Source organism: Vibrio sp. D417a (genome assembly GCF_030248595.1).
Lineage (GTDB): Bacteria > Pseudomonadota > Gammaproteobacteria > Enterobacterales > Vibrionaceae > Vibrio > Vibrio alginolyticus.
On the sequence record NZ_JAHGAM010000010.1, the window covers coordinates 1 to 57,671 of the forward strand.

Annotated in this window: 51 protein-coding genes and 1 tRNA gene (1 of these 52 running past the window's edge); 16 read left to right on the plus strand and 36 right to left on the minus strand. The window is 44.3% G+C overall.

Annotation, left to right across the window (positions count from 1 at the left end; genetic code table 11):
• Positions 1–46: 46 nt before the first annotated feature.
• Positions 47–1,351, minus strand: coding sequence for an inosine/guanosine kinase (locus KI742_RS10940; protein ID WP_005378187.1), 1,305 nt, complete (start codon positions 1,349–1,351; stop codon positions 47–49).
• Positions 1,352–1,468: 117 nt separating this feature from the next.
• The gene (locus tag KI742_RS10945) at positions 1,469–1,738 is read right to left on the minus strand and encodes a hypothetical protein (RefSeq protein WP_005378190.1); all 270 of its coding nucleotides are present in this window, start codon (positions 1,736–1,738) and stop codon (positions 1,469–1,471) included.
• Positions 1,739–1,926: 188 nt separating this feature from the next.
• Between KI742_RS10945 and mnmA the strand changes: the two genes are divergently transcribed.
• The 3 genes from mnmA to purB all read left to right on the plus strand — a co-directional run bounded on the left by mnmA (position 1,927) and on the right by purB (position 5,203).
• Positions 1,927–3,051, plus strand: a complete 1,125-nt coding sequence (gene mnmA, locus KI742_RS10950) for a tRNA 2-thiouridine(34) synthase MnmA (RefSeq protein WP_005378192.1) — start codon at positions 1,927–1,929, stop codon at positions 3,049–3,051.
• Positions 3,052–3,061: 10 nt separating this feature from the next.
• The gene (gene hflD, locus KI742_RS10955; RefSeq protein WP_005378194.1) at positions 3,062–3,679 is read left to right on the plus strand and encodes a high frequency lysogenization protein HflD; all 618 of its coding nucleotides are present in this window, start codon (positions 3,062–3,064) and stop codon (positions 3,677–3,679) included.
• Between the two features lie 153 nt (positions 3,680–3,832).
• Complete coding sequence (gene purB / locus KI742_RS10960) at positions 3,833–5,203, plus strand: adenylosuccinate lyase (RefSeq protein ID WP_005378198.1); 1,371 nt, start codon at positions 3,833–3,835, stop codon at positions 5,201–5,203.
• 133 nt (positions 5,204–5,336) lie between these two features.
• On the opposite strand, the gene KI742_RS10965 is transcribed toward purB, so the two are convergent.
• From KI742_RS10965 to htpX, 9 genes are all read right to left on the minus strand, one after another.
• Complete coding sequence (locus tag KI742_RS10965; RefSeq protein ID WP_285386190.1) at positions 5,337–5,870, minus strand: DUF3833 domain-containing protein; 534 nt, start codon at positions 5,868–5,870, stop codon at positions 5,337–5,339.
• Positions 5,870–6,463, minus strand: coding sequence for a chalcone isomerase family protein (locus KI742_RS10970; RefSeq protein ID WP_285386188.1), 594 nt, complete (start codon positions 6,461–6,463; stop codon positions 5,870–5,872). The genes KI742_RS10965 and KI742_RS10970 overlap by 1 nt, the downstream gene beginning before the upstream one ends.
• On the minus strand, positions 6,423–6,935 hold the full coding sequence (locus KI742_RS10975; protein WP_262590661.1) for a DUF2878 domain-containing protein: 513 nt from the start codon (positions 6,933–6,935) through the stop codon (positions 6,423–6,425). Before KI742_RS10975 ends, KI742_RS10970 begins: the two co-directional genes overlap by 41 nt.
• 6 nt (positions 6,936–6,941) lie before the next feature.
• On the minus strand, positions 6,942–8,198 hold the full coding sequence (locus KI742_RS10980) for a cyclopropane-fatty-acyl-phospholipid synthase family protein (protein ID WP_285386186.1): 1,257 nt from the start codon (positions 8,196–8,198) through the stop codon (positions 6,942–6,944).
• Positions 8,192–9,010: a DUF1365 domain-containing protein gene (locus KI742_RS10985; RefSeq protein ID WP_154204701.1), complete on the minus strand. Its 819-nt coding sequence runs from the start codon at positions 9,008–9,010 to the stop codon at positions 8,192–8,194. Before KI742_RS10985 ends, KI742_RS10980 begins: the two co-directional genes overlap by 7 nt.
• A gap of 1 nt (position 9,011) precedes the next feature.
• Complete coding sequence (locus KI742_RS10990) at positions 9,012–10,322, minus strand: NAD(P)/FAD-dependent oxidoreductase (protein ID WP_285386184.1); 1,311 nt, start codon at positions 10,320–10,322, stop codon at positions 9,012–9,014.
• Positions 10,323–10,334: 12 nt separating this feature from the next.
• Positions 10,335–11,060 carry an SDR family oxidoreductase gene (locus KI742_RS10995; RefSeq protein WP_130546650.1) on the minus strand — a complete coding sequence of 242 codons (726 nt, stop codon included), beginning with the start codon at positions 11,058–11,060 and terminating at the stop codon, positions 10,335–10,337.
• Positions 11,057–11,476, minus strand: coding sequence for a nuclear transport factor 2 family protein (locus KI742_RS11000; RefSeq protein ID WP_005378211.1), 420 nt, complete (start codon positions 11,474–11,476; stop codon positions 11,057–11,059). Before KI742_RS11000 ends, KI742_RS10995 begins: the two co-directional genes overlap by 4 nt.
• A 210-nt stretch (positions 11,477–11,686) precedes the next feature.
• A complete protein-coding gene (gene htpX / locus KI742_RS11005; protein ID WP_005388085.1) occupies positions 11,687–12,556 on the minus strand; it encodes a protease HtpX in 870 nt (289 codons plus the stop codon).
• A gap of 473 nt (positions 12,557–13,029) precedes the next feature.
• On the opposite strand from htpX, the gene KI742_RS11010 reads away from it, so the two are divergent.
• Positions 13,030–13,233 carry a hypothetical protein gene (locus KI742_RS11010; RefSeq protein WP_054575128.1) on the plus strand — a complete coding sequence of 68 codons (204 nt, stop codon included), beginning with the start codon at positions 13,030–13,032 and terminating at the stop codon, positions 13,231–13,233.
• An 82-nt stretch (positions 13,234–13,315) separates the two neighbouring features.
• On the opposite strand, the gene bioD is transcribed toward KI742_RS11010, so the two are convergent.
• From bioD to bioB, 4 genes are read right to left on the minus strand one after another with little or no spacing between them, the layout of a single operon-like run.
• The gene (gene bioD, locus KI742_RS11015) at positions 13,316–14,002 is read right to left on the minus strand and encodes a dethiobiotin synthase (protein WP_005378217.1); all 687 of its coding nucleotides are present in this window, start codon (positions 14,000–14,002) and stop codon (positions 13,316–13,318) included.
• Complete coding sequence (bioC, locus tag KI742_RS11020; protein ID WP_005388087.1) at positions 13,999–14,820, minus strand: malonyl-ACP O-methyltransferase BioC; 822 nt, start codon at positions 14,818–14,820, stop codon at positions 13,999–14,001. The genes bioD and bioC overlap by 4 nt, the downstream gene beginning before the upstream one ends.
• Positions 14,820–15,971 carry an 8-amino-7-oxononanoate synthase gene (gene bioF / locus KI742_RS11025; RefSeq protein WP_213876598.1) on the minus strand — a complete coding sequence of 384 codons (1,152 nt, stop codon included), beginning with the start codon at positions 15,969–15,971 and terminating at the stop codon, positions 14,820–14,822. The genes bioC and bioF overlap by 1 nt, the downstream gene beginning before the upstream one ends.
• The gene (gene bioB, locus KI742_RS11030) at positions 15,958–17,010 is read right to left on the minus strand and encodes a biotin synthase BioB (RefSeq protein ID WP_025766889.1); all 1,053 of its coding nucleotides are present in this window, start codon (positions 17,008–17,010) and stop codon (positions 15,958–15,960) included. The genes bioF and bioB overlap by 14 nt, the downstream gene beginning before the upstream one ends.
• Before the next feature lie 130 nt (positions 17,011–17,140).
• On the opposite strand from bioB, the gene bioA reads away from it, so the two are divergent.
• Positions 17,141–18,421 carry an adenosylmethionine--8-amino-7-oxononanoate transaminase gene (bioA, locus tag KI742_RS11035; RefSeq protein WP_239945363.1) on the plus strand — a complete coding sequence of 427 codons (1,281 nt, stop codon included), beginning with the start codon at positions 17,141–17,143 and terminating at the stop codon, positions 18,419–18,421.
• Positions 18,422–18,485: 64 nt separating this feature from the next.
• On the opposite strand, the gene KI742_RS11040 is transcribed toward bioA, so the two are convergent.
• From KI742_RS11040 to lrp, 8 genes are all read right to left on the minus strand, one after another.
• Entirely contained in the window at positions 18,486–18,752 is a 267-nt protein-coding gene (locus KI742_RS11040) for a DksA/TraR family C4-type zinc finger protein (RefSeq protein WP_005437185.1), read from the minus strand.
• A gap of 137 nt (positions 18,753–18,889) precedes the next feature.
• Positions 18,890–19,333, minus strand: a complete 444-nt coding sequence (locus KI742_RS11045) for a hypothetical protein (RefSeq protein WP_239945362.1) — start codon at positions 19,331–19,333, stop codon at positions 18,890–18,892.
• Positions 19,308–20,210, minus strand: a complete 903-nt coding sequence (locus tag KI742_RS11050; RefSeq protein WP_239945361.1) for an N-acetylmuramidase domain-containing protein — start codon at positions 20,208–20,210, stop codon at positions 19,308–19,310. Before KI742_RS11050 ends, KI742_RS11045 begins: the two co-directional genes overlap by 26 nt.
• Positions 20,211–20,413: 203 nt before the next feature.
• Positions 20,414–21,721 carry a serine--tRNA ligase gene (gene serS, locus KI742_RS11055; protein WP_005378225.1) on the minus strand — a complete coding sequence of 436 codons (1,308 nt, stop codon included), beginning with the start codon at positions 21,719–21,721 and terminating at the stop codon, positions 20,414–20,416.
• A 91-nt stretch (positions 21,722–21,812) separates the two neighbouring features.
• Positions 21,813–23,168, minus strand: coding sequence for a replication-associated recombination protein A (locus KI742_RS11060; RefSeq protein WP_038889531.1), 1,356 nt, complete (start codon positions 23,166–23,168; stop codon positions 21,813–21,815).
• Positions 23,169–23,795: an outer membrane lipoprotein chaperone LolA gene (gene lolA / locus KI742_RS11065; RefSeq protein WP_005388103.1), complete on the minus strand. Its 627-nt coding sequence runs from the start codon at positions 23,793–23,795 to the stop codon at positions 23,169–23,171.
• Positions 23,796–23,856: 61 nt separating this feature from the next.
• Positions 23,857–26,904 (minus strand): DNA translocase FtsK 4TM domain-containing protein, encoded by a 3,048-nt coding sequence (locus KI742_RS11070; protein WP_262665539.1) that lies wholly within the window; start codon positions 26,902–26,904, stop codon positions 23,857–23,859.
• A gap of 152 nt (positions 26,905–27,056) precedes the next feature.
• A complete protein-coding gene (lrp, locus tag KI742_RS11075; RefSeq protein WP_005378234.1) occupies positions 27,057–27,551 on the minus strand; it encodes a leucine-responsive transcriptional regulator Lrp in 495 nt (164 codons plus the stop codon).
• Between the two features lie 156 nt (positions 27,552–27,707).
• Between lrp and ald the strand changes: the two genes are divergently transcribed.
• Positions 27,708–28,832 (plus strand): alanine dehydrogenase, encoded by a 1,125-nt coding sequence (ald, locus tag KI742_RS11080; protein WP_005378241.1) that lies wholly within the window; start codon positions 27,708–27,710, stop codon positions 28,830–28,832.
• A 93-nt stretch (positions 28,833–28,925) separates the two neighbouring features.
• On the opposite strand, the gene KI742_RS11085 is transcribed toward ald, so the two are convergent.
• Positions 28,926–30,122, minus strand: a complete 1,197-nt coding sequence (locus KI742_RS11085; RefSeq protein WP_285386182.1) for a methyltransferase — start codon at positions 30,120–30,122, stop codon at positions 28,926–28,928.
• 53 nt (positions 30,123–30,175) lie between these two features.
• Positions 30,176–31,150, minus strand: coding sequence for an HTH-type transcriptional regulator CysB (gene cysB, locus KI742_RS11090; RefSeq protein ID WP_005388967.1), 975 nt, complete (start codon positions 31,148–31,150; stop codon positions 30,176–30,178).
• Positions 31,151–31,463: 313 nt separating this feature from the next.
• Between cysB and KI742_RS11095 the strand changes: the two genes are divergently transcribed.
• Entirely contained in the window at positions 31,464–32,228 is a 765-nt protein-coding gene (locus KI742_RS11095) for a hypothetical protein (protein WP_005378247.1), read from the plus strand.
• 97 nt (positions 32,229–32,325) lie between these two features.
• A complete protein-coding gene (locus KI742_RS11100; protein WP_005388968.1) occupies positions 32,326–33,096 on the plus strand; it encodes a tRNA isopentenyl-2-thiomethyl-A-37 hydroxylase MiaE in 771 nt (256 codons plus the stop codon).
• A 125-nt stretch (positions 33,097–33,221) separates the two neighbouring features.
• Here the strand turns inward: KI742_RS11100 and KI742_RS11105 are convergent, their stop codons facing one another.
• Both KI742_RS11105 and KI742_RS11110 read right to left on the minus strand, forming a co-directional pair.
• Positions 33,222–34,850, minus strand: coding sequence for a methyl-accepting chemotaxis protein (locus KI742_RS11105; RefSeq protein ID WP_285386180.1), 1,629 nt, complete (start codon positions 34,848–34,850; stop codon positions 33,222–33,224).
• A gap of 155 nt (positions 34,851–35,005) precedes the next feature.
• On the minus strand, positions 35,006–35,272 hold the full coding sequence (locus tag KI742_RS11110) for a hypothetical protein (RefSeq protein ID WP_005388970.1): 267 nt from the start codon (positions 35,270–35,272) through the stop codon (positions 35,006–35,008).
• Positions 35,273–35,563: 291 nt separating this feature from the next.
• Here KI742_RS11110 and KI742_RS11115 point away from each other — a divergent pair, with 291 nt between their 5' ends.
• Complete coding sequence (locus KI742_RS11115) at positions 35,564–36,892, plus strand: sphingomyelin phosphodiesterase (protein ID WP_064353784.1); 1,329 nt, start codon at positions 35,564–35,566, stop codon at positions 36,890–36,892.
• Between the two features lie 285 nt (positions 36,893–37,177).
• A complete protein-coding gene (locus KI742_RS11120; RefSeq protein ID WP_285386179.1) occupies positions 37,178–37,687 on the plus strand; it encodes a hypothetical protein in 510 nt (169 codons plus the stop codon).
• Between the two features lie 242 nt (positions 37,688–37,929).
• Here the strand turns inward: KI742_RS11120 and trpS are convergent, their stop codons facing one another.
• Complete coding sequence (gene trpS / locus KI742_RS11125; protein ID WP_285386178.1) at positions 37,930–38,952, minus strand: tryptophan--tRNA ligase; 1,023 nt, start codon at positions 38,950–38,952, stop codon at positions 37,930–37,932.
• Between the two features lie 601 nt (positions 38,953–39,553).
• Between trpS and KI742_RS11130 the strand changes: the two genes are divergently transcribed.
• Positions 39,554–40,510 (plus strand): AEC family transporter, encoded by a 957-nt coding sequence (locus KI742_RS11130; RefSeq protein ID WP_005388415.1) that lies wholly within the window; start codon positions 39,554–39,556, stop codon positions 40,508–40,510.
• A gap of 44 nt (positions 40,511–40,554) precedes the next feature.
• Here KI742_RS11130 and KI742_RS11135 read toward each other — a convergent pair whose 3' ends face one another.
• The 4 genes from KI742_RS11135 to KI742_RS11150 form a co-directional block, all read right to left on the minus strand.
• The gene (locus tag KI742_RS11135) at positions 40,555–41,010 is read right to left on the minus strand and encodes a MarR family winged helix-turn-helix transcriptional regulator (protein WP_017635039.1); all 456 of its coding nucleotides are present in this window, start codon (positions 41,008–41,010) and stop codon (positions 40,555–40,557) included.
• 187 nt (positions 41,011–41,197) lie between these two features.
• Positions 41,198–44,359 carry an efflux RND transporter permease subunit gene (locus KI742_RS11140; protein ID WP_054577971.1) on the minus strand — a complete coding sequence of 1,054 codons (3,162 nt, stop codon included), beginning with the start codon at positions 44,357–44,359 and terminating at the stop codon, positions 41,198–41,200.
• A 2-nt stretch (positions 44,360–44,361) separates the two neighbouring features.
• Positions 44,362–45,501, minus strand: a complete 1,140-nt coding sequence (locus tag KI742_RS11145; protein WP_086046620.1) for an efflux RND transporter periplasmic adaptor subunit — start codon at positions 45,499–45,501, stop codon at positions 44,362–44,364.
• Positions 45,502–45,967: 466 nt separating this feature from the next.
• Positions 45,968–47,605, minus strand: coding sequence for a methyl-accepting chemotaxis protein (locus KI742_RS11150; RefSeq protein WP_285386177.1), 1,638 nt, complete (start codon positions 47,603–47,605; stop codon positions 45,968–45,970).
• Between the two features lie 774 nt (positions 47,606–48,379).
• Here KI742_RS11150 and KI742_RS11155 point away from each other — a divergent pair.
• On the plus strand, positions 48,380–49,369 hold the full coding sequence (locus tag KI742_RS11155) for a Solitary outer membrane autotransporter beta-barrel domain (RefSeq protein WP_025766900.1): 990 nt from the start codon (positions 48,380–48,382) through the stop codon (positions 49,367–49,369).
• 5 nt (positions 49,370–49,374) lie between these two features.
• On the opposite strand, the gene KI742_RS11160 is transcribed toward KI742_RS11155, so the two are convergent.
• Positions 49,375–49,623, minus strand: coding sequence for a hypothetical protein (locus KI742_RS11160; RefSeq protein WP_005378271.1), 249 nt, complete (start codon positions 49,621–49,623; stop codon positions 49,375–49,377).
• Between the two features lie 816 nt (positions 49,624–50,439).
• Here KI742_RS11160 and KI742_RS11165 point away from each other — a divergent pair.
• The 3 genes from KI742_RS11165 to KI742_RS11175 all read left to right on the plus strand — a co-directional run bounded on the left by KI742_RS11165 (position 50,440) and on the right by KI742_RS11175 (position 53,245).
• Positions 50,440–51,771 (plus strand): cytochrome ubiquinol oxidase subunit I, encoded by a 1,332-nt coding sequence (locus KI742_RS11165; RefSeq protein WP_213893717.1) that lies wholly within the window; start codon positions 50,440–50,442, stop codon positions 51,769–51,771.
• Positions 51,772–51,773: 2 nt separating this feature from the next.
• The gene (locus tag KI742_RS11170) at positions 51,774–52,766 is read left to right on the plus strand and encodes a cytochrome d ubiquinol oxidase subunit II (protein ID WP_285386175.1); all 993 of its coding nucleotides are present in this window, start codon (positions 51,774–51,776) and stop codon (positions 52,764–52,766) included.
• A 350-nt stretch (positions 52,767–53,116) separates the two neighbouring features.
• Positions 53,117–53,245: a hypothetical protein gene (locus KI742_RS11175; RefSeq protein WP_017635045.1), complete on the plus strand. Its 129-nt coding sequence runs from the start codon at positions 53,117–53,119 to the stop codon at positions 53,243–53,245.
• A gap of 273 nt (positions 53,246–53,518) precedes the next feature.
• Here KI742_RS11175 and KI742_RS11180 read toward each other — a convergent pair.
• The 3 genes from KI742_RS11180 to KI742_RS11190 form a co-directional block, all read right to left on the minus strand.
• A tRNA-Ser gene (locus tag KI742_RS11180) sits at positions 53,519–53,606 on the minus strand.
• Between the two features lie 144 nt (positions 53,607–53,750).
• Positions 53,751–54,200 (minus strand): L-alanine exporter AlaE, encoded by a 450-nt coding sequence (locus KI742_RS11185; RefSeq protein WP_054575116.1) that lies wholly within the window; start codon positions 54,198–54,200, stop codon positions 53,751–53,753.
• 502 nt (positions 54,201–54,702) lie between these two features.
• Entirely contained in the window at positions 54,703–57,123 is a 2,421-nt protein-coding gene (locus tag KI742_RS11190) for a hybrid sensor histidine kinase/response regulator (protein WP_047100819.1), read from the minus strand.
• A 51-nt stretch (positions 57,124–57,174) separates the two neighbouring features.
• On the opposite strand from KI742_RS11190, the gene KI742_RS11195 reads away from it, so the two are divergent.
• Positions 57,175–57,671 carry the 5' portion of a YecA family protein gene (locus KI742_RS11195; RefSeq protein ID WP_005378278.1) on the plus strand. The gene runs 115 nt beyond the window's last position, so only the first 497 of its 612 coding nucleotides appear in the window; it begins with the start codon at positions 57,175–57,177; its stop codon lies beyond the right edge, outside the window.

Genomic DNA, 57,671 nt, shown 5'->3' on the forward strand with positions numbered 1-57,671 from the left:
CATATCAGGACGGGTCATACAGAATAGTTAATTAAACCGCTTCGTATTAACGTTCCCAGTATGCTTCTTCTAGGCTATCTTCTCGCTCAGGAAGTCCGCGCGACAATCGTGGTGAATGTTGCACGAGAACTTCGTAGCTAGCACGGTTTGCGTATTTGCAGACTTGAGAAAAAGAAGAGTAAGTTAAATACTCGTTACTGTGCTTGCTTGAATTAGGCACATTTTCTTTATGGTATTTATTTGCTGCCATATCATGAAGAACAGCAGATAACGCGGCATCACCTGCGCCATTTGTATTCTTAATTTTTTCTGGGCCACCCATATATGGCGAGATATGCGAGTACACTTTTATTGGCGTCTCGCATGAGTCTTTTTTCGCCGGACGACTAAATTCATAACGATTAAATTCAGCAATTGACCCTGGAAGCAATGGCAAAGAAGTTTCGCGCTTCGCGCTATCTTCTGTATACCCAGCCATAAATAGACCTACAGGACCCGCCGTGCACAATACTAGATCAGCCCACTCCAATGTTTTATCAGACGCAGCAAGTGGATCAGATTCCCCCGTCAGAGCTTCTGCTTCATCTTCATTCATCGCAACGACTGAAACGTTATCTCTAATGAATTCTTGCCAATATTTAGGGTCATCTTGAATAACAAACTTTGTGCCTAAAGTCAGAACAACAGGCACATCATTCTTTTTCGCGTACTCAATCGCTTTCATTGTTGCTTCCGGCATTGGGTCGCCGTCTTTGCAACGTACTAGATATGACGTCAGTACAAGTGCTGATGCATTTTTAAAGATTTTCTCTGGAATGCTATCAGGATGGAGTTGGTTCATTTGCCCTTCGCTGATAGCAAAAGTACGTTCACCGTCTTCTGTGATAAGAGCAAAACAACGGCCAATTGCACCATCTACACCTTGTAGGTAGTTCAAATCCATGCGGCTTGATGTATTACAAAGATAACGGTAACCGTAGCTGCCAATCTTAATATCCTGGCTCATCACTCCAAGTAGTGTGGAGCGGTCATCCGCTAGCACGGAGTAGTTATGTAGCGTGTTACCAATTGTACCGCCCGCATACTCATTGGTAATCAAGTTCTCTTCTTTCAGTTGCTGGTATAACTCTTCTGCTCTTTCGTCATCGATAACCAAAGAGTGACCTTTACTCAGACCGTACTTTTCAATCACATCCGTTGTAACTTTTGCTTCAATATCAACCAAGGTTTGGTCAATACCAATGATGTGAGTGCGCGTCATCTTCTTGCTTTCTTGTGCTTGGCTCACCAGCGGGTCACGAGCATGAACAGGAAAATAGTGCTTCGATTTGCGTTGTCCAGGAAATTTCATATTGTCAGTCTGAGTAAGGGGATGAAAAGGAGAGCGGATTCTATACCGCTAATAATAAAGCAGCAATAAAAGCGATTATAGCAAACGTTTGCTGACTACTTTTTTCTTTTAGGTGGCTTATTCACCTTCCATAAAGCTGAGATCTGGTAGTTGCTCAAGGTGCTCGCTATAACGCTTTAGGTTGAACTCACCCTCATTCTTCATTACATCAAAAATCTCAATTGACATCGCACATGCCATCATCGCAACCGCATCTTCACGTGGTGTGCCAGTCATCATTAAACGCATAAGGGTTTCTTTTACTTTAAGCGGGTTACCATCTTCGAGCTGATTTTCAACAATTTCAATCAACTCACTTTCTTGCATAAATTGGTTTTCTTCTGTCATTTGATGTTTCCTCTTGGATTTTGGCCAACTATGCCATATATACCTCTTCTATACTTGCGAAATTACTCGTTCGAATCTTTGTTGAAGAAAAATTCAGCGAAACGAATTGTGATTTCGATCTCGGATCTGTCACCGGTCTGTGGATTCTGATAGAATCTGCATCCCGTTTATTTAAGTGGTGTTTAGTAATGTCTGATAACAGCCAAAAGAAAGTCATCGTCGGTATGTCCGGCGGCGTTGATTCATCTGTTTCCGCGTATCTTCTAAAACAGCAAGGCTACCAAGTAGAAGGCCTTTTCATGAAGAACTGGGAAGAAGATGACAACGAAGAATATTGTACAGCGGCAGAAGATCTTGCTGACGCTCAGGCAGTATGTGACAAGCTAGGCATCCACCTACACACTATCAACTTTGCTGCCGAATACTGGGATAACGTATTTGAGTACTTCCTTGCTGAATACAAAGCGGGCCGTACTCCGAACCCTGACATTCTTTGTAACAAAGAAATCAAGTTCAAAGCATTCCTAGAATTCGCTGATGAAGTACTTGATGCTGATTACATTGCAATGGGCCACTATGTGCGTCGCTCTTTCCCAGAAAACGGTGAAAAACCACAGATGCTACGTGGTCTAGATGGCAACAAAGATCAAAGCTACTTCCTGTACACATTAAGCAACGAGCAAATCGCACGTAGCCTATTCCCTGTTGGTGACCTAGAGAAGCCAGAAGTACGCCGCATTGCGGAAGAGCAAGATCTAATCACGGCGAAGAAGAAAGACTCTACTGGTATTTGTTTCATCGGTGAACGTAAGTTTACGGAATTCCTGGGTCGCTACCTTCCAGCTCAGCCTGGTAATATCGAGACTCCAGAAGGCGAAGTGATTGGTCAACACCAAGGCCTGATGTACCACACACTTGGTCAGCGTAAAGGTCTACACATTGGTGGCCGTAAAGGCGGCGGTGGTAACGAGGACCCATGGTTCGTTGGTGAGAAAGATCTAGAACGTAACGTTTTGATTGCCGTTCAAGGTAAAGACCATCCAATGTTAAAATCAGAAGGTCTACTTGCATCACAACTTCACTGGGTAGATCGTGAGCCAATTCGCGATGTTATGAAGTGCACAGTGAAAACTCGTTACCGTCAGGAAGATATTCCTTGTACAATCATCCCTATCGATGATGAAAACATTAAAGTTATCTTTGACGAGCCACAAATTGCTGTAACTCCAGGTCAATCAGCAGTGTTCTACAAAGGTGACGTGTGCCTAGGTGGCGGCATCATAGAGCAACGCATTAAATATTCTCAAGCTTAGGAGTCGTTACGTGGCGAATACACTTTATGACCGTACTATCGCTTTCGCTGGGATTTGCCAAGCTGTTGCTTTAGTTCAACAGGTAGCGAGAAACGGACATTGTGATCAAGATGCTTTTGAAACATCAATCAACGCTATTTTGAGCACGAACCCTGCTAACACAGTTGGCGTATTCGGTCGCGAAGCCGATCTAAAGCTCGGCCTAGAGTGCTTGGTTAAGGGGATTGATAGCACACCATCAGGCAGTGAAATTACTCGTTACATTATTAGTTTAATGGCGTTAGAGCGTAAGTTAAGCTCTCGTAACGATGCTATGTCTCAGCTTGGTGATCGTATTCAAATGGCCAAGCGTCAGTCAGAGCACTTTGAGCTACTAGACGATCAAATGATCAGCAATTTAGCGAGCATCTATCTGGATGTCGTTAGCCCTATTGGCCCACGCATTCAAGTAACGGGCACGCCATCTGTACTGCAGCAGACGGCAAGCCAACACAAAGTTCGTGCGCTGTTGTTATCTGGCATTCGTAGTGCAGTTCTTTGGCGTCAAGTTGGTGGTAAGCGTCGCCACCTAATCTTCGGGCGCAAGAAGATGGTAGAGCAAGCACAAATCCTTCTTGCTCGTCTGTAGTAAAATATCAAATAAGCAGCTCGCGTTTATCGCGAGCTCATTTTTTTCGACTAAAACAAATCTCGCGCAAACGTTTGCGCAATATTCGTGACAATTGCCACAGTTATTGGTATAAAGCTCACGAAATTTAGAAACCCAATTCAGGAGAACATCATGGAACTGTCAGCATTGACTGCTGTTTCACCAGTAGACGGCCGTTACGGAAGCAAGACAATTGCGTTACGCGAAATTTTCAGTGAATACGGTCTACTAAAGTACCGTACTATCGTTGAAATCCGCTGGCTACAAAAGCTTGCTGCTACTGCTGAAATTGCAGAAGTGCCAGCGTTTAGCGCAGAAGCAAACCAATTCCTAGACGACCTTGCTGCAAACTTCTCTGAAGAAGATGCACGCCGTATCAAAGAGATCGAGCGTACAACTAACCACGACGTAAAAGCGGTTGAGTACTTCCTAAAAGAGAAAGTAGCAGACGTTCCTGAACTGCACGCAGTAAACGAGTTCTTCCACTTCGCATGTACTTCTGAAGACATCAACAACACATCACACGCTCTAATGCTTAAAGAAGCGCGTGAGAACGTGATTCTTCCAGAAATCCGTAACCTAATCGACGCTATCAAAGCACTAGCAGTGGAATACCGCGACATTCCTCTTCTATCTCGTACACACGGTCAGCCTGCTTCTCCATCTACTATGGGTAAAGAAATGGCAAACGTGGCGTACCGTATGGAGCGTCAATTCAAGCAAATCGAAAACGTTGAAATCCTAGCGAAAATCAACGGTGCAGTAGGTAACTACAACGCACACCTTTCTGCTTACCCAGAACTAGATTGGCACAAGTTCTCTGAAGAGTTCATCACAGAGTCTCTAGGCGTAACTTGGAACCCTTACACAACTCAAATCGAACCGCACGATTACATCGCTGAGCTGTTCGACGCTATCGCTCGTTTCAACACTATCCTGATTGACTTCGACCGTGACGTTTGGGGTTACATTGCACTAGGCCACTTCAAGCAAAAAACTATTGCTGGTGAGATCGGTTCTTCAACAATGCCTCACAAAGTTAACCCAATCGACTTTGAAAACTCAGAAGGTAACCTAGGTCTTGCGAACGCTGTATTCGGCCACCTAGCACAGAAACTGCCTATCTCTCGTTGGCAACGTGACCTAACTGACTCAACGGTTCTACGTAACCTTGGTGTTGGTGTTGGCTACGCTATCATCGCTTACACTTCTACGCTTAAAGGCATCAGCAAGCTAGAAGTAAACCGTGAAGCGCTTCTTGCTGAATTAGACAAGAACTGGGAAGTACTAGCTGAGCCAGTACAAACCGTTATGCGTCGTTACGGCATCGAGAAGCCATACGAGAAGCTGAAAGAGCTAACTCGTGGTAAGCGTGTAGACGGCGAAGCAATGCGTAACTTCATCGACGGTCTTGAGCTTCCTGAGCACGAGAAAGCACGTCTGAAAGAGATGACGCCAGCGAACTATATCGGTCAAGCAATCGAGCTGACAGATAAGCTGTAATCCTCCTGTAACGACCAGATACTTAAAAGGTTGACGCGAAAGCGTCAACCTTTTTTAGTTAGGAGAGTTAGGTCGGGAGAAAATAATTTTAGTTATATGGAATGGATTATTAATTGAAGATCAGCCCCATTTGTTATGGCTGCTTTTGGAAGAACAAGGTTATTGTTCCTACTTCCACACCAAACTTTTTTATTTTCGTTAGATTGAAAACGTGTCTGTCATCCTGACGATAAAGCCAATCATCAAAAGCAACCGTCACTGATGAATCCTCCATTTGTAGCTCAAAGTCATATTGCCACTGTAGCGCATTGCCCTGCTCTTCCCCTGTTGCTACACCTATAATATCGTCTGCCTTACCTTCATAACGACCGTCTTCTAATCTAGTGATAACCCAAATTCGCTGGTCCACCTCTCCGTCATCAAACACGAAGTCTTCCACCAGCGTCAGCGTATCACCTTCTACAGTACCCACTATATCGACTTCAAAGCGACGGGTTTGCTGTTCGGTATAATCTTGCACCATCCCCCACGCCTTTATGTCGCCTTCGAAATAACCGAATACATCAAAAGTCGGTGTAGAAGAGCGGTAATTATCAATGTCTGCGGAACATGCCGAAAGAAAAACAGCTGCCACTAAAGTCGCTGATTTAAAAATTCGTTTAAGCACTATCTAACCTGCCCTATCAATTGTTTTCGGAGTTTCGGGAATTCTGTGTTGGGTGATAACCATATAGCTAAAAATGCATCGTTCATTCGTTCGTCTTCAATGATGCCAACGTTCTTTACTTGCACGTCCCCAACCTGCTTATAAAACAGCTGACCAGATTTTCCATCTGTTAGATAAGTAAGCTCGTCACCTTTTTGAATATCAGGAAACATACGATCGAGCTCGCTGATCCAAGTTTTTCGATATGAGTCAGTAAAACCCAATTTCGCCCACTGCTCATCCGTCACATCAAGCAGCTGTTGCTTACTGATGTCTCTCTTGTAATTAATTTCCAACGCAAGGGGATGTGGCGATACGTCATCGCTTACGATGAACTTTCCATCAGGCGCTTTTAATCTTGAGTGATAAATATCGAAGATGAACCAAGTAAGTTGGGCTTCTCCAACAGTTTTCCACCCCCTCCAATTCGCAATGTTGCTGGCAGCTTCGCTATTTCCAACAGGTTGAGCTTGCAGAGCAAAAGAGCCAGTTACTATTACCAACGCAAGCAACCTAGTCAGTCTCTGAGTTAAGTCTCTCTTCAAGCTTTTCATTTCCGTACACCTTGAGTATCAAGAGCATCATGACGCACCATTCGACAAACAACATTGCCAGTGTAGCGCCAGTGCTGAATCCAAATTCAACGGCTTGGAGTTTATGGCCAGCAAAGTAGCTCGCCGTTCCTCCGAGTCCGCCTACTATTGATACGTAGGTTTTTGGGAAACGGTACAAAATTGACTTGAGTTGATAGGCATACCAGGCGAACAGAACCCAAAGGCATAAAAGCCAAAGGGGTAACCATTGAGTGGCAAACATGAAAATTGAAAATTGCTGATTTAATGTATCAAGCACGAGACCAATCGTGGCGATAACACCAATACTTTTGAGCGAAGATGCGTCAGTTTTCAAACAATATAGTAGGGTTGCCAAAGTAAGGAATAACATCACCCATTGCCATTGATAGGTTCCAAGCACTGCAGCAAACCAGCAGAGTTGGAACCAAGTCGAAGCAAGAAATACCTTCATAACGAACTACGAGCGTTGAAACGTCATGTGAACGGCACTGATCGTGCGAGCCAAAAAGCCACCTTCACAGTAGCTCAAATAGTAGCGCCACATACGCACAAAGCGGTCGTCGTAGCCAAATGAGCGCACTTCACCCTCTGCTCGATTAAAACGTAGGTGCCATTCATTCAGCGTCTTAGCGTAGTCCAAACCAATATCGAACAAGTCTCGCGTCACTAAGTCACTGTACTTTGTTGTAGCTTGGGTTAGTGAGGTTACCGACGGTAAAAAACCACCTGGGAAAATGTACTTTTGGATAAAGTCGACGTTGTTACTGTAGTAATCGTAACGCTGATCGGCAATCGTAATTGCTTGAATCGCCATCAAGCCACCGGACTTCAACAAAGACTCACAGACCTTAATGTACGAAGGCAGGAATTGTTTGCCCACAGCTTCAATCATTTCAATAGAAACGAGCTTGTCATAAGTGCCGGTTAAGTTACGGTAATCTTCTTTGAGTAGTGTGATTTTATCTTCTAAGCCACGCTCTTTGATTTTTTGCTCCGCGTACGCGTGTTGCTCTTCAGATATCGTTGTTGTGGTGACCTGACAGCCGTATTGTTCGGCCATGTAAATCGCCATAGCGCCCCACCCAGTGCCAATTTCAACAACATGATCAGTGGGCTTCAGCTCAAGTTGCTGACATAGACGATCCATTTTGTTGATTTGAGCCTGCTCTAGAGAGTCATCCGCATGATTGTAAAGCGCCGACGAGTACAGCATATTGGTGTCAAGGAACGCTTCGTATAGGTTGTTACCCAAGTCGTAATGCGCATGGATATTTTTACGTGAGTTCTCTTCAGAGTTTCTGTTTGACCAATGACTAAACTTGTACAGTATTTTAGTCAACCAACTGCCTTGCTCTTCGAGTTTATCTAGAGCACGCATGTTAAGGGCCATCAGTTTCATTAATGAGGTTAAATCGGGACTATCCCACCACCCATCCATATAAGCCTCACCAGCAGCAATACTGCCGCCCTGCAAGATCCGTGAATAAAAGCCTGGATGTTTTACCTCTATAGTAGCGACAACAGGTTGACCACTGTACTCCCCATTTGGCGCACTAAAACGCTCGCTTCGCTCTGTCGTTTCCGTCTTAAAACTTTCAATAACTGTTAAGCAGCCGATTTCCATTTTTTGCAGACATTGAAAAATAACTCCGCGAGCCGCTTTTTGCGTTGTCGTCAATTTACGCGGCAATGTCATAGAACTAGTATTTAACATGCAGAATTCTCCTTGTGCTTTTTATTTTTTTTGTCTGTTTTTTCAGTATCGGCTTCTATTTCTTCATGCGTTGAATATTTAGGATGAGAATAAAAAGGTGCGCCTTTCACCCAAAGTTTTAATGCGTGCCAATAAATACCAACCATTACTTTTACCGTTTGTATTGGTGTAACGATCAAACACCTCAATAAGGTTTTGCTTGAAAGTGGCTTGGCTTTCATAACCATGGTGGCATCAAAGTGTTTCTCTCCTTTGTGACATTCAAGATGAATATTCAACTTGTCTGTCAAAGGTTTAATTCTCCAGCGGTAGAGTTGGTCAATCGGGTTGAATGGTGAAACATGGAATGCTTTATCTTGTTCCCAACCAAACTTTTCTTCTTCTTTATCTGCTGACACCACGTAGTAATGTCGTTCATTCCAAGGCGTGTTACTCACCTCTGCGAGGAGATACTTCCATTCTCCTTCCGTGTTATAAACGTAGTAGAAATTAACGGGACTGAAATAAAGTCCTAGATAACGCAAGTGACAGACTGCGATTACCTTGCCGGTACAGCGAACACCTGTCAGTTCTTCAATTTTACTGTGCACTGCCGACTTGACGCTACCTTCACCAATGTAATCACTGCGCTTGAAGCGAGCCCAATGCCACCAACGCGAACCAAAACCCCATACTTTTTTCTCTAAAGCATCGATCTCGTCTACATCGATGGCGGGCATAAATAAAGAGTAGTTCAACTCATGATTCACAGGCGTGAATCGACGGTGACGAACGTTGCCTATAAACAATCGGCTGTTCATTTGGCTATCCATATCACGCTGCGCCTTTTTCGAAAGGAACCACATTTTGTTCGCAGTACTTTTCTTCTAGTTCTTTCACAACATCAAGCGCGCTACGCACGCCATCTTCATGAAAACCGTTGTACCAATAAGCCCCGCAGAACCAGGTACTTTGTTTGCCCTGTATCTCATCTTTGCGCTGCTGCGCTGTAATAGACTCAGTGGTGAATACTGGATGATGATAAGTGAACGAACGCAAGACTTTATTTGAGTTAATTTGCTCAGTACTGTTCAACGTTACACAAAACGTGTGTTCTGATTGAATATGCTGAAGAATGTTCATGTTATAAGTGAGCGAAGGGAGGCGTTGCTGCTCCTCTTCACTTCCTTCCAATAGGTAGTTCCATGATGCCCATGCTGCCTTACGTTTTGGTAGTACGGCAGAGTCGGTATGAAGAACAACTTCATTTGCTTGGTATGTCATATCCCCCAAGATTTCCTGCTCAATTGGGCTGATATCCTCTAGCATTCTCATTGCTTGATCACTGTGACAAGCGAAGATAACGTCATCAAACCAATGCGTTTCTCCGCGAACTTGAACGCCAACCCCTTTTTCGTTGCGAACCACTTTTTCGACAGGACTATTAAGACGAATATTCTCGGCAAAGCCTTTGGTCAATGGTGGAATGTATGAACGTGAACCACCTTTAATCACATACCATTGTGGTCGGTTAGTCACATCTAGCAGACCGTGGTTGAGGAAGAAACGTAAGAAGAACATAAGAGGGAATGCGCGCATGTCAGCTAAAGTCGACGACCAAATCGCAGCACCCATCGGTAAAATGTAGTTATCGGTAAAGAAAGCACTGAATTTGTGTTCGTCAAGGAACTCACCTAACGTCTGAGAGTGCGAGGATTGCTCGCTAGCGAAGCGCTTGGCAAGTTTATTGAAACGAAGTATCTCGAAGATAAATCGATAAAATTTGGGGTTTGCCCAGTTGCGTTTTTGAGCAAACAATGTCGACACTGTGTGGCCGTTGTACTCTAGTCCGTTCCCATCGTTTCTGACACTGAAGCTCATTTGAGTAGGCAGACCTTCAACGCCAATCTCGCTCATCATTTTAATGAAATTAGGGTACGTACGATCGTTATAGACGATGAACCCGGTGTCTATCGCGTATTCTCTACCATCAAGGATCACATCAACGGTTGCAGTATGGCCACCGATGTAATCGTTCGCTTCAAACAGCGTTACATCATGTTCTTTATGCAAGTAATAACCACAAGTAAGGCCAGAGATTCCCGTTCCCACAATCGCTATCTTCTTTCTTCCTGCTGTTTTCATTTTTATTCCTTCTTATGATACGAGTTTAGCAGTTAGGCGAGCTTGCCAACTGTATGGAAGTAACGAGATAAAACGTAAAATACTGGTAAATCTCGCTGGGAAATAGATATAGGTCTTGTTGGCGGCTAACTGATTCCTGATAGAGTTCGACGCTTGCTGAGTAGAAATGATCATTGGCATTTCGAAGTCGTTTTTGTCAGTCAACGGCGTTTCAACAAAACCAGGAAACACCGTTACCACTTTGATCCCTTTCTTTTTCAAGTCGACGGCGAGCGTGCGTGCAAAATAACTGACTGCCGCTTTGGATGCGCCGTAAGCTTCAGCACGAGGCAGTGCCACTTCTGATGCGATAGAGCCAACAATAACAATGCGGTGCCCTCTCTCTAAATGCACTTGGCAGCCTTCGACGCAGTTAGCAACACCGACAACATTTACGTTCATCACACGCGCCATGAGTTTCGCGTCGACCACTCCCTCATCCATGTACTCACAATCGCCTGCGTTAAAAACCCATGTGTTTGGCGTAAAGGGCAAATTAGAGAGCGCCTGCTGAGTTTCCTCATAATTTGTCACATCAAACTGCAATGTATGAATTTTGGAGGAAACTGCCTCCAGTTCTGCAAGAACATCTTGATTCCGACCACAAGCAATCACATTCCATTCTGAGTTCGCGTAATCTAGGGCAAGCTGTCTTCCTATTCCGGAGGTGGCGCCTGTGATCAAGATGGTGTTGTTCATTGTCCTAACCTCTGCTTGATGGTTTTAACGACTGAACCAAGTAACGGTAAATGCTCATAGAGCATCTCTCCGAGATCAAAATAGTCTCGGTGATAAATGACCTGACCTTCGCTAAATTTGAGGTGCGAAACACCATTGACGAGAATAGGCGCACCCTTCTGAAGTTTGGGATGCTGAAGGTCCATTGTCCAAGTTAGGAAGCCTGTATCTCCGACTTGTTGATGCTCATGGATTACAAAATCACAACTGATGACGTTGGCATATAATGAGGTGAAATAATCCGAAAGTGCTGGCCATCCTTCTAAACGATGCGCTGCGTCCTCAAATACTACATCTTGGTGATATATATCCTTAAGCAGATGTAAGTTCGCTTTGTTGAGCTTTTGATAGATATTGCCAACAGACTGTATGTCCATTTTTTACTCCTACACGCCCACTAAGTTGTACAAAATTATTATATGTACAAGATAGTTCATTCCACCAAAGTTGTACAAAAATAATTTTGTATAACTTTATTTCTGTAAGTAGTACGTGATGAAGTTCGCACGCGATCAATCGGCGAAAAAAAAAGGCTTGGTCAAAACCAAGCCTTTTCAGCAGATTAACAATTATTTAAGTAGGAACAATTAGTATTGCTGGCCTCGCAACGCTGCAATACGTTTATCTAGCGGAGGGTGGCTCATTAGTAGCTCAGTCAGCGACTGCTTGCCATTGATACCAAACGCCATCATGGTGCCATCCAGTTGAGATTCATGACTCACCTTCAAACGCTCTAGAGCCGCAATCATTTTTTCTTTGCCAACGAGGCGCGCAGCACCTGCGTCCGCGTGGAATTCGCGATGACGGCTATACCACATAGTCAAGAAGCTAGCTAGGAAACCAAATACCAGTTCAAGCACCATGGATACGCCAAAGTAAACCATCATGTTTGTACCTTGGCCTTCTTCATCATCGTTCGATGCCACGATATTGGCAATAAAGCGTGATAGGAAGATAACAAACGTGTTCACGACACCTTGCATCAACGTCATCGTGACCATATCGCCATTTGCAATATGGCTCACTTCGTGTGCAAGTACTGCCTCTGCCTCATCACGAGTCATATTGTGTAAAAGACCGGTAGAAACTGCGACAAGAGAGTCATCTCGTTTTGCACCTGTCGCAAATGCATTGATATCTGGTGAATCATAAATAGCCACCGTTGGCATGCCAATACCCACTTGTTGAGCTTGACGACCCACAGTTTCGACTAACCAATGCTCCGTTTCGTTGCGCGGGCTTTCAATGACCATACCACCAACCGAGCGTAGCGCCATACCCTTTGACATCATCAACGAAATAAATGCGCCACCAAAACCAAATACAGCAGCCATTACAAGTAAACCTGACAGACTGCCTGGTTGCATTCCAGTTACAGCGTAAACAATATTCAGAACAACACTAAGCACTAGCACGACAGCTAGGTTAGTTGCTAGGAATAACATAATTCGCTTCATTACTTTTCTCCGAGGAAGCTTATCGTTTTTTTAAAACGGATTGTTATAAGGAACAAATGGTAATCGCTATAAAAGCCAATTCCGTTGATTTTCATGTTCCGTGCGTTATAGATATAGTCTATCCGCGATAAAAACAAGGTTAAGCAATAAATTGCAACATTTGTTTTCGGGACTGAAATATTTGATTCAAGCGATTTCAAAACATGCTTTGGTAGGAGCAGGAACCTCCGTTCATATACATTTATCAAAATGATGAAATAAGCTCTGAGCTACTCATCATCTATTGATAGATGATCTTGGTGTTAAATCTATCACCTCTTAGCAACTTAGCTAGAAATTTTTTAATAGACCAAAAACAGTACGTTAGCTCTGCTATAGACTTTGGTCTTATTGTGCGGCCACATGGACATGCTAAATTCGAATGAGATGAACAAAACAGAGCCACTCTAAGTACATTGCAAAAAGTGCATTGGGTGAGTTCAAAAACTCCATGTATTGAGGGAAAAACCATGGTAGAAACTAACGACTATCAAATGGCTATTGATTTACTACGTTGTCACCTAGGCATCTCAGAGGACGAGGCAAAGCAACAACTTGGTATTTCAACCGATCATCATATGTCTCAGCGTGTTGCAGAAACACAACAAGCATTGATGGGGCTCAGCCAAGATAAGTAATCTGACTTTTTAGGTTACACCAACAAGAAAGGGCTGCATTGCGCAGCCCTTTGGTTTTTTTAGTCTTTTATCCTAAACACCATTAGTCAGTGTTTAGCAACGGCTCTACATTAATGTACTTGCCTAGCTCTTTGCGTTTAGCACTTGGAATATATGGAATTTCCCCAAGCTTAGGTGCATCGATACGTGCTTCTAGCATCTCGATAATGTCAGCGTAGTGCTCTGTGCCTGGGTTGACGCGGTTTGCCACCCAGCCAACAAGATTCAAACCATCCGCTTTAATACTCTCCGCTGTGAGTAAAGCGTGGCTCAAACAGCCTAATTTAATGCCAACCACCAGTACAACAGGTAACTGCTCTTCTTTTACCCATGTAGATAAACAGTCCGTATCGGATACTGGCACACGCCAACCTCCAGCACCTTCAACGAGAACAACATCGGCTTGCTGCTTATGTTGAGCCAGTTTTTGACTCAGAACATCGTAACTTATTTCGACATGTTCATGCTTCGCTGCAATGTGGGGAGAAGCAGGCAACTCTAAAGCGTATGGGTTCACATCATCATAGGCCACATCGAGTGTTGCGGCGTCTTGTAAGTGTAAAGCATCAGAGTTACGCCATCCCGCTTCAGTCTTGTCACTCCCTGCTGCCACTGGCTTATAACCAATAGTGTTTAGTCCTTTTGCTGCGATCGCTTGCAAAATGGCTTTAGACGCTACCGTCTTTCCAACATCAGTATCCGTACCAGCAATAAAAAAAGCATCAATCATAGATGTATTACTCCAAAACAAACCTGATAACTTGCAGGTAGAAGACCTTGATCGTTTTTAAACGCTTGGTACGCATGCTCAACTTTTAACAAAGTCTCGCGACTAGTTAAACCGTGTGAGCGCCCGCTTACGTGATTTGCACCTATACCTTTGAGGTCACGCATAACTGAAAATGCAGAGTCGTACCAAACTGTGATGGTGGTCAAGTCTAGTTGATGGCTGTCACATCGAGATTGCGCTAACGCAATTTTTACCTGATTGAGCGTTAGAAAGTTATTGACGTGTTGATATGCATCAATTTTTTCCCATGATGCACGCAGCTCATACAGTGATCCATCAACCAGTGTAGAGAACCACGCTTTCCCACCATTTTTTAGCACGCGGCGCACTTCTTTTAGTGGGTAACTTAAATCTGTACACCATTGCAGCGCTAAACTTGAAAACACGTAATCGAAGCTATCATCGTCAAATGGTAAGTTTTCAGCATCAGCAACTTGGTAATGCATTCGTACTGCACCACAACGCTGCTCTGCTTTATCTAACATGGCTTGAGAGATATCGCCACAGACTACTTCCGCACCACGTTGTTGAAGTAGTTGGGAGAAATAACCCGTGCCACAACCTAAATCCAATACACGTTTTCCCGTCAAGTTTTCAGGAAGTTTATCAAGCAGCTGATGCCCGACATCACGTTGAAAAGCCGCGTGTTTGTCGTACGTTTCTGCTGCTTTACCAAACGAAGAGGCAATCGCGTCTTTATCTTGATGGAAACTCTCTAACGCGAGCGTTTGCGCTAATGCGGTAGTTGCATTATCCATTACAGCGCTCCTAATGCTTGCTTCAATGCCATTGAAAGCGTTTTAACTTGTTCGTTGGTGTGATTGGCAGTGAGTGTGATTCGAATACGAGACGTCCCTTTAGGCACCGTCGGTGGTCGAATAGCGGTAACCCAAATACCGTTTTGGCGACAAGCACCTGCTACTCGCAAAGCCAATTCAGATTCACCAATCAAAAAGGGCTTAATCGAAGTTTGAGTCTCAACAAACCCCTCAAGGTCGCTAAGGCTATCTCGATACACTTCACTAAGCTCAGAGAGCTTTTCACGTCGCCAAGACTGCTCTTGAACCATCGAGACTGCATGAGTCAACGCATACGCTTGTGCTGGTGGTATCGCCGTGGAATACACATGGTGACGAGCAAACTGAGTTAAAAAGTCCCCCGTTGCGTGGTCACATAAAATAGCCGCGCCAGACATACCAAACGCTTTACCGAAGGTAACGACCAATAACTCAGGCTTAACCGCGGCAAGCTCGCAAGAGCCACCACCGGATTGACCAAGAACGCCAATACCATGAGCGTCATCGACAGCAAACCAAGCATCATGACTGCGAGTGACTTCAGCTATATCGCTGAGCGGCGCACAATCACCGTCCATGCTGAACACCCCTTCAGTCACAACCAGATGGTTGTCTTCGCTATTAATCAGCGATTTTAGGTGCTCGATGTCGTTATGTTTAAAGCGCTTCATCTTAGCTGGTGACAACGCCCCCGCTTCCATCACTGAAGCATGATTCAAACGGTCTTGGATCAATACGTCTGACTTTTCTAACAAGGTGAACAACAAGGCTTGATTAGCACTGAATCCAGAACCAAACAGAATTGCTCTGTCGTAGCCCAACCATTCAGTTAGTGCGGCTTCTAAATTGCTGTGTGCTGCACTAAAGCCAGTGACCATTGGTGATGCCCCACTGCCACTGCCGTATACGCTTAAACCTTGCTGCCAAGCCCGAACAAGCGCTTGGTCATTGGCCAAGCCCAAATAATCATTACTTGAGAAATTAATGTAGCGTCTGCCTTCGTGTTCCAAAACGGACTGGTTACCGGCAAACACCACATTCATAGAACGATTCAACCCTTGCGTTTTACGCTCAGCAAGGGCGGACTCGATACGAGATTTAAACACTGGCATCGTAGAAAAGGTCGTCTTTTGTCGGACGGGCAGCAACGCGCTCTACGACGCGATCGAGTAACTCGTTTTCTTCGATTTCATCAGGCTTTTGAGACACCTCTTGGCTGTTAATGCCGAGCTTATTGAACAGCATCATGTCTTTGTCTTCTGAAGGGTTTGGCGTGGTCAGAAGTTTGCAGCCGTAGAAGATGGAGTTTGCACCCGCCATAAAACACAGCGCTTGCATTTGTTCGTTCATGTTTTCACGGCCAGCGGATAAACGAACGGCTGATTGAGGCATCATGATTCGTGCAATCGCAATCAGGCGAATGAAATCAAATGGCTCAACATCATCCACTTCTTCCAACGGTGTGCCCTTTACCTTCACGAGCATGTTGATTGGAACGCTTTCAGGGTGTACCGGTAAGTTAGCCAATTCAACCAACAAACCTGCTCGGTCATTGGCACTCTCACCCATACCGATGATGCCACCAGAACAAATCTTCATGCCGGCATCACGAACGTGAGAAAGCGTATCTAAACGGTCTTGATAAGTACGTGTGGTAATGATGTTGCCGTAAAATTCAGGAGACGTATCTAGGTTGTGGTTGTAGTAATCCAAACCTGCGGTTGCCAGTTGTTTTGCTTGATCAGGCGTCAGCATGCCTAACGTCATACACGTTTCTAAACCCATGCCTTTCACGCCTTTGATCATGTCGGTCAAATGTGGCATGTCACGCTCTTTCGGGTTTTTCCATGCTGCGCCCATACAGAATCGAGTAGAACCAGCATTTTTGGCTTTTTGCGCAGCATCGAGTACGCGTTCTACTTCCATCAGACGCTCTTTCTCGATGTCTGTGGTGTAACGAGCACTCTGAGGACAGTACTTACAATCTTCTGGACAAGCACCTGTCTTAATCGACAGAAGCGTGCTTACTTGAACATGGTTGGTTTGTTGATATTGACGATGTACAAGCTGCGCTTCGAATAGGAGATCCATGAATGGTTTTTCCATGAGATCGCGCACTTCAGCATGCGTCCAGTTATGACGAACTTCCACGTGTATTCCTTTAGTCACTTTTGTTGTTGTGTTGACAGTCTACTGAGTCTCGATAAACTGTCAACACAACACAAAAGAACAAAGTTTACATCTGTTTATTTTTTAATCTTAATTGTTATTGGAATCGCACATGGATCTCGCCTTCGACCGCCAGCATATCTGGCATCCTTACACTTCGACATTGACACCTCTGACCTGCTACCCAGTGGCATCAGCAAGTGGTGTTCACATTAAATTGGAAGACGGTACTGAGCTTGTCGATGGCATGTCTTCTTGGTGGTCGACGATCCACGGCTACAACCATCCGCATTTAAATCAAGCCGCTCACCAGCAAATCGATCAGGTCTCTCACGTGATGTTTGGCGGGATTACCCACCAGCCAGCAATCAGTTTGTGTAAAAAGTTGCTATCCCTAGCCCCAAGTAATCTTGAACATGTATTCCTTGCCGATTCAGGCTCCGTTGCCGTAGAAGTCAGCTTAAAAATGGCACTGCAATATTGGCATGCAAAAGGCGAACGCCGACCGAAGTTTCTTACTTTGCGACACGGTTATCACGGCGATACGTTTGCAGCCATGTCGGTTACCGATCCTGATAACTCAATGCACTCTCTCTACAAAGGCTTTTTGCCTGAGCATATCTTTGCGGAGTCACCAACCTGTGGTTATTGGGATGAATGGAAGCCAGAAGACCTTACCGACTTCGAGCACAAGATTGAGACTCACCATAAAGAACTTGCTGCGGTGATCCTAGAGCCTATCGTTCAAGGCGCAGGCGGCATGCGTATCTACCATCCAGAATTTCTCAAAGGCGTGCGTAAGCTTTGCGACAAATACGGCTTGTTATTGATTGCAGATGAGATCGCTACCGGTTTTGGACGTACCGGCAAATTGTTTGCCTGCGAACATGCAGATATTCAACCAGACATTCTGTGTGTTGGGAAAGCACTCACTGGAGGCTACATGACCCTCTCTGCGACCCTCGCGAGCAAACACGTAGCAGACACCGTTTGTGGCGGTGATGCAGGTTGTTTTATGCATGGCCCAACGTTTATGGGTAACCCACTTGCCTGTGCTGTTGCCACTGCAAGTTTGGAATTGATTGAGCAAGGTAACTGGCAACAGCAAACCCAACAAATCGAAGCGTTGTTTTCTGAGTTACTACCAAAACTTGAAGAATACGACTTGGTGAAAAACACCCGTTGGTTGGGTGCTATTGGCGTAGTGGAGACGCATCGCCCTGTGAATATGGAAGCCATCCAAGCCTTGTTTGTTGAACACGGAGTTTGGATTCGTCCATTTGGTAAACTGATTTATATGATGCCGCCCTTCATAAGCAAGCCGGAAGATATTGAGAAACTAGTTAACGCGATTGATGCAGCGTTGCAACGTAAAGACTGCTTCGCTTCATAGTTCAATACGAAAACGGTTTGAGTATGAAACTCAAACCGTCTCTTTATTTATTAGAACAGTAAAGCTATCGGAGTTGACTGTCTTTACTCGCTCGTCGATTGAACAATGCTTGGCGTTGAGATACCAATTCGATTGTTGACTGACATTCGATACACAAACGAACGCCTTTCATTGCAAGACGACGCGCTTCTGGAATCTCATCACCACACTCATCGCAGTAATGGGCGCTCTCACCCTTTGTGATACTGCCACGAACACGGGAAATCTCGTCGTCTATTGTGTTTTGAATTTGTTGGCTGACGCTATCGTCGTTTGCCCACCCTACGGCCATAAGCCCTCCTCGTTACTTGAATGAGAAAATCTACTTACCGTGGTAAGGTGGATGAGTATATCGATTACAAATAACAAGATAATTAGGGTAAATTCGAAAACACTATTACGTTTTGGTAATAATTATTCTGCAAACGATTATTCGGCACTCTCATGGAAAAGCAATGCAAGGTTACTCATACTCCCTTCCTCACATTCAAAGTACTGCGTTTGCTCAGGCTCTCTCAAAGTAACACTGAGTATCTTCTCTACCTCACCAAACTCCTCGCTAAAGTACTCACTGACTAATATGACGCGCTCACCAATACTAAATTCCAGTGACTTCTCATCTACCAACGCTCGATGATACTGGTCTAATTTAAAGTCCTTTATAACTAAGGTTCTTTCAATACTGCTCCCCCCTAAATTAAGCTCCGACAGTAGAACCTGACTGTTTATATTTTCTATTGATATTTCTAGACGGTTAGGATGTGAAGCATCACACTTAAATAGCGCAGTATTAGTGTGGCTGGAAGCACAAGCAGATGAACTAAAAATAAGTCCAAGCAAAGAAATGTTACGCAGCATTTTTAATCGAAGCATATTTTTTGTAAGCCTTTTCTAATTTGACGTCGTATTGATTTTTCTGATACTCAGAACCATTGTAACCACGAGCAAAGGCAGCCCAATTTTTATCTCTTATATGTTCACCTAAGCCAGACTTTTGGATAAACGTAACAAAAGCCTCAAGTTGTTTCTTCTCCGACTCGAATACAGCCTTAACAAAGGATTCAGCGGTAACATGACCAGCTAACTTGAAATTAAAGCCCATAATTTGGAAACGTCCCCAAGATGCGGAGCGGATTGCTGCATTTGAGTTCAGTTCAATCGCTTTATTTAAACGTACGTATTCTGAGATACCACCAACATACAGACTTCGATTCCAATGCCGACTTGAAATACTTGGATGACTGTTATCGTAGGCTCTTGAAGTGAGTCTCGAAAATATATGAGCCTCAAACAAAATCTTTGGCTTACCATTGCTAAAGTAGGCTTCTCCTCGGCTCTCAACTTCCGCTACAGCTTTAATAGCAGCGACTTCGCATCTAAGAGTTTCAGCTACTTTGCGATAATCCAAGTCCGTCAACGCATCTCTTGAGCCAACCAAAGGTAACGTATATGCCACCATAGTCTCAGGTGTTCGTTTTAAATAATCATTCAGCTTACGATGGCTTCTTCCATTCACATCTATCCTTCCATCTGGCCGAGCCATCCCAACAAGGTTTTTCTGAAAAGCTTTAATTGCGGCGACAGTCTTGGAGTTTTCCGGTCTAGAGCCTAGTTTCCCATCCACTTTAAGCTCCTTTACTCCTTTTAAAGAACCAAGCAATTGGTTAATAGACCTTTGTACCGTACGAATATCAGCATCCACATTTTTACCACCTAAACCAACAGAGCCGCTTATTCTTATTGAAGCCATGAAAGTACCTCCTCTTAATATTTTGGAGGAGCTTGTCATGCTCAATGAAGCTTAGAAAAATATCATTAGGGACTGGTTTTTATAATTTAGGCTAACTATGCAATACCTCATCCTACATTTACATAACAACGTATTTTCACTCGACGCAGATAACAAAAAACCCAGCACTAAGGCTGGGTTTTGGTGTTCTAGTGGTTAATGAATTAACCGATGTGCGTTGCGCCTGCCATGTACTTCTGAAGTACTGTAGGGATCGCAATGCGGCCGTCTGCTTCTTGGTTGTTTTCTAGAATAGCAACCATTGTACGACCTACAGCAAGACCAGAACCGTTTAGCGTGTGTACAAGCTCAGGTTTCTTCTCGCCTTTACGACGGAAACGCGCTTGCATACGACGAGCTTGGAAGTCCCACATGTTAGAACATGAAGAGATTTCACGGTAAGTTTCTTGAGCAGGAACCCAAACTTCTAGGTCGTAAGTCTTACGAGCGCCAAAGCCCATGTCACCTGTACATAGAACCACTTTACGGTAAGGAAGCTCAAGAAGTTGTAGAACTTTCTCAGCATGACCTGTTAGCTCTTCTAGTGCGTTCATTGAATCTTCTGGCTTAGTGATTTGTACTAGCTCAACTTTGTCGAACTGGTGCATACGGATCAGACCACGAGTATCACGACCGTAAGAACCTGCTTCTGAGCGGAAACATGGCGTGTGCGCTGTCATCTTAATTGGTAGATCCGCTTCGTCAGAAATCGTGTCACGAACTAGGTTCGTTACAGGTACTTCTGCAGTAGGGATTAGAGACAGTTTACGTGGCTCTTCGTCGTTTACTTTTTCCGCTAAAGGCTCAGTGTGGAAAAGATCTTTACCGAACTTAGGAAGCTGACCAGTACCGAATAGGCTGTCAGAGTTTACTAGGTAAGGTACGTACATTTCTGTGTAGCCGTGCTCTTCAGTGTGAAGATCTAGCATAAACTGAGCGATTGCACGGTGTAGACGAGCGAATTGGCCTTTCATCACGATGAAACGTGCGCCAGTGATCTTAACTGCGCTTGCGAAGTCTAGACCGTCACCCATTTCGCCTAGGTCAACGTGATCTTTCAGTTCGAAGTCGTAAGACTTTGGCTCACCCCAACGAGAGATTTCAACGTTGTCGTTTTCATCTTTGCCATCTGGCACTTCGTCTGCTGGGATGTTTGGTACAGAAAGCGTGAACTCGTCTAGTTGAGCCATTACTTGCTCAAGTTCAACTTTCTTCGCATCAAGATCGCTACCTAGCGTACCGATTTGTTTCTTGATCTCTTCTGCGCCTTCTTTGTCGCCAGCCGCCATTTTTTGGCCGATTTGCTTGGAGATGGAGTTACGCGTGGATTGTAAATTTTCTACTTCTACTTGAATGGACTTACGTTGTTCTTCAAGTTTACGAATAGTATCTACGTCTAGCTTAAAGCCACGACGCGCCAGTTTAGCAGCTGTTTCATCCAGCTCTGTACGAAGTAATTTAGAATCCAGCATTGTTAATCCTATGCTTTTTGTTGTGAAATCACGCGCACTTTCCAAGCGTACGCGTTAAAAAAATTTACTAAACAAATGTATCCAAAAACGCCTACTTTTCATAGCGCTTTTGTGGGCTATTTGCGTCTAAAGTAGCCAAGTAATCTAACTTTTCGCCGATTTTGGTCTCCAGACCACGATTTGTCGGCTGATAGTACCTACGATCGCCCATTTCAGGCGGCAAATATTGCTCACCTGCTGCGTAAGCACCAGGCTCATCGTGAGCATAACGATACTCAGCCCCATAACCCATGTCTTTCATCAAACTGGTTGGCGCATTTCGAAGGTGATGCGGCACTTCATATTCAGGTAAGTTATGAGCGTCCGTTAGCGCTTGTTTCCAAGCAACGTAAACGGCATTACTCTTTGGAGCGCACGCGAGATAAACAATAGCTTGAGCAATCGCACGTTCACCTTCTGCTGGACCAACGCGTGTAAAACAGTCCCACGCGGAGAGTGCCACTTGCATGGCTCTAGGGTCCGCATTGCCGACATCTTCCGATGCTATCGCAAGTAATCGACGGGCAATATAAAGAGGATCACAACCCGCAGCAATCATACGTGCAGCCCAGTAAAGCGCAGCGTCCGGGTTTGAACCACGAATGGATTTGTGGACCGCAGAGATTAAGTCATACCAGATATCACCTTTGTTATCGAAGCGAGAGACTTTCTCCCCTGCCACTTCAGCCAGCAACTTAAGCGTGATCTCTTTTTCACCTTGCGCATTGTCTTCTGCCATGTCGTAGAGCAGCTCAAGATAATTGAGAGACATGCGAGCATCACCGTTGACCAGTTCTGCTAGGCGGTCTAATACGTTATCAGCGAAATGTGCGGGTGTATTGCCCAAGCCACGCTCTTTGTCACTGATCGCTTGATTCAGCGCCAGTGAGATTTCATCTTTATCGAGAGACGTTAGCTTGTAGACACGTGCACGTGACAGCAATGCGTTGTTTAACTCAAACGATGGGTTTTCTGTCGTCGCACCAATAAAGGTAACCGTGCCATCTTCGATATGCGGTAAAAACGCGTCTTGTTGAGATTTGTTGAAGCGATGCACCTCATCCACAAATAAGATGGTGCGGCGACCCGCCATTTTGTTCTCACGTGCTTTCTCGATTGCAGCACGGATTTCTTTCACACCAGACGTTACGGCAGACACACGCTCTACTTCAGCATTGGCGTAGTTTGCAGCCACTTCCGCTAATGTCGTTTTGCCTGTGCCTGGTGGTCCCCAAAGGATCATAGAGTGAATGTGACCCGCCTCTAGCGCACGGCGCAGTGGCTTACCAGGGCCTAAAATGTGCTGCTGTCCAATGTATTGCTCGATCGTTTCCGGTCTCATACGAGCAGCAAGGGGACGAAAATCTTCGTCCCCCGAGAAATCTAATGTGTAATTACTCACTACCAATTAATTCCTTTGGTCATCCACTTCCACACCTTTTGGAATTGTGAATGTGAATCTGTCTGCTTTTGGTTTACCCAGCTTCACGTTGTTAAAGGTGAACAAACCTTTTTGGCCGTCTTGCTCAACCACATTGAAGCCTTTCACCACACCTTTGGCATCAATATTAATCTGGAATTGACCTTGTGTGGAGTCTACTGCAGTAGGAATGAGAGTGAACTGGTCACCTTTTTGAGATATTTTGTAGTTATTCCAATCACTTGCTCGGTTACGCGTTAGCAAAACAAATGGCGTTTGCTCTGTTGCTTGCTCTTGCCAGTAGATGCTCACTTGCTCGATGAATGGGCTGTAGTACCACAATGTCTTACCGTCAGAGACCAATAGGTTCTCATCAGGGAATGTTGTACTCCAACGGAACAGGCTTGGGCGGGCAATTTCAACCGTACCTTCTCCTTCCATCACCGTTTCGCCTTCAGGGCTGATAACCTGCTGAGAGAAATCTGCACTAAAGCCATCATTCATAGAAAGGCGTTTGTTTAATTCATCTTTAGGAGACGCTGCGTGTGCAGTAGAGAAGAGGGAAAAGCTTAAAACAAGCGCGGAGAAAAGTTTCGCTGAAAATAGTTTTTTCATTCAGATACCTATTATTAGAACCACTCACCTCAGTTGGACTGAGGTGAGTCACACAAGTTCATTAATCTTTTGGTGGCGCAGGTGCCAGTACTTCACGGTTACCGTTATGACCCGGAGCACTTACGATGCCCTGCGCTTCAAGCTGCTCTACAATACGGGCGGCACGGTTGTAACCTATCTTAAATCGGCGCTGAACACCGGAAACCGAACCTCGACGTGATTGAACCACGTGCTCAACAACTTGATCGAAGAGCGGGTCTACATCTTCATCCGCTTCCATTTGCTCACCTGGCAATAGACTTTCTGGAGTTTGATCTCCACTGATGATCTCTTCAATGTAGTTCGGTTTACCACGCGCTTTCCAGTTGTTTACAACAGCATGAACATCATCATCTGATGCAAATGCACCGTGAACACGAGTTGTATGACTTGACCCCGGCGGTAGATACAACATATCACCCATACCAAGTAGTGATTCTGCGCCGCCTTGATCTAGGATTGTACGAGAGTCCGTTTTAGTCGATACCGTAAACGCAACACGAGTTGGAATGTTCGCTTTAATTAGACCGGTAATAACATCAACCGATGGACGCTGAGTCGCAAGAATTAAGTGAATACCTGCCGCACGCGCTTTTTGCGCCAAGCGAGCAATCAGTTCTTCAACTTTCTTACCTACCACCATCATTAGGTCAGCAAATTCGTCAACAACAACGACGATGTAAGGCAGCTTTTCTAGCAATGGCGGTTCAGTATCCATGCTGTCGCCTTCCTGCCAGAACGGGTCATGGATTGGGTGGCCCGCTTCTGCTGCCATCTTCAATTTTTCGTTGAAGCCCTTCACATTACGTACACCTAATGCCGACATCAATTTGTAACGACGTTCCATCTCGCCCACACACCAACGCAGAGCATTTGATGCGTCTTTCATATCAGTCACAACTTCAGAAAGAAGATGAGGGATACCTTCATAAATAGAAAGCTCTAGCATTTTCGGGTCAATCATGATGAAGCGTACATCTTCTGGACCTGCTTTATACAGCATGCTCAAAATCATCACGTTCACACCCACCGACTTACCAGAACCTGTTGTACCTGCTACTAACACGTGAGGCATCTTCGCAAGATCGGCCACCACAGCTTCGCCCGCAATGTCTTGGCCTAACACAACCGTTGTTGGTGACGTTGCTTGCTCAAACTGAGGGCTACTGATGACATCAGATAAATAGACCGTCTGACGACTCATGTTTGGCAGTTCCAAACCGATGTAAGGCTTGCCAGGGATTACTTCCACGACACGTACCGCCATCGCAGACAATGCACGCGCTAAGTCAGTTGAAAGACCAGAAATACGACTTACTTTCACCCCCGGCGCCAAATCAAGCTCAAAACGAGTGATCACTGGACCAGGATAAATACCAACCACATCGGCTTTGATTTTGTAGTCAGCGAGTTTGCTCTCTACCAATCGAGCGACCTGCTCTAACGCATCACGGTCGATAAAGTTTTCACGTTTTTCTGGATGATAAAGCAACTCGAGCGTTGGGAGTGGCTCTTCCGGAACTGGCAAGTTTTCTTCTTTCTGTACCAAAAATGGGTTCTGTGTTGCAGCGACTTTGGCTTGCGCATTGGAAACCATATCTTGGAATGCGGTAACGTCTTGGTCGTTGTCTTGGACCTCTTCTACCTCCACTTTTTGAGGTGCAGGTTCAAATGTTGTTGAAGGTGTTGCAACTTGCTGATGAGGCGTTGTTGGCTGTACTTGCTGTGCAGGCTGAGACTCCACTTCGTCTTCATCATCTAACACATCAAAGTCAGAGATCGTAGGCTCAATATGTTGGCTCGATTCCGTTTGCGCCGTGATGCTATCTAATACAGCAGAATCAATCGCAGGCTCTTCATGTACAGGATGCTCAATACTTGGCTGCTGTACTTGCTCTGCTTCAAATTGTTCGTACTCCGCATAATCTGGTTCAACGCTGATCGGTTCTTCTGTTGCTGTATGTTGCCCTACATAGGAAGAGTAAGTATCTGCAAATGATGGGGCTGCCTGTTCTTCAGTTCCCCAGTCATCTGCTTGTTGCGCCGCTGCTTCAAGCTCTTCTATCGTAACATTCAGTTGCTTGGTGCGTTCCAAGAGCGGATCAACGTTATCCGTGTTAACCGTATGGATAGGTTGTGTTTGAGGCTCAGGTTCAGCATAAACTGGCGCAGCATTAACCGTAGCCTTGCGTTGTGGTGGCGTCGGTTCTACCATCGCCTGTTCCGCAGGCTTATCAGGTTTAGCTTGCGGCATATAAATAGGATACTCATGCGTTGGCGCCGATTCTTTCGGTTCATCGACGTCGTATGCCGTTAAATGAGGAAGCGGCTCATCATCAATTTCATGGTCTACATTATGTTTAGGCGTAGAGACTTTATCTTCTACAAACTCATCAAGCTGAGGTTCTAAAACTTCCTGCTCTGAACCTCTTGCCTTATTTGCAAGCGCGGCAATTAGTGCTAACGCACGATCACCAAGCCATTCCACGATGTTAAGCCATGAGATGCCAGTGAAGAGCGTAAAGCCCGCTCCCCACAAGAACAGCAGTACCAATGTGGTACCGAGTACATTTAATGTAGGTAAAGCGAGGCTAGACAACACATCCCCGACCACACCTCCGGATGAAAAATACCAAATGTCATCAAAATTAATATCTGCAAGACCGCAACTGGTCATAATAAGGACGACAAGACCGAGCAGCCTTGTACCCCATAGCATGAAATCAATGGGCTCATCTTCTCCTCGTTTACGGCAAATCACCCATGCAGCCGCCGCTAGCAAGAAAGGGATTGGGTAAGCGAGAGAGCCAAATGTGAAGAATAGAGTATCGGCTAGCCAAGCGCCGAAAAGGCCACCAGCATTATCGATATCCCCTCCCCATGCGGTTTGGGACCAAGAAGGATCGGCCGGACTGAAGGTAAATAGTGCAACCGCAAGCAATACCGAGCTAAGAACGCCAACGATAAAGCAGCACTCTTTTAAGCGTTGGAAGCCATTTAAGCGTGAAGACTGGGGCTCTTCACTGGTTTTGATAATGGTTTCGACTTTCTTTGCGTTCTCTTTGAACATAAATCAACTTGAATATGGAAATGAAATAGGAAATTGCAAAACATTCCGAGCGGCATCAAGCCGCTCGGTAAATTGATTTAACCATATCAAGGAGAAAAACCCAATTACTCTCTGGCGAAAGCGGAAGCATATACCGCTTTCTTTGCAAGAAATTAACGAGTTTTGATCACAAGCTGGTTAGATTGTTTCACTTCTTCCATAACAACGTATGTGCGAGTGTCATTTACGCCAGGTAGACGTAGTAACGTATCGCCCAATAGTCGGCGGTAAGCACCCATATCTGATACACGGGTTTTAAGAAGATAGTCAAAGTCACCTGAAACAAGATGACACTCTTGTATGTCGTCTAGCTTTTGAACAGCTGAGTTAAACTGCTCAAACACATCCGGCGCACCACGGTTTAGCGTAATCTCAACGAATACTAATAGTGATGCATCCAGGAACTGCGGATTCAATAATGCAGTATACCCTGTGATATAACCCTGACGCTCTAAGCGACGTACACGCTCCAAACATGGCGTTGGAGAAAGTCCCACACGTTTTGAAAGCTCAACGTTTGAAATACGACCGTCTTTCTGCAGCTCATTAAGAATGTTGCGGTCGATACGGTCTAGTTCCTTGGACGGCTTTTTATAGTTGTCTGCCATTTTTTATTCCACCTTATTACTTCCTTGCAAAAAAATATACTACAACTTTTTAATATTTGGTGCCAAATTTTACAAATCTATAACTATACTAGTTATTAATTCGACAATAACACCCTACTAACAGTTAATACAACCATTATAGAAAGAGGATACAGGATGATCATTGGCGTACCTAAGGAAATCAAGAATCACGAATATCGTGTTGGTATGATCCCAGCTAGCGTGAGAGAACTCATCTCACATGGTCACCAAGTTTTAGTTGAGACCAATGCAGGTGCCGGCATTGGTTTTTCAGACGATGATTACATCGCTGTCGGCGCATCCATTCTCCCTCATGCTGCTGACGTATTTGCGCAAGCAGACATGATTGTAAAAGTAAAAGAACCCCAAGCAGTAGAGAGAGCAATGCTCCGCGAAGGGCAAATTTTATTTACTTATTTACACCTAGCACCAGATTTTCCACAAACTGATGAGCTAATCAAGAGCAAAGCTGTCTGTATAGCCTATGAGACTGTAACAGATAATATGGGTCGTTTGCCACTGTTAGCACCAATGTCAGAAGTGGCAGGTCGGATGTCTATCCAAGCTGGCGCGCAAACGTTGGAAAAATCGCACGGCGGTCGTGGTCTGCTCCTAGGCGGCGTACCTGGTGTTGAACCTGCAAAAGTCGTTATCGTTGGTGGTGGCGTTGTTGGTGCAAACGCTGCTCGTATGGCGGTTGGCCTTCGCGCTGACGTCACCATTCTAGACCGTAACGTAGACACACTTCGTAAGCTTGACGAAGAATTCCAAGGTCGCGCAAAAGTGGTTTATTCTACTGAAGACGCTATCGAGAAGCATGTTCTAGAAGCAGACCTTGTTATCGGTGCCGTTCTAATTCCTGGCGCAGCAGCACCTAAACTGGTCACTAAAGAGCACATTGCTAAGATGAAGCCTGGTGCGGCAGTGGTTGACGTGGCAATTGACCAAGGCGGTTGTTTCGAAACTTCACACGCGACAACTCACGCAGATCCAACTTACATCGTTGATGAAGTGGTTCACTACTGTGTAGCAAATATGCCTGGCGCAGTTGCTCGCACTTCAACATTTGCACTCAACAACGCTACACTTCCATACATCGTGAAGTTAGCAAATAAAGGCTACCGCGAAGCACTTCTAGAAGACAAAGGCTTCCTTGAAGGTCTAAACGTTATTCACGGAAAAGTAACGTGTAAAGAAGTAGCAGAAAGCTTTGACTTGGAATACGTTGAACCAACTCAAGCTATCGCTATGTTCAATTAATGACAAAATAAAACATAATTTGTCACGTTTTGTTTACAAAAGCCCACACTGAAGTGGGCTTTTTCATATAGAGCGTTTGGCTATAAAGAATAACTAAATCTTATATGCACAAATTAAAATATTTCTAGGCGTGACCGATTTAGGGCAAAACTCTGACAATCTAACACGGTAACCACGTTCTTCAAGATAAAGCACTTTGTCTAATGCGAGCCAAATCTCCAACGGACGTTGAAAAACAAGTTGCACTAAGCTCATTCTCTCCATTTGCCAGAAGCGTTGTTTGCTTAACTTTTCAAAATGAGAGAAATCGATTTCTTGAGGAAGAACAATGCCTTTTTGCTCCGCTGCCCAGCGACAGAACGATTCAAAACCATCACTTAATTGCGACTTACGGATACTCGGCACAGGCTGATACTCTGCCATCCCCAAAGCTTGTCGCGTGATCAAATCAAACCCAAGACGAAACATCATTTCCTGCTGACGATGACGACGCACGCGCTCTCCTCCCGTCACCGTTTGTTGTAATGGGATACGCAGTTCTTGCGTAGACAATGAGAGAGAAGAAGCCCTGCCCGATTCCGACATCGGCTGGTATTGTTCCGACTGAATCAAGTGGTAACAACAAGGTGATATGGTCATCGCAGCAATCCCATTTTCACTGCCGTACTGCATTAGACGAACGTGAAGGTCACCGCATGCATGCAGTGCTACTGCGTGTTGCGTTGGCTTAAACACGGCTTTCGCTTTGCTATCAAACGCGTCACCTTGAATAAACGTCATCTTCCAATGATGTTCATTGGCTGCTTGTTGCCCCGAATCGCACAGTGCTTGTTGGTATTCAAAGCTGGTTACAGGCTGATCGGTTTGCGTTGTCAGGATTCGCCCCAAGTAACCTTTACCTGAGCACCATTCTAGCCACTCTTCGCTACAGTGTTGTTGAATTGCAGCTTCACCCATCGAGCTAATTTGCTCCAACTTACGTCCCGGAATACCGTTATCTAAACCACGAGCGAGTTCCAAGCCGTTTAACGACAAAAGCTCTAAATGAGTCAGTTCTGCGAGTTGTTCAAGCTCAGGCAAAAACGGACTAAGTGCTTTTAACGCGAGTTCTGGTGCTGCTTTGTATTCTTCGATTTGAGAGGGAGTAAGAGACGCTAGCCATTGGCACAGTCGAGGATGTTGCTCCTGCCAAGGTAATGATGTGTGAATGCTGCTTTTAAAAGGCTCGAATCGCCACAAAGATTGGTTTTCGATTAAGCAGTCATTAATAAATTGAAATTGCGTTTTCATAGCTCCCCCTACAACGAGCGCATTGTAGAGGGAATCGAAACATCAATGAAGTGTTATCTCACCGGAAGCTCGATGTCTTTAAACATCTCTTCGATTTCTGCATTAGACTTCAACGAAATCGCCTGCTCAACCACTGGACGCGTTAAGTGCGGTGCAAAACGCTCCATAAAATCGAACATGTAAGAGCGTAAGAATGTACCACGGCGGAAGCCGATGCTCGTGGTGCTCGCGCCAAACAAATGGCTCGCATCTATTGCAACCAAGTCACCGTCCTGCTCTTCATCCACAGCCATGCTTGCAATCACACCCACACCAATACCCATACGAACGTAAGTTTTAATGACGTCTGCATCAGTTGCCGTGAACACCACTCGCGGGGTTAAACCTTCGCGGTTGAATGCTGTATCCAGCTCTGAACGGCCAGTAAAACCGAACACGTAAGTGACTAATGGGTAAGCGGCAAGATCACTGATCGTTACTTTGTCTTTCTTCGCTAGTGGGTGGTCTTTAGGCACAACTATTGAACGATTCCAGTGATAACAAGGCAGCATGATGGCATCTTGATATAAGTGAAGAGCTTCTGTCGCAATCGCAAAATTCGCTGTGCCTTTAGCTATCGCCTCAGACATTTGTGATGGTGTACCTTGGTGCATGTGTAACGACACTTTTGGATAACGAGAAGTAAAACCTTTGATGACATCTGGCAGTGCATAACGAGCCTGCGTATGTGTCGTGGTGATATTCAGCGTCCCCATTTCTGGATGGGTGTGCTCTCCAGCCACCGCTTTGATACTTTCTACACGAGCGAGAATTTCTTGAGAGATACGTACAATTTCTTCTCCAGCTGGCGTCACTTGCGTTAAGTGCTTACCGCTACGTTCAAAAATCTGAATACCTAACTCATCTTCCAGCAACCGAACCTGTTTACTAATACCTGGCTGAGAGGTATATAAGCTTTCCGCCGTTGCAGATACATTCAGATTATGGTTTACAACCTCAACAATATACTTCAGCTGCTGCAGTTTCATCGTAATCCCTTACTTATTCATGAGAGAGTTTATTGGCCACTCAAGCGAGCGATATAATAATTAGTTATAACGCGTTCAAATCGAAATGAACAGCAATTTCTAACTTATACCTCAATCACATACTAATAATCTTCAAGCAAGAAACAATATGCACAAAGTTGAGCCAATAAATGACCGAAGTTCTATGATGTGACTTCTATCAGTAACTAAAACGTGGGAGAGACAAAATAATCAAACAAATAAGGTGCCGAGTAAGATAAGATTCATGTATTCTTTAACGCTAGCCGCAGAAAAGTAAAGCAGACGCAAAGATATGAATATTGGTTTAATAATCGCTTTGGTAGCCATCCTACTGGTGTTAATCCTAGGCTATAACATTATGTTGCAATATAAGGTTAAAGTTGAAACCGCAAAAAGGCAGGAATCAGCGCGATATGTAGCCTTGATAGATGGTACTGAAGAGTTGATTGGTCATGCGCACCATATCCCTTTTAGTAAAGAGCTGTTGCTGTGTCTAAACAATCGTATTCTTGACGCGCTAGAGAGCATGCATGAGCTAGACCCGAAGAACAAGCAACTTGCTCAACGTATCGAAAATATGAAGCAGCAGATTACGCAGCTAAAAGAGAATGGTCCTACTGGCGAGAGTACCACTTTCAAGATGCCGAGTAGTGATAAACAAGCTATCGTCATGCTTAAGCTGGTTAAACGACTTCGCGACACTATCCGTAACGAGCACAACAAAGGCCGATTGGATACCCAGACTTACGTCACCGAAAATGCGCGCTTGGAAACGATGCAAATTCGCATCAACATTGAAAATGTCATCAAAAGAGCAAACGACTCTATCGCTCGTGGCCAACCAGGCACCGCGCTTCAACTGCTGCGTAAAGGTATCGATGCTTTGAGCACTAAGAGCGATCCTTATTCTATTCAAGCGAAACAAAAGCTTGAAGAGATGTTGGGTGACTTAGATAAAAAGCGCCAAGATAAAAGCGATGCCGAAATGCAGCAGATTGCTGACAAAGAGCGTGACAATGACATGGAAGCACTCTTCGGCGAGAAGAAAAAGTGGTAACATTCACTTCAGGTCAAGAAAGGCTGCAATTGCAGCCTTTTTTCTATCCGCAAGACAACGGATATGCCCAATAAAAATGTGAAGTACTAAAACTAAAATGATGAATCTAGACGCCTATCAAGATCTTCTTGCTCCCATTAACCAATTTCTGCAATGCAGTACACCTGATGAATGGGTAGAGGAAGCAAAGAAACCAGAGAACCTTCAAACCATTTTGTTAGACCACCTACTGTGCGAACTAAAAGCTGGCCAATCTGCCATGTTTTTAATTCGTAAGTATGCCGTTGACCAATCCAGTTCACATGCTCTACTTGACTGGTTTAAGCCCTACGAAGATTTTGCTTACCGTAACGTAGGCTCATTGGAAACTTTAAAAGGCAAGAGCAATATTTCTAAGTCAATCATGGCTAAGTCCGACTCACCATACAGCCAAGATTTGATCGATAAGATGGTGCTTTTGATAAAAGAGGAGTTACACCACTTTTATCAAGTTTTAGAGATCATGGAAAGTCGTGGAATTGAGTATAAAAATATTCCAGCAAGTCGCTATGCTAAAGGACTGATTTCGCATATGAAGACTCATGAGCCGGAAACGCTGATCGATAAACTCATCATTGGTGCGTACATCGAAGCCCGATCTTGTGAGCGTTTTGCCAAACTAGCACCACATATGGATGACGATATCGCAAAGTTCTACATTTCTTTATTACGTTCAGAAGCACGCCATTACCAGGATTATCTTGTATTAGCGGAGCAAATCGCAGGCAAAGATATCAGCGAGCGCATCGCCTACTTTGGACGTATAGAGGCAGATTTAATTTCTACGCCAGATACAGATTTTAAGTTTCACAGTGGTATTCCAGCCTAGCGAGCATATTCTCCCAAGGTTGAGCATACTCTGAACTTATATAGACAGAGAATAAATAAGCCGGACATTTCGTCCGGCTTATTTATTGTAGCAATGAGGTTAGGAATAAAGCTGAAACACAACAACTAGAGCTGGAATGAACCCATTCGAGTTTTCAAGTTGTGCGCTAGGCTACTAATCTGCTGACAAGCCACAGCCGTTTGTGAAGCTCCCTCAGCCATCTCTGTTGAAGCACTATTAATATGCTCCACACTGCGATTCAGCTCTTCGGATACAGAATTCTGCTCACTGCACGCCGTTGCGATTTGTGTGCTCATTTGCGCTATGTTATCGACAGAATGTTCAATTTCTTTTATCTGGCTATCAGCATCATTAACTTGCTCAACACACTGAGAAATACCCTCCTGACAATCACGGCTTGAATGCCCTATTTTACTGCTGCTCTCTTGTAGCTGATTAACAATTTCCACAATTTGTGAAGTGGAGTCTTGAGTGCGTTGCGCCAGAGAACGAACCTCATCTGCCACAACAGCAAACCCACGTCCTTGTTCGCCAGCCCGAGCGGCTTCAATTGCAGCGTTCAGTGCTAACAAGTTTGTTTGCTCGGCAATCCCGCGGATCACATCGACGACCACATTGATATTGTTTGAGCTCGATTCAAGCTCACGTGCCAGTTCATCTGACTCTTGGATCGTATGTGATACACGCTCAATTACTGCGATAGTTTGTTGTAACGTCGCCGTTCCTTGCTTTGCCACTTCCGCAGCCGAATAAGCAGAGGTTGCGCCAACTTCGGTATTTTGTGCCACTTCACTTACAGCAGCTTGCATCTCTGTCATCGCAGAAGCCACCGAGCTAAGTTCAATTTGTTGATTTTGCATACCAGAGGCGGTCTGAGAAGAAATAGCACTCACTTCCTCTACTGCTGCCGTTAGCTGAATCGTTGAGTCATTAATCTCAGAAACCAGCGAATGTAAGTTTGTTTGCATACCGACAAGCTCTTTAAGCAACGTTCCTAACTCGTCTTTGCTCAATTCACTTTCGTCGATTTGATTATTCAATTGACCCTTGGCGATTTTAGAAGCGAATTCCAATGCTCGATCAACAGGCCCGCAAATGACTCGAGAAAGCAACATGGCAGACATTACCATGACCAATGCGACGACGAGCGCACCAACAGCAGCGCTGTATTGTGTAAATGCCGCTTCACTTTGTACTTCTTCACCAATCAAATTCACCAACTCATCGTTCAACGCGAGGGTATTATCCAAGCTGCTCAACGCTTTTGAGTAGGTATCGAAACTCGATAAAATCACATCATTTGCACTTTCAGCATCACCTTGGCTTAGCAGTACGTTGTAAGTCTTCGTTTCTTTGATGTATTGATTCCAAGTTTCTTTAAAAACGCTAAAAGACTGCGTTTCACGCTTATTAAGGTCGAGCTTTTCGTATTCTGCAATACCAGCCTGCACATCAGAACGCCATTGGTCGAGGCCTTTTAACCACTCACCAATTTTGGGGTGATTTGCGTTTGGCAATAAAGAGAACTCATCTTTACGCACTTTAGTAATATCAACTTGGATACCTTTCAAAATCGCAACAGAAGGTAAACTTTTATCTGTTAACACTGAGATGTCTTTATTCAGTGTTAACAAACCTTGCACCAACATTACTGACACTAAACCAAACACGGCAAAAACGGTTAAATAACTAACCGATATTTTCTTTACGACACTTAAGTCTTTAATACGCATGCACTTTCTCCCCGCAGCCTTTCCAAACCTCTCACTTAAGTGAAAGCTTAACCTCTAAAACACACTGTTTTTTGCGCTCGATATCATTGAACGCTCTTATATACATCGGCTTGAGAGATCAAATCTTGACCAGTAATTGATAGTTTTATCACATGCTATTTTAGAGATAGGCTCGTATGCTCCGTATTGTGTCTACATCTTTTCATGAGCGCTTCTCGGCGCAGATCCAAGATCTCATCGATGAGCTTTTCTTTCGCATTTATCCCAAAATGCTGGGCATAATTTTTTACTTTTGCTATCTCATTAGGTTGCAAGCGGTACACCTCTTTCTTTAAACGCGCTTCTGCTTCACTTCTAATCAAACCTTGCTCTTGTAACAATTTAATGATGGTTTCATCGGTTGGATTTACTGCTCTAGCCATGGTGCTCCATCTATCAATTTGAGTTCTAGCCATATAGCTAGATGAATGACGCCGCACAACTTATAGAGCAAAGATGACAGCTTGATTGCAGTGAATGCAATTCGTTGACTGTTGGTACTATTTTCCACCGCTTTAACGGCCACACACTCAATATCCCCATTCTCACCATTGAATAAAGATCACATTCTGATAACAATTTTCAGCGCTGGCTTAGATGTCATCCATATTTAACGTGCAAGTAACATTTATAAACAAGAATGATTGCTCTAGTTCAAATGATGGAAAAATAAGATGAAATTTTCGCAGTGGAGCCTTTTATTAAGTAGCTTGATAGCGTTACCCAGCATTGCAGATACCGACGTTTACCTAACGAATAACTCTGAGCAACCGTTAACTATTCAAGTAAAACATGAAGGCAGTGATTTGCTTCAATACGGAGAAGAATGGCAACAACATGTGCAGGTACTTGGTCCGTGGGAAACTAAATCTGTATTAAGCTTCAACCGCTGGGAGGGCGTGAAATCAAATCAAACTTACCGTTTTGAAACGGTGGTTTCTAGCCCCGAAGGTGAAAGCATAACACTCAATCAAATAATGGAAGGCCATTGGTACAATTCGACCATTGAATACGGCTTGTCCGCAGCCGATGTCGAGTTATCTCTCAAAGATGATCGTAACATTCATCGTGCCAACACTAACGCTTTTGGTACGAGAGAAACCGAACTGGCATTTAAGTCAGACAGTACCGCTCGATATGATGATCTTTACTACACCATCACGCCAAGCAAGGTAGCGGAGTCTGTCGACAACGAAGAACAAAACCTTAAGTTGATGACTTATAACATCTGGGCGTTGACGGCTATTGCATCGCACATTGGAGATCGTTACGAACTGATTCCTCAACATGTAAAAGGTTACGATGTTTTGGCGCTGCAAGAGGTGTTTGCCAGCGGTCGTGAAGCATTCTTACGTGAGTTAGCCAAGGAATATCCTTACCAAACAAAGATGTTAGATAAAGAAGGCGTTAATATTCATGATGGTGGCGTAATCATAGTTAGTCGCTACCCTATCGTGAATGAAGCGCAATATGTCTTTCCTGATTGCTCTGGTACAGACTGCTTTGCCGATAAAGGCGTAAATTATGCGGAAATAATTAAAGGAGGTCAGGCTTACCATGTGTTTGCTACCCATACCGCATCTTTCGATACAGACACCGCCCGTGAGTATCGTCAGCGCCAGTTCAAACAAATCCGCGCACTCGCCCAATCTCTTGACATTCCTTCGAGCGAAACTGTGGTATACAGCGGCGACTTTAACGTAAACAAAAGAAAGTTCCCTGGTGACTACCAACAAATGATCGCTAACTTAAGCGCCATAGAGCCTCAGTACTCTGGTTACACGGAGTCAACCTTTGATCCCCGTATCAATAACTTTGCAGGTGAAGCGTTATCAGGTGGCGAAAACGTGGAATACCTTGACTATGTTATGGTGAGTAGTGAATACGGGGTGAAATCATTCAATGACAACCGTGTAGACGTGCCGCGCACAACCGCAGAGAGTTTATGGAAACACTACAACCTTTCTGACCATTTCCCAGTAAGCGCAACAATCAAGCCATGAAGAAAATCGCTTTGATAATCATGTCCGCCATTATGGCGGGCATGATATTTTTAACTTTCAATCACGATGTTCAAAAAAAAAGAGCTCGCTTCCTCTCCTTCCCCTAAGACAAAAAATCAGAGTGTCTCCAGTACCTCACCACAAACAAGCAGCATCGTGCCCGATACGGATACTTCACCACAAACAACTAAGCTCCCTTCCACAGTTCAAATAACGACTGAGCGATTAACTCAACTCAAAGGCAGGAAACTTGTCGCCCAACTTGAGACGTTTTGGCAAGAGTGTATGTTGAACCGTAGTTGTGAAGAGCAGGTCGCCTTGTTTGAGGCGCATTTATCTTCAGCTCGATTCCAGCTTTTGGCGAACTACCCTCAGCTCAGCAGCCAATGGCAAGAGAGTGTAGGAAATTTGTTATTTGATGAGCAACAATCACTGGCGTCGCGTATTGCACAGCTGAAGAACGAAGCAAGAAGCATCTGGGGAGAATTGGCTGATGTTGTTTTCGCGGATGAGTTCGCGCTGTACGATTGCAACTTAGAAGCCCAAAAGCTGGACACTCAAAGCCCAGATAACTTTTTGCGATCTTTCGAGCAACTCACCATTGACTGGCAAGAACATGCAGATGCTATCGGGCTAACAAGCGACCAGGAAAAATATGAGCGTGCAGTCGCCCTGATACCCAATAGCATGAGCTTTCCAGATCGCCAAACTATCATCGCAGAGCTGCAAAAAACTTACTTAACGAAGGACGAAAGCGAAGAGATTCATGCTCGTCAGCAGCAAATTACAGAGTAAAAAAAACAAGTCAAAGATTATCAACAAGCATTACAACAACTTGAGTCCAAGCTAAGAACGCAAAGAGCTTCTAGCCATTCAAATTTGTCAGAACCGGAATGGCAAAGCTATTACCAACAAGAAGTCGCGGATTTTCGTCGTGAATTTTTTTCTTCTTAACAATGCGCTTTGACTGGCTGGGAACTTAAAAAGGCACGTTGCTAACCAGCCGCGTGCCTTATGTTCAACTCTCTACTTTTAATTCAGAATAAATTTAAACCAAATACATCTTTCACATCAAATAGCACTTTTTCGGTTTTCTCGCGAGAACGCTCACTACCTTGTTTTAAAATATCAATCAGCTGCGCTTTATCATCCAAATACATAGCGCGCTTTTCTCGAATAGGGCGAAGCATCTCTTGTAAGCATTCTTCTAACACTTTCTTGGTCAAACCATCACCTAACCCACCTCGTCGATAATGGTCTTTTAGCTGTTCGACATAATTTTTATCAGGATGAAAAGCATCGAGGTAGATGAATACAATATTCCCTTCGACTTGGCCAGGGTCCTCAATTTTCAGATGATTGGGATCGGTATACATAGATTTCACTGCCGCGGAAATCTCCTTTTCGGAGGCCCCTAAGTTGATTGCGTTCCCCATGCTTTTAGACATCTTATTTTTACCGTCAGTACTCGGCAAACGAGGTGCATCGCTAAGTAATGGACGGCATTCTCTAAGAACCTCTTTTCCACCCAGATGGTTTATTTTTCTCACGATTTCATTAGTTTGCTCTAACATTGGCAGTTGGTCATCACCCACTGGTACTAGCGTCGCATGAAACCCCGTAATATCAGCAGCTTGAGAAATTGGATACGTTAAAAAGCCTGCGGGAATAGAGCGTTCAAAACCTTTACTCTGAATCTCATTTTTAACCGTAGGGTTTCGCTCTAATCGTGCGATAGAAACTAGATTACTGTAATACATTGTCAACTCGGCTAACGCTGGAATTTGAGACTGCAACGTGATCGTAGTTTGAGCGGGGTTGATACCAACAGCCAAATAATCTGCAACGACATTGAGAATATTAGAGGATACCTTTGATGGATTATGCGCGTTATCCGTCAACCCTTGCATGTCCGCGACCAAGATTGTTTGCTCGTGCTCCGTTTGCAATTTGACTCGTTGTTGCAATGAACCAATATAGTGCCCTAGGTGTAATGGACCTGTTGCTCGATCTCCGGTAAGTATAATTTCACGCTGAGATGTGTTTTTATGGGTATTCATATTTGTCTCCAAGTATTTAATAGATCGCTACTGGAGATAAAAAGATCAAACACTCTTAGCTACCATCCAGCAGCTTAAGAATGTAAGTATTCCGCGCCGCTCTATTTAGAGCGCCACCAAGAGAAGGTTGTTAATGAAGGGCGAACGTGTATTTTCATGTTTTTTAAACTAACAGCACATACCGCAGAACTCAATCTGTTTTGTACTGAATTAGTGTGAGTGTTCCAACAGCCAATTAATAGGATTACATTGGTAAAGACATCGCAATGACCAAAACCGCACCAAATACCGAACCAGAGACAAACGCACACAGTACAGTTTTGTTGTGTTTCCTTTTCATTGATGAACTCCTATCCATAACTACGATGACCAGCCCTCACATCTAATACGCATGTGGATGCATCACGACAACGAGTTAACCAACATATCGCACGTAGGACCAGTACCGCTTTGTTAAATTGGGACCTCGTCCATAACTTGGAGTGTAAATGACTCCGGAACCTACAACAGAAGAAAATTTCATCACGTTACTGTCCTACCCTCCGGGTTTGTGGCTTAATAGGCAACAGGAACACTTTTTTCTTTTGCTGCGGATACTTACATGGAAGCTGTTTTACATCAGTTGCAATTCTCTTTGTCGATAACCGGACCTATCTGTTTGATGTTGGTACTTGGCGTTCTTTTTAAGCGCTTTGGTCTAATCAACGATAATTTTATCGAAGTAGGCTCTAAGCTGGTGTTTCAAGTTACCTTGCCTGCGATGTTATTTGTCAGCATTGTGGCTTCAGAACACGACTTTTCCGCGGCAAGTGGATTCGTCAATTTCGGCGTCATCGCTAGTATTTCGTTTTTCATTTTCACCTACCTTTCCGTCAAACTTCTGTTCAAAGCATCGCCTGATCAAGGCGTTCTCATCCAAGGTGGGTTCCGAGCAAATACAGGTATTATTGGTATCGCTTACGTTGCCAATGCGTATGGTTCTCAAGGTGTGGCGCTAGCAGCGCTCTATGTCGCGGTCACCACATTTATTTATAACGTCCAAGCGGTAATTTGCTTATCGCCCAAGGGGGCAACGTCTGCCTCGCAAGCAGCAAAGATGATGGGCCGAACACTGACTAGGAATCCGCTCATAATCTCCATTGTTCTAGGAATGGCTTTTTATTTACTCGCTATTCCAGTACCGAATGTGGTTATTGACGCAGGAGACTACTTGTCCAAAATGACATTGCCTTTGGCGCTGTTGTGTACGGGTGGCTCACTTGACTTTAGCTTGATGAGAAAAGAGAAAGGTCCATCTTGGTTTGCGAGCAGTTACAAGCTCATCGTAGCGCCAGTCATCATCACCATGGGAGCTTACTTAGTAGGATTTCGAGGAATTGAGCTAGGTATTCTTTTCTTTATGAACGCCTCTCCAGTCGCTGCTGCCAGCTATGTCATGGCGCGTTCCATGGGAGGCAATGCCACGTTAGCTGCAAATATCATCGCACTCACTACGGTGCTTTCTACCGTGACCTGTACGTTGGGCATCCTATTTCTTAAGTTCTACAACTTAATATAATTGGCCAGCGATAAAATAAAGACGCTAGACGGCATTGATGTCAGTTACTGGTCGTGATTCGCAAAAGTGAGCTTTCTTACCAGACGAAAAAATTCACTCGCTTCAGATTCCGACAAACAAGAAAAAAACTCTTTCTGTAAATTCGTCATGATTTGATGAACTTGCTTTAAAGCATTTGCCCCCTCTTTTGTCATGCTTAGCATTTTAAGGCGCTGATTCGATTTACTTTTAGAAACTTGAACAAACCCTCTCTTTTCCAGATTGTCCACCATCCGCTTTGCTACACTTCGCTCAGTTCGAACCGCATCAGCCAACGCTTGCTGGCTCATAGGTTGAAATTCTTCTAAAGCGGCCAGTGCACTTGCCATTTCTAGTGTCATCAAATTTTGCCGAGAGAGCTCGGCTTGGGCACGATTGCGGTACATGCGCTGCATCACACCGCAGACAAACATAGGGCTTTGATCCAAAACGGAAATTGGGGAAATTTTCTGATCTTTCATCGTCGTTTTTCTTCTTTAGGCTTTCATTCGGCCGAAAAGGCTGTGCTGATACTGCACACAACACGCCGTCTTTCAGGCTCGCGTCATAGACGGTAACCACCAAGTGAAAACATAAAATAAAGAGCGCCGAAGCGCCCTTTAATCGTGTTAATTATCACTAGTATAACTCAGTTAAAACAACCAAGTCCTACTCGCTTTGCTGACTGGGTTTAGTGCTGGTCTCAGACAACTCTGCCTCCGACTCTTTTCTCGCACGTCGATCAAACAATCGCTCAACCACTACAAAGAAGATTGGGACGAAGAATATACCCAATATCGTGGCACTGATCATGCCACCAAGTACGCCGGTACCTACTGCGTTTTGACCTGCCGATCCCACACCTGAACTGATAGCAAGTGGTACCACACCCAAACCAAAAGCAAGCGATGTCATGATAATTGGGCGCAGACGAACACGAACGGCATGCAGGGTTGCTTCGATAAGGCCAGCGCCTTTCTCGTAGTAATCTTTCGCAAACTCAACAATCAGAATCGCGTTTTTAGTTGCCAAGCCGACCGTCGTTAATAAACTCACCTGGAAGAACACATCGTTATCCATACTGCGCGTCATTACCGCAAGCACAGCACCAAGCACACCAAGAGGAACAACTAACACCACGGCGAAAGGTACTGACCAACTTTCATACAAAGCGGCAAGAACTAAGAATACGACGAGGATAGATAGCGCATATAGCATTGGCGCTTGGTTTCCGGAAAGGCGCTCTTCATACGAAATACCATTCCAGTTCACCGTGAAACCTTCTGGTAGCTTTTCTACCATTGCTTCAATTTCTTCCATGGCTTCACCAGTACTTACACCAGGAGCTGCACCGCCTTGAATATTCATTGCTGGCAAACCATCAAAGCGCTGCAAAAGAGGAGAACCATAGGTCCACTCGCCACTCGCAAAAGCAGAGAAAGGCACCATCTCTCCCTTAGCGTTGCGTACGTACCATGAATCGAAGTCTTTTGGCTGCATGCGGTATTCCGCATCACTTTGCACCATCACTTTCTTCACACGACCGCGGTCAATATAATCGTTAATGTAAGCCCCGCCCCATGCAGCTGACAGGATTTGGTTTACGTCATTGATACTGACATCCAAAGCACGAAGTTTGACGTGGTCAATGTTCACTTTGTACATTGGCGCATCTGCCTGACCGTTTGGACGAACACCGACAAGTTTCGGGTTTTGTGCAGCCATGCCCAGAAGTTGCCCTTGAGCCGCAACTAATGCATCGTGCCCTTTATTCAACGAGTCTTGGAGATAGAAATCGAAACCTGTCGAGTTACCTAGCTCTTGAATCGCTGGAGGGGCGAACGCAAACACCAAAGCTTCTTTAATGGTAGAGAAGTACCCCATCGCTCGGCCCGTAATGGAAGCGGCATCAGCACCCGGCGCTTCACGCTCAGACCAATCTTTCAGACCGATAAATGCCATCCCCATGTTTTGGCCTTGGCCTGCGAAACTAAATCCAGCAACGGAGAAGACAGATTTTACATTGTCTTTTTCGTCTACTAGGTAAAAGTCACGCATTTTCTCAAGTGTTTTTTCCGTCTGTTCTTGTGTTGAGTTAGGCGGCAAAATAGCCATTGAGAATACTGTGCCTTGGTCTTCATCTGGCAAAAATGACGTTGGAAGGTTCATAAATAACCAGCCAGCACCTGCACTCATTGCCAAAAATACAACCAACATGCGACCTGTGCGTTTTAGAAGTTTGGCAACGCCGGTTTCATAGCCTGCTGTCATCGCATCAAACTTGCGGTTAAACCAGCCAAAGAAGCCTTTCTTCTCTAGAAGCTCAGCATCGCCTTTTTTCAGCAATGTAGCACACAATGCCGGAGTCAGAATTATCGCAACCAAAACGGAAAGCGTCATAGCCGCCACAATAGTTATCGAAAACTGACGGTAAATAACCCCGGTAGAACCAGACATAAACGCCATAGGGACGAATACCGCTGAAAGCGTCAAACCGACACCAATCAGGGCACCAGTAATCTGTCCCATCGATTTTTTGGTCGCTTCTTTGGGCTCTAAACCATCTTCATGCATCACACGCTCGACGTTTTCTACCACAACGATGGCATCATCCACCAGCAAACCGATAGCCAGAACCATCGCGAACATGGTTAACGTGTTTACACTAAATCCAGTCGCGTACAAAATAGCGAAGGTTCCGAGCAATACGACAGGCACTGCGATCGTTGGAATGATCGTCGCACGGAAGTTCTGCAAGAACAGGTACATGATTAAGAACACAAGAAGAATGGCTTCTAATAGCGTTTTAACCACTTCTTGAATCGAGGCTTTGACGAATGGCGTTGTTTCAAATGGGTAAGCAATCTGCAACCCTTCTGGGAACGTTGCACTCAGTTGTTCTAAGCGCTCTTTTACCGCATTGGCTGTCTCAAGCGCGTTTGCGCCAGTACCTAATGAAATACCTAACCCCGATGCTGGGAAGCCATTATATTGGCCTCGAATATCATAACTTTCTGCACCACGCTCAACGCGAGCTACATCTTTCAAATAAACATTCGAACCACTGGCGTCGGACTTAAGAATGATGTCTTGGAACTCTTCTACACTGCTCAAACGACTTGCAGAAGAAATCGTAGCATTCAACAACTGACCCTCCTGCGCAGGTGCCGCACCAAGTTGACCTGAAGAAACTTGCGCGTTCTGTTCACTGATTGCATTTGCTACGTCGATCGCGGTCAAGTTGAACTGCGTAAGCTTAAAAGGGTCCAGCCAAACTCGCATCGCATACTGCGCACCAAACGCCTGCACTTGTCCTACGCCAGTTACACGACTTATCGGGTCTTGAATATTCGTTACAACAAAGTCGCCGATATCGTTTTCTGTAAAGTCTGGATCTTCAGAATAAACTGCGACAACCATGAGAAATGCCGTATTGGATTTATTTACGACAATACCTTGGTTTTGTACCTCCATCGGTAATGAAGTCAATGCCAATTGCAGTTTGTTCTGCACCTGTACTTGCGCGATATCAGGGTCAGCTTCGCTATCAAACGTCAGGGTAATTGTCGCATTACCAAATGCATCACTGCTCGATGATAGGTAGCGAAGGTAATCTAATCCTGTCATGTTTTGCTCGATAACCTGCGTTACCGAGTCTTCAACGGTTTTTGCAGATGCACCTGGATAGCGAGCACTGATGGTGATCGTCGTCGGTGAAATCGTTGGGTATTGCGAGACGGGTAAATTGAATAATGACATTACCCCCGCCAACATCGTTAGAATCGCGAGAACCCAAGCAAATACCGGACGATCGATAAAAAATCGTGCCATGATTACTCCTGTTCACCGTTTTGGATAGTTACCGAACTGCCTGGCCCTACCTTTTGTAAACCGGCGGTAATGACTTTATCACCCGCGTTCAAACCATCAATAATGCGCCATTGGCTATTGATCGCTTCGGCAGTCTTCACTGGTTTCGCTTCCACTTTGTTCTCGCCATTAACCGTCATCACTGTCGCTTTACCTGTCGCATCACGAGATACCGTATTTTGTGGTATTAGAATCGCATCAGGGTCGACACCAGTAATGACCGTCGCACGAACAAACATTCCAGGTAGCAACAAACCGTCAGGGTTTGGGAATTCGGCACGAAGCGTCACGCTGCCCGTACTTTCGTTCACATTGACCTCAGTAAATTTCATTGTGCCTTTGTGTTCGTAAGTGCTGCCATCTTCAAGCATCAATGTAACTTGCGCAGAGTCATCTTCTTGCATATGGCCTTGGGAGAGTGATGCTTTCAAACGCAGCAGTTGCGCGGATGATTGCACAATATCAACATTGATAGGGTCAAGCTGCTGAATGGTTGCTAATTTGGCAGCTTGGTTAGCCGTAACCAACGCACCCGCTGTCACACTCGATTTACCGATCACCCCGCTAATCGGAGCTTTGACTTGCGTGTAATCTAAATTGATTTTTGCTGTGTTGATCTTGGCTTTTGCGACTAGGACCTGCGCTTTCGCTTCTTTGTATGCCGCTTCTGCTTCATCCAAGTCTTGTTGGCTGATGGATTTTTTGGTGATCAAGGTTCTGTAACGCTTCACCGTGGCATAGGTCGACTCTGCCGCAGCTTGCGCACGGATTAATTCCGCTTCAGCGCTCAGCAAATCCGCCTGAAATGATGAATCATCAATTTGATATAGCGACTGCCCTTGTTCAACAAGGCCACCTTCAACAAAATTTCGCTCCGAAATAATGCCAGTGACTTGCGGACGAACTTCTGCTTCTTTGAATGCTCGGCTACGACCCGGCAACTCTACTGTCAATGCTTGGCGCGTTGGCAGCACTGTTAACACTTCTACTTCGGTTGCGGGCGCAGGACCACCACCTTGGCTCGATCCTTCTTCGCTAGGTTGACATCCAACCACAAAAAGGCTCGACGCAATCAGCAGAGATAGCGTGGTTTTACGTCTCATGAATTTTTCTCTCTTATCTACCGACAAGCCTTCAAGATTCCTTATTAAAAGCTTCTAGAATGACTTAATAATGACTAACGGATGTATATCCAGAACAAATTAATTAGGATGATAAATACCCAGTGTTGTACATACAACAAAATTTACAGTTCTATACGCTTACGAAAAACGTTTATGGTAAAGGTGTTATGAAGTTCTCAAATTTGAAGATTTTGGGTTGGAAATCACATTTTACTGTGTGCAATTGCAATGGTTAAAAAGCAGCAAAAGTGATGATAAAAGCATCATCACGCTGTACAGAGTTTGTTACCGCTGTCTAGGGTTATTTGCCCACTCTGGTATACGAACTAAAGTGAGAAAGGAATGTAAATATAGTCGAAATTTCACAAGTCAGGTTCGCCACTTATCTAAAAAATAACCCGCTAAGAAGCGGGTTATTTCGTCAGTGAGATTGCTGTTCTCAAGCTTATACTTTGAACTGACTGACCTGATGAGCTAAACGTTGAGTTTGCTCTGACAACATGGCTAAAGAAGCTTGCGCTTGGTTTACGATTTCCACAATTGAAGTGCTACTGTCTGCAATGCCTTGTACGTTGCTATTTACTTCGTCACTTACTGTACTTTGCTGGCTCGCAGCCGTTGCAATGTGTGTATTCATCTCGTTCATACGTGAAATCGCGTTCAAGATTTCAGAAAGGGATTCACTCGCTCGGCCAGCGGACTTGATCGTTTCATCACTGCTATTTTGGCTACCGCGCATCACTTCTACAGCTTGTCCTGCACCAGATTGTAGCTTTTCAATCATGGTTTGGATTTCTCCCGTACTCTGTTGCGTACGACTGGCTAAAGAACGAACCTCGTCCGCTACCACAGCAAAGCCTCGCCCTTGCTCTCCAGCGCGAGCCGCTTCAATGGCTGCGTTAAGCGCTAATAAGTTTGTTTGCTCGGCAATACCACGAATTACATCCAGTACGGACGCAATGTTACTCACATCATGATCCAATGTGTTAATGACGTGGCTTGCGCTTTCGATTTCACTTGCGAGGCTACGAATTGAGCTAACCGTTTGATCCAAAATAACATTGGTATTGGTAAGTTCATCATTCGCTGTTTGGCTCGCAACCGCAGCTTCGTTAGCGCTATCGCTTACATTTCTGCTGGTGACTTGCATTTCATGCACTGCCGCCGCTACCGCCTCACTATCTTTTTGCTGAGAAACGGTCGAATTCGCGATGGTCGTGGTCAACGAGCTAAGATTTGCCATTTCGTTACGTAAGGTATTTGAGCTTTCAATTACCTGAGCGACTGTCATTTGAATTTTGGACACAAACTGGTTAAATGCGTCTGCTAAATTGCCAATTTCGTCTTGTGTTTTTACATCGATTCGCTGACTTAGATCACCTTCACCGGACGCAATTTCTGTCATCGCATTTTTAATATCATTGATAGGCTTCACAACCGTTTGCAACAACAAAAACGCCATCGCAATAGCGGCCAGAATAACAATCACAATGCCCGCTTCAAGAATGAGTTCTGCTCTTGTTGCAGCCGCTGATATTTCGTCCTTCAATTGGCTTTGCTTTTCTTCTATTGCATCTTTTACAACGTTAAGCTGCGCTCTAACCTCGATAAATTGGTCTTCAAAGGTATGTTTGTGCTCATTGTAGTAACCACGCCATTGAGATTGAGGTAAACGTAGCATCGCCTCATAACTTGCTAACCATTTTTCACCCAAAGAGACAAGCGTTCGAACTTCATTACCATGTGTAGAAGGCGTCACACCGGCTTGTGATAGCTCAATCATTTGTTCCATACGTGGCAGCGCTTTGTAGGCGTTGTCTTTGTATTCACCGATGTGATGATCAATATCGTTTTGAGTATCAGAAAGTGCAACACCTTGGATTGCAGATGTTGCTTGGTAAAGATCGCGATAAGCATCCTCAATCGTTAATAAGTTCGGCACGATCTGTTCGTTGAGTGTCTCACTCAATTCAGATTGCTTCCAACTTGTCATAACGTTTAATACAGAGCTCACAATAAACAATCCAATAATCAATGACAGCGGAATCACTATCTTCTGCTTGATCGTTAAGTTCTGGAACATGAATAGACTCTCTTTATTTATGGTATACAAACTGCCGGAAATTATATCAAACAAATAGAGTATACCATTAGGTAAAAGAGGCTATTCAACATGAAATCTAATGACTTTTTGACAAGGGTTCTAATTTCAACAATTAGTTGATTTTATACAAAATTTAACAAAGAGATCTTTTCAAAAGATGCAAATTAAAATGCTCTTTCAAAACGAAAAATATGTAACAGAAAGTGAATTAAAAGGGACCACATTTTGAAGAATAGATCGAATCAATGATTTACTGAGAACACATACAAAATACAGTTTTTGGATTGAGCACGACCGCGTAATATGCAAAGGTCCGAACATTTCTTCTAAAGCTCAAAAAAACCATTGTTTATCTGACGTATTTAAGGGTACTCCTTGATGATGTTAGTCGTGATGTTGGCAGACAGGATGCTTACAAGTTTTCGAAGTTAACCAGTAGCACAGTGAACGATTCAGATTTTCTTGAGCGCCAAGGCAATAAAAAAGTTTGCTATTTTCCTCTCAAGAGACGCATTAAAGAAAATAATGCAACCTAGTCACAAAGTCTTGCTACATCTTCAGAAAAGAATGATGTTGCTAAACAAATCTGGTGCAGCATACACATTGAAGCTAAACTCGTTTAAGGAACTTTTTCATATCAATATGAGAAAACATAGATTTCTCAAAGTTACACCGACCATTCAACGATTAAACTAATGTTAGCGTACCGGTACGTCCAAAAACTCCATGCATGAACCATTTGAAAGAGCCAAAATGTTCCAACCCAACTTCGCCTCAGTGGAGTGGCGAGTCGTTTCGCTCGCTCTCCTACTCTCTCTTCCTAACACAGCTCAAGCGGATCCACTAGATAAGGAAATTAGCAACCTTCTCCAACAACGTTTTTCTATCGCGGTTTTGCTGTCCGACACTGACGCAATTGCGTTTGGTATTGGCGACTTTGATCCGAATGCATTATTTGATACCGCCAACCCAGAGTTCGGGACTGACGAGTCAATCAATGAACGTCGAAGCAAATCCGTATATGTTCTCCCTTACACGACTAACTTTGACATAGAGGGCAGCGAGGACTTACATGAGCTGTCGTTTAAGGCATTTACGATACAAACAGAGAATGATCTCAAACTATTCGGCACAAGTAAGGATCTTCTCAAGGAAAGGACATACGGTGCATCGATTGGTTATGGGTATCTATACAAAGCAAGTGAAAACGTCACCCTTAGCACCAGAACGACGACTCACCTTATGCGTTATAAAAACTCATTCTCTACAGATAATAAACTTTCATCCATCATTGGAAGAATCCTAGACGGCCGTGCCGTTAACGTTTCAGCATGGGCGGCAATAGTTCAACCATCCATTAAAGCCAAATACACGTCTCCCACAAGTTGGGGGAAATGGCATGCCAGTTCGACATTGAATTCATTCATTGGGCACAGCTGGGGAAGCGCAAATAACGGCAATATAGGCAACCCTAAAGGTTGGTACCTATCTAATGAAATCACCGGTTACTACAATATTTATCACGGTGAGCAAGCTTTATTTACTGGGATTAAAAGAGTCGACCTTTCGCATGATTTAAGCGACGAACTTGGAAGTCCGCATTACTACGAAGCTTCTATAGGATGGCTATTTTATGCACCAAAGCCCTTTGATTGGTTGGACAATTTCGGCATAGGCGTTAACTTCAACTACGGCTCGACTCTCAGAGGTGGCAGCATTCAACTTTACTACAACAAACAATAAAGCCGTCAGTACAGGAACCAGTTGGTAGCATATATAACAAGAAGAACTAGAAGACACAAAAGGAATGGCAGAGTTAGCGTCTTCGCAAACTTTTTCATGAGACTTGGGTTATCAAACACTACACCTTCCGCTTCTCTTACCCTTCGCTCTTCGTCAAAATGCCATTTAATGGCTAAGTAGGCTCCTATCCCTAATACAATAAGCTTAAAAGCTCCAGCAAAGTAAGGAAAGAAATTAGCCCAACTGTCATTCATTATCCATCTCCATCAAATTCAATATCAGCTTTGCGGTGGCAGAATCCAAAATTCATGTAGAATGCCCCCCTCAAAGTCAGACTCTCTGGCTAGCGCCAGTCTACTGCTCGAGATAGCTGTCCACAACTCTCTTTACCATATCGGCATCTATTAATTATTTAATAAATAATAAGAAAGACACTAGCACACTTGCTGAAAAGTAAGTGTCAGTTTGGATTGAAACTCATCAGGAATCGAAAATGGTCCGCAGTCGACTTGTTGATCTAGTGAAAACCGAATTACCTAGCGCCAAATCGTTCGCTAGTATAAAAATGTAGCCTATCGCACTTCTGGTCGAGTGCTAACGAACTTATGATGCATATGTCATTAGCAGTGCAATTTTAAGTTTATCAATTAGCTAAAGTTTCCCACCTTAACTGCCAGTAAGTTTGCTGTGTTTGAGATGTTCTCGACATGACTAGTGTATAAATAGTATGGAGGTTCAAAGTGAAGGCAAGGCAATTTTCCTTACTAAAAATATTGTTTCTGTAATTTTATTTCAGGATTATCGAAACCATCATAAGGATAATTCGAACTAATCTTAATTCATGCAGCCTCAGTTACATTTGCTTTCTTTTACTCACTTCTCGCGACTATTAGCGGCATTTTGAGACAATTTCCCACACTCCTTTCTTTGTCTTAGTTGATATAAATCATGGTTAGAAGAAAACAGAATCACCTGTATTTCTCGATACATGAATCCAAACTGCCCGACTTTTCGTAACTAAATTACAGATAGACACGATTTTTAGTATGGCACGTTTTTGAGGAACCAAGATGTTAGATACCCTCATGCTGTCGCGGATCCAGTTCGCGGCCAATATCAGCTTTCACATTCTCTTCCCGACCATCACCATCGCGTTGGCATGGATGTTGGTGTTTTTCAAGTGGCGATATAACCGCACACAAGCCCCCGTATGGCTCGATGTTTATTACTTCTGGGTCAAGATATTCGCTCTTACTTTCGCCTTAGGCGTGGTATCCGGTATTACGATGAGCTTCCAGTTTGGTACCAACTGGCCAGGCTTTATGGAACGAGTCGGAAACGTAGCTGGACCATTGCTCGGGTACGAAGTGATGACCGCCTTCTTTATGGAAGCCACCTTCCTTGGCGTGATGCTTTTTGGACGAGGACGAGTACCGGAGTGGGTTCATACTCTCGCCACCGTTCTGGTTGCTGTAGGGACAAGTATGTCCGCATTTTGGATTCTGGTGCTTAACAGCTGGATGCACACACCAAGCGGCTATGAAGTAATTGACGGTATTGTGCATGTAACCAGTTGGAAGGAAGTTATTTTCAATCCTTCTTTACCGTACCGTCTTCTACACACGCTATTAGCATCGGCGCTGACTGCCAGCTTCTTGATTGCAGGTATCTCGGCTTATCAAATAATGAAAAAGTCAGATCACCGCTCAGCCAAACTTGGCCTAAAAGTCGCGCTGTTCGCGGCGGCTGGGTTCATCCCGGTACAAATCTTTGTCGGTGACCTTCACGGGTTAAACACGCTTGAACATCAACCTGCAAAAATTGCAGCGATGGAAGGTGTGTGGGAGACCGAGCAAGGCGCGCCTCTTCTACTATTTGCGATGCCAAATGAAGAAACTCGCAGCAATGATTTTGAAGTGGGCATCCCTAAGTTGGCGAGTTTGATTCTTACGCATGACTTAGACGGGGAAATCCAGGGACTTAACGAGTTTGCGCCTGACCACCCGCCAGTGAAGCCCTTGTTCTTTGGTTTCCGCGTGATGGTTGGTGTAGGTGTCCTTATGTTGCTGGTTAGTTGGTATGGCGCGGTGAAGCTAGCACGTAAAAAATCGCTACCTAAACCTTACCTGTACACGGTATTAGCCATGACGTTCTCTGGTTGGATAGCCACACTGGCGGGGTGGTATGTTACTGAGATTGGCCGACAGCCTTGGTTGGTCAGCGGTGTATTGCGTACATCAGAAGCCGTCACCACGGTTGCGAGCAGTAGCGTGATGACTTCGCTCATTATGTACTTAGCCATTTACGCTGCATTGCTGGTTGCGTACATCCATACCCTGTTCTATTTGGCGCGCAAAGACGTTGCAGCCCATGAAGTCCCACTGACACAACAAGAGGCCTAATCATGCTCGACTATCTACCAGAAATTTACCTTCTGCTGCTTGGCTTCTCGGTCTTTATGTATGCCGTGCTCGACGGCTACGACCTTGGCGTCGGTATCCTGTTGCCAAGTGATAATGAAGCGCAACGTGACCGAATGATAGCATCTATCGGCCCTTTCTGGGACGCGAATGAAACGTGGTTGGTGTTAGCCGTCGGTATTCTGCTGATTGCCTTTCCTACCGCTCATAGCTTGATTTTGACGGAGCTTTACATGCCGACCGCCATCATGCTTATCGCACTGATCATGCGTGGCGTGGCATTCGACTTCCGAGCCAAAGCCAACTCGGATCATAAGCCTCATTGGGATTGGTGCTTCCGAATTGGCTCGCTAATCACCGCACTAACTCAGGGTTACATGGTGGGTCGTTACATCATGGGGTTTGAGCAATCAACCGAAGCATTTGGCTTTGCATGGTTAAGCGCACTTTGTGTAACAGCGGCGTACGTTTACATCGGTGGCGCATGGTTGGTACTGAAAACGGAAGGTGATTTGCAAATACGCTCGGCGCGTTGGTCTCGCCGTGCTGGTTGGTTAGCGGCTCTGGGTATCTTGGTAGTGAGTGTTGTAAACCCAATTGTAAATCAACAAGTTGCCTTGCGTTGGTTCAGCTTCCCAGAAATCTTGTTGCTTGCCCCAGTTCCGTTAATTGTATTGGCAACCATCTTCCTAGTTGATCGCTATTTGCGTCAGGTTCCAATGGTGAATGATCTGGGTGTGCGCTGGCCTTTCTTTGGTGTCACCGTCATTTTCGCGTTGAGCTTTCTAGGTCTTGCGTACAGCTTCTTCCCAGAAGTTGTGCCGGGGTTGATGACCGCACAACAATCGGCCTCCTCACCTGCGACATTAATAATCGTGGGCTACGGTGTGATGATTGTTATGCCGGTGATATTGCTTTACACCTTTGTGGTATACAGGATCTTCAAAGGCAAAGCGACAGAACTTAGCTACAAGTAGGAAAGGGAATTCCTCAACAAAGCGCCGCTGCTCATGCGGCGTTTTTTTGCAGTACTCAACGACTAAAGTATCTACCCAAGGCGACTGAGTGGGAACGCTGAGAGAATGTAGCGGCAGCCAGTAGTTTGTTCCTAACTAGAACGAGATAACCGTTTCTCAACTATAGCGATACAGGCACAAAAACAGAAAGAACATTTGATGTTACAAAAGGTAGACCGCCACTTTAAAACGCTTTGAGTATTTTTTTGCGCTCAATGAGGTGCAAGTATACTTATGCTTTTTATGACTTGTGAACACTCAATTGCATGTTATGTTGCTGTTGAAATAGTACATGAAATAAGGACAAGAACATGAAGATAAGATGCAAAACGACGCAAAGCATTGAAAAATTTAACCCTGATGACCTCAATCCAAACACAGATCTCTTTGGTATGATTGCTGTTGTATTCGTGTTCATGGCTGTTTTGCTTAGCATCTAGTAGCACTACGTTCATTCTTGTGGCCGTATTCATACCTCATGTGATATGGGTGCTAAATTCTAGATTAAAGCGGATAGGCTAACCCGCACCAATCAGATTATGGCTGCCTCTGTATAGCTTCTTCAATTTTGGCGTTGTATCGAGGTGAGATGTGAATAGTTGGCTTGTAGATAGAATGGCGCTTGCACCTTGAGCACTCTTGTGTACTTTCAATGACGCATTACTTTAGTGTAGATACGAAAAAAGGCCTGACAAATCAGACCTTTTAGAATGTGGCGGTGAGTGAGAGATTCGAACTCTCGATACGTTGCCGTATACACACTTTCCAGGCGTGCTCCTTCAGCCACTCGGACAACTCACCGAATCAAATTTTGGTTAGCATCATTGGCTAACGAGGCGCTAATTTAATGATTATGTGCCTGATGGTCAAGGCTAAACATAAAAAAAAGCGCCCTTTTCGAATCGATTGCTCACTAAGTAACTAAATTGAGCAAAACTGGGGCATTTAGATGCTTTGAGAATAACCGGGAACACGGAACCAACGGCGGCACATGTCCAAGAAGTACCCATACAACACACCCATGCCACAAGAAATAACAGCGTTACTTGCTACTGCGGTCACAATTTGATCTGTAGATGCGCCAACTGCGAATAAGATACCCGCATAAACTGGAGATTGAAATAGTACATAAGCGACCAGATCAGAGATATTCTTCATAAAGGAAGACGGTGACACCTTACTACCTTGATGCAGCACCCAATCACGAAAAACCCCATACGGCCAAGCAATGGCGATATTCACTGGAATCGATAGCGTACGCGATGCTAGAGATTGCTCAAATGTCATCCCTGAAATCAAAATCTCGACAATCATCCCTGTGATAAAGCAAAAAACAACCATAGCAAAGGTATCCGCTGCGGCGTGACGAATACAAAATGGTCCACGAGACTTCATTCACAAAACCCTTAAAATCAAACACTGCAATTAATGAAAATAATAAAACTATTAACCACCAAAAAGACATCAAGCCAGTTAATGATGCAATTAGAACACACAAAAACTAGCTTATGGCTCTGTATTTAAAATTAAGTTGTAAATTTATAACCAACTTTTAAAGTAAAAGTAGTTTTTTTCACCAATGGCGAGTAAAAACGCCTAAAATCACGTAAAAATGGTACAAAAACACGGATTTCACTTACATAAAAAGGGGTTACGATAATTATTTTGACGTAAAGTTAGAACAAAACTCGGACCGAAAACAGTCACTCCTATAGCTTATGCTACCAAGCTGCGAAAATTCAGAGTATTACCGATATAATCACAGTAGAAGGTCTTGCTGTTTTACTCGTAAAAGTAAAACTGCAAGCCTGTTCATTGCGGGTTAGAAGAGTTTGTCACGAAGCTGGATGACGTATGAATAGTAAGAACAATTCACAGTTGCGCCATATTGATTAAATTATGGTGAGGCCAGCAAAATCGTTAATGTATCGATATCATCTTGGTCTGGGGATTGCTGACGCTTTAAGTTACTTCTTATCCGTTCGGCGACTGAAGAAACGTCGCCACTGAGTTCAAGGGGAGCCTCCGCAATGATCGCTGAAATAGCCTCAAGTGCTTCATTAAGATGTCCATTATCTAGAGCGACATAGAAGTTGAGTAACCACTTTTCAGCATTAAAGCTATCTGCTGCATTTCCATCAAAGTCCGATTGGTACTGATATAACTGTGTCGCATGAAGATACAGTGCATCATTTAATTCAGACTCCACTATTGGTTTCGCTATTATGTGGTCTGCTCCTACATTAATCATACGCTCTTGTGTTTCTTTGAACACATCCGCTGTACAGCCAAAAATCAGTACCGACTTAGCAGGTGAACTCATTGCTCGAATGGCTGATATGGCCCCAACGCCATCTAGAACAGGCATATGATTATCCATCAGTATCAAATCAAATGGTTTGATCGCAACCTCATCGACTGCAAGCTGACCATTTTCGACACTTGTGCACTCAAAGCCCTTGGCTCGGAGGAAAGTTTCCATAATGATCGCATTTGTTCGGTTGTCTTCAACAATGAGTGCTTTCAACCCTTTACAGTTCAATTTATGTGTATTGATTGACTCTACTTTACCCGGCTTGCAAGGTGTAAGGGCAATTTCGACAGTAAAAGTCGTTCCAGCGTCCTCCTGACTCTCTACAACCACTTGCCCACCCATATGTTCCGCGATTTCTTTGACTATTGCTAAACCAAGCCCTGTACCACCAAACCGTCTAGTCGTTGATGACTCTGCTTGCTCAAAAGGACGAAAAATGCGTTTTTGTGCCTCTTTTGAAATACCAATCCCTGTATCTTTTACCTTTAGTATCAGCTTGGTGCCAGCCTTACTCGATTTCTCGGCTAGCTCTACCTCTACGATGCCACGATCGGTGAACTTAACAGCGTTATTGAGTAGATTGAACAGTACTTGACGCAAACGGGCTTTGTCATTGTTGTACCAACGACCCGTTGGTAAATGCGAGACTACTCTAAAGCGAAGACCTTTTTCTGCACATAGCGTTTGATAAACACTCTTGATACTGCCGATAATCGACTCAATTGGGAAAGGCTTATTTTCAAACTCAACATGCCCTTGTTCAATTTTTGAGTAATCTAAAATCTCATTGAGTAATGTCATCATGTGATCACCTGAATCATAAAGTGTTCTCAGGTGCTTACGCTGCTCATCGGTAAGTGGTGTTTTTAACAGTATCTGGGCAGTTCCTAGTACACCGTTCATTGGTGTGCGAATCTCGTGGGACAATGTGGCTAAGAATGCCGTTTTAGCGTTTGTCGAAGCCTGAGCTTTTATTCTCTCCTGCTCTAAATAGATCGTCTTTTCATTGAACTTCTCGATAAGCTGTCCGATTTCGTCATCGCTATCGTAGTCAATATCTATGATCCCACCAGTTTTCGAGTCATCAATCTTAGCGGCAATGCGAACAATTGGTTCAACAATATAGCGATTCAGTAAGTAGTAACCGACCAAGACACACAAGAGCAAAAATGGAATGATCCTCCCCTCAACGCTCATCACTTGTTCAAACACTTGATCGGCGACTTTAGCTTTTGCGTTGACAACTTCCATGCGCCAATCGAACTCTCCGAAATCAAGCTCGCTGACATAAATTTCGTCCGTCAGTTGAAAGTTGTGTTCAATAATCACGTTTGAGTCAGCATCGCGAACCACTACCCCCAAAGAATGCTGGTTCGTGTGCTCTCGAATAAACTGAAAAAGTGCATCAAGTGATAGGTCTACCGTTACAACTCCAGCGAATCGACCGTTTTGGTAGTACGGAGAAGACGCGGTAATCATCTGGACCTGAGTAAAGGTATCGATGTAAACCGTAGACCAACTAACAGAACCTACCGGAGCATCGGCGGCAGCGACATACCAGGGTTCATTATCATAACCGCCAGATTCGGGGTTATTGTAGGAGTGAATTTGGTCAATACCACTATCACTGTTTTTATTGAAGAATAGACTTTTATATCTCCATTGTTCTGCTTTGAGTTCGGGTTTAGGCCATACGCCACCACTAACAAGCATCTTGTCACTCAATTGAAGAATATGTGGAATTATTGTGTTGAGAGATTGAATATTTTCAGTCCCTTGGGCTAGCCCTACTAAGCTGCTCAATACACCTGTAGAACTGAGGAGGGGCTCTTTGATCTCAAGAGCCAGGAGTTGGGTACGTAACTCTAGGTTTTGCTCTAGCTTTTGTCTAACCGGTGGCTCAACAACCAAATAGGCGACAGAACCGATAGTGGCGATAAAGAAGCACAGGTAAAGTGTTAGGGCGAGAATGCTTTTTTTTCTAAGTGATGAGCGAATTTCCATAGATGTGTGAATCATTCCCTAATATCGATTTATCACTAATTGATTGGTAAGATGAGCGCAATCAACCAGCCCATTAACAAATGGTATTCTATTTTGAAACTACAAGACATCCTTTCTCTCCCAGAACTTGACGGTAAACTACTAAACCTAGCAAAAACTCAAGGCTTTGTAACAGCGATGGCTGCAGCGCCAAACGTATTAATGCCTCAAGAGTGGTTGCCATTCTTATGGGGTGGAGAAGAAACAGCGCCATTTACTGACGGTGAGCAACTAGAGCAATACATTGACGAGATTGTACAAATGTGGAACCAAACTCGTCCCGCTCTCCTAGAAGGCACTTGGCAGTGGCCTGCAGGGTGCGCGCTAGATGAGCAAGACATTGTAACAAGTCAGGCTCGCGATTTCTGTGAAGGTGTATTACAAGGCTGGCAACTTGCGCGTGATGACTGGGAAACGTTGATGCCTGAGGATAGCGAAGATAATGCCCTACTCGGTGGTGTTTTACTTTCTCTTACTATGCTTTACGACCCAGAAACGACCATTGAAAC

Coding starts and splice junctions, on each gene's coding strand:
- KI742_RS10940 (WP_005378187.1), bottom strand. CDS start 1,351: ATGAAATTTCCTGGACAACGCAAATCGAAGCACTATTTTCCTGTTCAT.
- KI742_RS10945 (WP_005378190.1), bottom strand. CDS start 1,738: ATGACAGAAGAAAACCAATTTATGCAAGAAAGTGAGTTGATTGAAATT.
- mnmA (WP_005378192.1), top strand. CDS start 1,927: ATGTCTGATAACAGCCAAAAGAAAGTCATCGTCGGTATGTCCGGCGGC.
- purB (WP_005378198.1), top strand. CDS start 3,833: ATGGAACTGTCAGCATTGACTGCTGTTTCACCAGTAGACGGCCGTTAC.
- KI742_RS10970 (WP_285386188.1), bottom strand. CDS start 6,463: ATGAAAAGCTTGAAGAGAGACTTAACTCAGAGACTGACTAGGTTGCTT.
- KI742_RS10975 (WP_262590661.1), bottom strand. CDS start 6,935: ATGAAGGTATTTCTTGCTTCGACTTGGTTCCAACTCTGCTGGTTTGCT.
- KI742_RS10980 (WP_285386186.1), bottom strand. CDS start 8,198: ATGTTAAATACTAGTTCTATGACATTGCCGCGTAAATTGACGACAACG.
- KI742_RS10985 (WP_154204701.1), bottom strand. CDS start 9,010: ATGGATAGCCAAATGAACAGCCGATTGTTTATAGGCAACGTTCGTCAC.
- KI742_RS10990 (WP_285386184.1), bottom strand. CDS start 10,322: ATGAAAACAGCAGGAAGAAAGAAGATAGCGATTGTGGGAACGGGAATC.
- KI742_RS10995 (WP_130546650.1), bottom strand. CDS start 11,060: ATGAACAACACCATCTTGATCACAGGCGCCACCTCCGGAATAGGAAGA.
- KI742_RS11000 (WP_005378211.1), bottom strand. CDS start 11,476: ATGGACATACAGTCTGTTGGCAATATCTATCAAAAGCTCAACAAAGCG.
- htpX (WP_005388085.1), bottom strand. CDS start 12,556: ATGAAGCGAATTATGTTATTCCTAGCAACTAACCTAGCTGTCGTGCTA.
- bioD (WP_005378217.1), bottom strand. CDS start 14,002: ATGATTGATGCTTTTTTTATTGCTGGTACGGATACTGATGTTGGAAAG.
- bioC (WP_005388087.1), bottom strand. CDS start 14,820: ATGGATAATGCAACTACCGCATTAGCGCAAACGCTCGCGTTAGAGAGT.
- bioF (WP_213876598.1), bottom strand. CDS start 15,971: ATGCCAGTGTTTAAATCTCGTATCGAGTCCGCCCTTGCTGAGCGTAAA.
- bioA (WP_239945363.1), top strand. CDS start 17,141: ATGGATCTCGCCTTCGACCGCCAGCATATCTGGCATCCTTACACTTCG.
- KI742_RS11040 (WP_005437185.1), bottom strand. CDS start 18,752: ATGGCCGTAGGGTGGGCAAACGACGATAGCGTCAGCCAACAAATTCAA.
- KI742_RS11045 (WP_239945362.1), bottom strand. CDS start 19,333: ATGCTTCGATTAAAAATGCTGCGTAACATTTCTTTGCTTGGACTTATT.
- KI742_RS11050 (WP_239945361.1), bottom strand. CDS start 20,210: ATGGCTTCAATAAGAATAAGCGGCTCTGTTGGTTTAGGTGGTAAAAAT.
- serS (WP_005378225.1), bottom strand. CDS start 21,721: ATGCTGGATTCTAAATTACTTCGTACAGAGCTGGATGAAACAGCTGCT.
- lolA (WP_005388103.1), bottom strand. CDS start 23,795: ATGAAAAAACTATTTTCAGCGAAACTTTTCTCCGCGCTTGTTTTAAGC.
- KI742_RS11070 (WP_262665539.1), bottom strand. CDS start 26,904: ATGTTCAAAGAGAACGCAAAGAAAGTCGAAACCATTATCAAAACCAGT.
- lrp (WP_005378234.1), bottom strand. CDS start 27,551: ATGGCAGACAACTATAAAAAGCCGTCCAAGGAACTAGACCGTATCGAC.
- ald (WP_005378241.1), top strand. CDS start 27,708: ATGATCATTGGCGTACCTAAGGAAATCAAGAATCACGAATATCGTGTT.
- KI742_RS11085 (WP_285386182.1), bottom strand. CDS start 30,122: ATGAAAACGCAATTTCAATTTATTAATGACTGCTTAATCGAAAACCAA.
- cysB (WP_005388967.1), bottom strand. CDS start 31,150: ATGAAACTGCAGCAGCTGAAGTATATTGTTGAGGTTGTAAACCATAAT.
- KI742_RS11095 (WP_005378247.1), top strand. CDS start 31,464: ATGAATATTGGTTTAATAATCGCTTTGGTAGCCATCCTACTGGTGTTA.
- KI742_RS11100 (WP_005388968.1), top strand. CDS start 32,326: ATGATGAATCTAGACGCCTATCAAGATCTTCTTGCTCCCATTAACCAA.
- KI742_RS11105 (WP_285386180.1), bottom strand. CDS start 34,850: ATGCGTATTAAAGACTTAAGTGTCGTAAAGAAAATATCGGTTAGTTAT.
- KI742_RS11110 (WP_005388970.1), bottom strand. CDS start 35,272: ATGGCTAGAGCAGTAAATCCAACCGATGAAACCATCATTAAATTGTTA.
- KI742_RS11115 (WP_064353784.1), top strand. CDS start 35,564: ATGAAATTTTCGCAGTGGAGCCTTTTATTAAGTAGCTTGATAGCGTTA.
- KI742_RS11120 (WP_285386179.1), top strand. CDS start 37,178: ATGTTGAACCGTAGTTGTGAAGAGCAGGTCGCCTTGTTTGAGGCGCAT.
- trpS (WP_285386178.1), bottom strand. CDS start 38,952: ATGAATACCCATAAAAACACATCTCAGCGTGAAATTATACTTACCGGA.
- KI742_RS11130 (WP_005388415.1), top strand. CDS start 39,554: ATGGAAGCTGTTTTACATCAGTTGCAATTCTCTTTGTCGATAACCGGA.
- KI742_RS11135 (WP_017635039.1), bottom strand. CDS start 41,010: ATGAAAGATCAGAAAATTTCCCCAATTTCCGTTTTGGATCAAAGCCCT.
- KI742_RS11140 (WP_054577971.1), bottom strand. CDS start 44,359: ATGGCACGATTTTTTATCGATCGTCCGGTATTTGCTTGGGTTCTCGCG.
- KI742_RS11145 (WP_086046620.1), bottom strand. CDS start 45,501: ATGAGACGTAAAACCACGCTATCTCTGCTGATTGCGTCGAGCCTTTTT.
- KI742_RS11150 (WP_285386177.1), bottom strand. CDS start 47,605: ATGTTCCAGAACTTAACGATCAAGCAGAAGATAGTGATTCCGCTGTCA.
- KI742_RS11155 (WP_025766900.1), top strand. CDS start 48,380: ATGTTCCAACCCAACTTCGCCTCAGTGGAGTGGCGAGTCGTTTCGCTC.
- KI742_RS11160 (WP_005378271.1), bottom strand. CDS start 49,623: ATGAATGACAGTTGGGCTAATTTCTTTCCTTACTTTGCTGGAGCTTTT.
- KI742_RS11165 (WP_213893717.1), top strand. CDS start 50,440: ATGTTAGATACCCTCATGCTGTCGCGGATCCAGTTCGCGGCCAATATC.
- KI742_RS11170 (WP_285386175.1), top strand. CDS start 51,774: ATGCTCGACTATCTACCAGAAATTTACCTTCTGCTGCTTGGCTTCTCG.
- KI742_RS11175 (WP_017635045.1), top strand. CDS start 53,117: ATGAAGATAAGATGCAAAACGACGCAAAGCATTGAAAAATTTAACCCT.
- KI742_RS11185 (WP_054575116.1), bottom strand. CDS start 54,200: ATGAAGTCTCGTGGACCATTTTGTATTCGTCACGCCGCAGCGGATACC.
- KI742_RS11190 (WP_047100819.1), bottom strand. CDS start 57,123: ATGGAAATTCGCTCATCACTTAGAAAAAAAAGCATTCTCGCCCTAACA.